The 51,560-nt window shown below is 50.6% G+C and carries 43 protein-coding genes, 1 pseudogene and 1 riboswitch (1 of these 45 cut by a window edge); of the genes and pseudogenes, 35 read left to right on the top strand and 9 right to left on the bottom strand.

Annotated features, from left to right (window positions below; translation table 11 throughout):
• Positions 1-542: the 3' portion of an ATP-binding cassette domain-containing protein gene (locus tag DFQ01_RS06995; protein ID WP_146216838.1), read on the top strand. 328 nt of this gene lie to the left of the window's left edge; 542 of the gene's 870 nt are visible here — the last part of the coding sequence; its start codon lies off the left edge, out of view; the stop codon is at positions 540-542.
• Positions 517-2,226 carry an ATP-binding cassette domain-containing protein gene (locus DFQ01_RS07000; protein WP_110043158.1) on the top strand — a complete coding sequence of 570 codons (1,710 nt, stop codon included), beginning with the start codon at positions 517-519 and terminating at the stop codon, positions 2,224-2,226. The genes DFQ01_RS06995 and DFQ01_RS07000 overlap by 26 nt, the downstream gene beginning before the upstream one ends.
• A 49-nt stretch (positions 2,227-2,275) precedes the next feature.
• Here DFQ01_RS07000 and DFQ01_RS07005 read toward each other — a convergent pair whose 3' ends face one another.
• Positions 2,276-3,472: an MFS transporter gene (locus DFQ01_RS07005; protein ID WP_110043159.1), complete on the bottom strand. Its 1,197-nt coding sequence runs from the start codon at positions 3,470-3,472 to the stop codon at positions 2,276-2,278.
• A 200-nt stretch (positions 3,473-3,672) separates the two neighbouring features.
• Here DFQ01_RS07005 and DFQ01_RS07010 point away from each other — a divergent pair, with 200 nt between their 5' ends.
• The 18 genes and pseudogenes from DFQ01_RS07010 (at position 3,673) to DFQ01_RS07095 (ending at position 23,465) form a co-directional block, all read left to right on the top strand.
• On the top strand, positions 3,673-5,142 hold the full coding sequence (locus tag DFQ01_RS07010) for a sensor histidine kinase (RefSeq protein WP_174812718.1): 1,470 nt from the start codon (positions 3,673-3,675) through the stop codon (positions 5,140-5,142).
• Between the two features lie 10 nt (positions 5,143-5,152).
• Positions 5,153-5,842, top strand: coding sequence for a response regulator transcription factor (locus DFQ01_RS07015; RefSeq protein ID WP_110043285.1), 690 nt, complete (start codon positions 5,153-5,155; stop codon positions 5,840-5,842).
• A gap of 63 nt (positions 5,843-5,905) precedes the next feature.
• A complete protein-coding gene (locus DFQ01_RS07020) occupies positions 5,906-9,031 on the top strand; it encodes an efflux RND transporter permease subunit (protein ID WP_110043161.1) in 3,126 nt (1,041 codons plus the stop codon).
• 405 nt (positions 9,032-9,436) lie between these two features.
• Entirely contained in the window at positions 9,437-9,775 is a 339-nt protein-coding gene (locus DFQ01_RS07025; protein ID WP_110043162.1) for a DUF3889 domain-containing protein, read from the top strand.
• A gap of 36 nt (positions 9,776-9,811) precedes the next feature.
• Positions 9,812-10,126 carry a YbjQ family protein gene (locus DFQ01_RS07030; protein WP_110043163.1) on the top strand — a complete coding sequence of 105 codons (315 nt, stop codon included), beginning with the start codon at positions 9,812-9,814 and terminating at the stop codon, positions 10,124-10,126.
• A gap of 73 nt (positions 10,127-10,199) precedes the next feature.
• Positions 10,200-10,514, top strand: a complete 315-nt coding sequence (locus DFQ01_RS07035; protein WP_110043164.1) for a rhodanese-like domain-containing protein — start codon at positions 10,200-10,202, stop codon at positions 10,512-10,514.
• Between the two features lie 170 nt (positions 10,515-10,684).
• Positions 10,685-11,600, top strand: a pseudogene (locus tag DFQ01_RS07040) (IS1595 family transposase); the annotation flags it as partial.
• 179 nt (positions 11,601-11,779) lie between these two features.
• Entirely contained in the window at positions 11,780-12,199 is a 420-nt protein-coding gene (locus DFQ01_RS07045) for a VOC family protein (protein ID WP_174812717.1), read from the top strand.
• A gap of 200 nt (positions 12,200-12,399) precedes the next feature.
• Positions 12,400-14,709 (top strand): heavy metal translocating P-type ATPase, encoded by a 2,310-nt coding sequence (locus DFQ01_RS07050; protein ID WP_174812716.1) that lies wholly within the window; start codon positions 12,400-12,402, stop codon positions 14,707-14,709.
• Positions 14,710-14,807: 98 nt separating this feature from the next.
• A riboswitch (cobalamin riboswitch) is annotated at positions 14,808-15,042 on the top strand.
• Positions 15,043-15,215: 173 nt separating this feature from the next.
• Positions 15,216-16,223 (top strand): ABC transporter substrate-binding protein, encoded by a 1,008-nt coding sequence (locus tag DFQ01_RS07055; RefSeq protein ID WP_110043167.1) that lies wholly within the window; start codon positions 15,216-15,218, stop codon positions 16,221-16,223.
• Between the two features lie 3 nt (positions 16,224-16,226).
• Complete coding sequence (locus DFQ01_RS07060; RefSeq protein ID WP_110043168.1) at positions 16,227-17,261, top strand: FecCD family ABC transporter permease; 1,035 nt, start codon at positions 16,227-16,229, stop codon at positions 17,259-17,261.
• Between the two features lie 3 nt (positions 17,262-17,264).
• Positions 17,265-18,101 carry an ABC transporter ATP-binding protein gene (locus DFQ01_RS07065; RefSeq protein ID WP_110043169.1) on the top strand — a complete coding sequence of 279 codons (837 nt, stop codon included), beginning with the start codon at positions 17,265-17,267 and terminating at the stop codon, positions 18,099-18,101.
• 26 nt (positions 18,102-18,127) lie between these two features.
• Positions 18,128-19,210 carry a nicotinate-nucleotide--dimethylbenzimidazole phosphoribosyltransferase gene (gene cobT, locus DFQ01_RS07070; RefSeq protein ID WP_110043170.1) on the top strand — a complete coding sequence of 361 codons (1,083 nt, stop codon included), beginning with the start codon at positions 18,128-18,130 and terminating at the stop codon, positions 19,208-19,210.
• Between the two features lie 17 nt (positions 19,211-19,227).
• Complete coding sequence (gene cobU, locus DFQ01_RS07075) at positions 19,228-19,812, top strand: bifunctional adenosylcobinamide kinase/adenosylcobinamide-phosphate guanylyltransferase (protein WP_110043171.1); 585 nt, start codon at positions 19,228-19,230, stop codon at positions 19,810-19,812.
• Positions 19,809-20,798 (top strand): adenosylcobinamide-phosphate synthase CbiB, encoded by a 990-nt coding sequence (gene cbiB, locus DFQ01_RS07080; RefSeq protein WP_110043172.1) that lies wholly within the window; start codon positions 19,809-19,811, stop codon positions 20,796-20,798. The genes cobU and cbiB overlap by 4 nt, the downstream gene beginning before the upstream one ends.
• Positions 20,780-21,595, top strand: coding sequence for an adenosylcobinamide-GDP ribazoletransferase (gene cobS / locus DFQ01_RS07085; protein ID WP_110043173.1), 816 nt, complete (start codon positions 20,780-20,782; stop codon positions 21,593-21,595). The genes cbiB and cobS overlap by 19 nt, the downstream gene beginning before the upstream one ends.
• A gap of 58 nt (positions 21,596-21,653) precedes the next feature.
• Entirely contained in the window at positions 21,654-22,751 is a 1,098-nt protein-coding gene (gene cobD / locus DFQ01_RS07090) for a threonine-phosphate decarboxylase CobD (RefSeq protein ID WP_110043174.1), read from the top strand.
• Positions 22,752-23,465 carry an adenosylcobinamide amidohydrolase gene (locus tag DFQ01_RS07095; protein ID WP_110043175.1) on the top strand — a complete coding sequence of 238 codons (714 nt, stop codon included), beginning with the start codon at positions 22,752-22,754 and terminating at the stop codon, positions 23,463-23,465.
• Between the two features lie 64 nt (positions 23,466-23,529).
• On the opposite strand, the gene DFQ01_RS07100 is transcribed toward DFQ01_RS07095, so the two are convergent.
• Entirely contained in the window at positions 23,530-24,111 is a 582-nt protein-coding gene (locus DFQ01_RS07100; protein ID WP_110043176.1) for a TetR/AcrR family transcriptional regulator, read from the bottom strand.
• Between the two features lie 186 nt (positions 24,112-24,297).
• On the opposite strand from DFQ01_RS07100, the gene DFQ01_RS07105 reads away from it, so the two are divergent.
• Positions 24,298-25,059: a glucose 1-dehydrogenase gene (locus tag DFQ01_RS07105; RefSeq protein WP_110043177.1), complete on the top strand. Its 762-nt coding sequence runs from the start codon at positions 24,298-24,300 to the stop codon at positions 25,057-25,059.
• 77 nt (positions 25,060-25,136) lie between these two features.
• Here the strand turns inward: DFQ01_RS07105 and DFQ01_RS07110 are convergent, their stop codons facing one another.
• The 3 genes from DFQ01_RS07110 to gluQRS form a co-directional block, all read right to left on the bottom strand.
• Entirely contained in the window at positions 25,137-25,622 is a 486-nt protein-coding gene (locus DFQ01_RS07110; RefSeq protein WP_110043178.1) for a hypothetical protein, read from the bottom strand.
• Positions 25,623-25,655: 33 nt separating this feature from the next.
• The gene (locus DFQ01_RS07115) at positions 25,656-26,141 is read right to left on the bottom strand and encodes a hypothetical protein (protein WP_110043179.1); all 486 of its coding nucleotides are present in this window, start codon (positions 26,139-26,141) and stop codon (positions 25,656-25,658) included.
• 200 nt (positions 26,142-26,341) lie between these two features.
• Positions 26,342-27,307: a tRNA glutamyl-Q(34) synthetase GluQRS gene (gene gluQRS, locus DFQ01_RS07120; RefSeq protein WP_110043180.1), complete on the bottom strand. Its 966-nt coding sequence runs from the start codon at positions 27,305-27,307 to the stop codon at positions 26,342-26,344.
• A 279-nt stretch (positions 27,308-27,586) separates the two neighbouring features.
• On the opposite strand from gluQRS, the gene corA reads away from it, so the two are divergent.
• The 4 genes from corA (at position 27,587) to hrpB (ending at position 32,746) form a co-directional block, all read left to right on the top strand.
• On the top strand, positions 27,587-28,543 hold the full coding sequence (gene corA, locus DFQ01_RS07125; RefSeq protein ID WP_110043181.1) for a magnesium/cobalt transporter CorA: 957 nt from the start codon (positions 27,587-27,589) through the stop codon (positions 28,541-28,543).
• Between the two features lie 60 nt (positions 28,544-28,603).
• Positions 28,604-29,062 carry an NUDIX domain-containing protein gene (locus tag DFQ01_RS07130; RefSeq protein ID WP_110043182.1) on the top strand — a complete coding sequence of 153 codons (459 nt, stop codon included), beginning with the start codon at positions 28,604-28,606 and terminating at the stop codon, positions 29,060-29,062.
• Positions 29,062-29,931 carry a phosphodiester glycosidase family protein gene (locus DFQ01_RS07135; protein WP_110043183.1) on the top strand — a complete coding sequence of 290 codons (870 nt, stop codon included), beginning with the start codon at positions 29,062-29,064 and terminating at the stop codon, positions 29,929-29,931. The genes DFQ01_RS07130 and DFQ01_RS07135 overlap by 1 nt, the downstream gene beginning before the upstream one ends.
• 88 nt (positions 29,932-30,019) lie before the next feature.
• A complete protein-coding gene (hrpB, locus tag DFQ01_RS07140) occupies positions 30,020-32,746 on the top strand; it encodes an ATP-dependent helicase HrpB (RefSeq protein WP_110043184.1) in 2,727 nt (908 codons plus the stop codon).
• Between the two features lie 16 nt (positions 32,747-32,762).
• Here the strand turns inward: hrpB and DFQ01_RS07145 are convergent, their stop codons facing one another.
• Complete coding sequence (locus tag DFQ01_RS07145; protein ID WP_110043185.1) at positions 32,763-33,473, bottom strand: LysE family translocator; 711 nt, start codon at positions 33,471-33,473, stop codon at positions 32,763-32,765.
• 91 nt (positions 33,474-33,564) lie between these two features.
• On the opposite strand from DFQ01_RS07145, the gene DFQ01_RS07150 reads away from it, so the two are divergent.
• Positions 33,565-33,837 (top strand): DUF1294 domain-containing protein, encoded by a 273-nt coding sequence (locus tag DFQ01_RS07150; RefSeq protein ID WP_110043186.1) that lies wholly within the window; start codon positions 33,565-33,567, stop codon positions 33,835-33,837.
• A 247-nt stretch (positions 33,838-34,084) separates the two neighbouring features.
• Here the strand turns inward: DFQ01_RS07150 and DFQ01_RS07155 are convergent, their stop codons facing one another.
• On the bottom strand, positions 34,085-35,149 hold the full coding sequence (locus DFQ01_RS07155) for a GntR family transcriptional regulator (protein WP_110043187.1): 1,065 nt from the start codon (positions 35,147-35,149) through the stop codon (positions 34,085-34,087).
• A 263-nt stretch (positions 35,150-35,412) separates the two neighbouring features.
• On the opposite strand from DFQ01_RS07155, the gene DFQ01_RS07160 reads away from it, so the two are divergent.
• The 6 genes from DFQ01_RS07160 (at position 35,413) to DFQ01_RS07185 (ending at position 42,655) form a co-directional block, all read left to right on the top strand.
• The gene (locus DFQ01_RS07160; protein WP_110043188.1) at positions 35,413-36,750 is read left to right on the top strand and encodes an ABC transporter substrate-binding protein; all 1,338 of its coding nucleotides are present in this window, start codon (positions 35,413-35,415) and stop codon (positions 36,748-36,750) included.
• A 100-nt stretch (positions 36,751-36,850) separates the two neighbouring features.
• Entirely contained in the window at positions 36,851-37,747 is an 897-nt protein-coding gene (locus DFQ01_RS07165) for a carbohydrate ABC transporter permease (protein WP_110043189.1), read from the top strand.
• A 47-nt stretch (positions 37,748-37,794) separates the two neighbouring features.
• Positions 37,795-38,598 carry a carbohydrate ABC transporter permease gene (locus DFQ01_RS07170; protein ID WP_425452373.1) on the top strand — a complete coding sequence of 268 codons (804 nt, stop codon included), beginning with the start codon at positions 37,795-37,797 and terminating at the stop codon, positions 38,596-38,598.
• A 29-nt stretch (positions 38,599-38,627) separates the two neighbouring features.
• The gene (locus DFQ01_RS07175) at positions 38,628-39,611 is read left to right on the top strand and encodes a glycoside hydrolase family 43 protein (protein WP_110043191.1); all 984 of its coding nucleotides are present in this window, start codon (positions 38,628-38,630) and stop codon (positions 39,609-39,611) included.
• A 473-nt stretch (positions 39,612-40,084) separates the two neighbouring features.
• A complete protein-coding gene (locus DFQ01_RS07180; RefSeq protein ID WP_110043192.1) occupies positions 40,085-42,172 on the top strand; it encodes a HelD family protein in 2,088 nt (695 codons plus the stop codon).
• A 189-nt stretch (positions 42,173-42,361) separates the two neighbouring features.
• The gene (locus DFQ01_RS07185) at positions 42,362-42,655 is read left to right on the top strand and encodes a hypothetical protein (RefSeq protein ID WP_110043193.1); all 294 of its coding nucleotides are present in this window, start codon (positions 42,362-42,364) and stop codon (positions 42,653-42,655) included.
• Between the two features lie 101 nt (positions 42,656-42,756).
• Here the strand turns inward: DFQ01_RS07185 and DFQ01_RS07190 are convergent, their stop codons facing one another.
• Entirely contained in the window at positions 42,757-43,185 is a 429-nt protein-coding gene (locus DFQ01_RS07190) for a hypothetical protein (RefSeq protein WP_174812715.1), read from the bottom strand.
• A gap of 298 nt (positions 43,186-43,483) precedes the next feature.
• On the opposite strand from DFQ01_RS07190, the gene DFQ01_RS07195 reads away from it, so the two are divergent.
• Together DFQ01_RS07195 and DFQ01_RS07200 are read left to right on the top strand one after the other, a co-directional pair.
• Entirely contained in the window at positions 43,484-43,831 is a 348-nt protein-coding gene (locus DFQ01_RS07195; RefSeq protein WP_110043194.1) for a YciI family protein, read from the top strand.
• A 7-nt stretch (positions 43,832-43,838) separates the two neighbouring features.
• Entirely contained in the window at positions 43,839-45,068 is a 1,230-nt protein-coding gene (locus tag DFQ01_RS07200) for an RNA polymerase sigma factor (protein ID WP_110043195.1), read from the top strand.
• Between the two features lie 585 nt (positions 45,069-45,653).
• Here DFQ01_RS07200 and spoIIP read toward each other — a convergent pair.
• Complete coding sequence (spoIIP, locus tag DFQ01_RS07210; protein WP_110043197.1) at positions 45,654-47,141, bottom strand: stage II sporulation protein P; 1,488 nt, start codon at positions 47,139-47,141, stop codon at positions 45,654-45,656.
• Positions 47,142-47,564: 423 nt separating this feature from the next.
• Between spoIIP and DFQ01_RS31000 the strand changes: the two genes are divergently transcribed.
• The coding region (locus tag DFQ01_RS31000; RefSeq protein WP_219993692.1) for a beta strand repeat-containing protein at positions 47,565-51,560 on the top strand (3,996 nt) is incomplete at its 3' end.

Genomic DNA, 51,560 nt, shown 5'->3' on the forward strand with positions numbered 1-51,560 from the left:
AACAGCTCGCAGTTGAAGCAGGGGAGATGCCTAAACGAATTGATGCAGCTATGCGTATCGTCGGGCTGACCGATCAGATGAAGCAGCCGATTGCGCAGCTATCAGGCGGGCAGAAGCAGCTTGCTGCTATTGCAGGATGCATCGCAAGCGGTGCAGATGCCCTTATAGTCGATGAACCGACCGCAATGCTCGACCCCCAAGCATCAGCTGCTGTCATGGCTGCACTGCGTGAACTACATCGTACCGGAACGACAGTTATATGGGTTACACAGCGTCTGGAGGAATTGCAGGAAGGTGACCGGGTCGTGTCCATGAAGGACGGACGGATCAAATTCGATGGTCGTGCGGAACAATTCTATTCGAGAGATAACGCTAATGTGGGAAGTCCTTGCGAAGAAGCGGGACTCGATGCGCCGTATGTGGTACATACCGTTTGGGAGTTGCAGCGATCCGGTATTATGCTGGATCCGCCTATGCCGCTTACGGCATCCTCACTAGCAAAGGCGGTGAACAGCTATGCCAAACAGCCTGCATGCTCGTGATCTGAGAGTTGTAGTTGATGGGAAGACCATTGTTCGTTCCTTAACCGCTGCGTTCAAGAGTGGGCATATTACGTTAATCGTCGGGCATAATGGCGCAGGCAAGTCTACGCTGCTGGAAACATTGGCAGGGCTTCGGGAGCCGGCGTCCGGTGTAATTGTACTAGAAGATCAGCCGTTATGGCTGAAGCGGAAGCTCAATCATAATTATTTGATGCAGATTGGCGTTTCCTTGCAGCAGTCTGCAGCGCAATGGTTTCTGCCAACGGTCGCAGATGAATTCCGATACTCGCTCCGCCCTTATCGGTTAAGCAGCGCTGAGAGCGATGCGCGTATGAAGATTGCCCTGTCAGCAGTTGGTCTAGAGGAGGAACAGTTCCTTCATCGAGATCCGAAGACGCTGAGCGGCGGACAGCAGCGTCGCTTATCCATTGCTATGCTAGCGGCATGTCAATCGAAATGGCTGCTGTTGGATGAGCCCACGGCGGGGCTGGATGCTGAAGGCACTCGCCAGCTAGGTATGTTCCTTCAAGCACATCGTGATGCAGGCGGGAGTGCAATCATCGTCGCGCATGACCTGGATGTACTGCTGCCAGTTGCGGATGCGGTGCTCGTACTAGACGGAGGAATCGCAGTGTCATCGGATATGCGGTCAGCTGCAGCATACGCTGCCTTATTAGCCGCTTCATCCGATAAGGGACCGCTGCCACAACCACTGGAGACGGCGGTACTGCTGCAGCAAGCGGGATTTGCACTGCCAGTGACGAACGAAGCGTGGCTGGAGCCACAAGCATTGGCTGCGGTACTGGTAAGTGAACTGCAAGGACAAGATCATAACGAGGATCGCGCTAGTAGTGTGACGGTGTCATCATATCCAGCAGCTCCACAGGCAGCATCGGAAACTAGAGCTCCGACGTCAGAACAACCCGTACAGCAAGCGATCAGCAAGACAGGAATCATTTCATCAGACCGATTTGATCCCCGAGCTGTAATCCTCAGCTACCTGCTGTTTGCAACGGGTATACTCATGCAGCAGAGCTGGATCGGCTTGCTTATTGCAACTGCAACGGCGTTGGCATTCGTCTGGTGGCCGCTTCGTTACACAATCACGCCATGGCGGAATGCCGTTATGCTGTATGCGAAGATGGTTCTTCTATTTGTACTATTCGCGGGTATCAAGATAAGCCCTATCGGGTACGATTGGCATCCAGCGATGGAGACGGGTTATCGTCTTTGTAAGCTGTTCGTCGTCATGGTGACTGGCTTGCCGATTGCTGCACTCATGACACCTATTCGGCTTCAGCGTGCAATTGAACAAACGTTAGGCTGGCTGCGTCAGGTGAAACTGCCGATCGAAGCTCTCGCATTGACCGTGGCACTTATCTTTCGTTTCTTACCGATGATCAAGCAGGAGTGGGATCGCTTCGTCCGCATCGCGCACGCGAGGGGCAAATCGACAACAAGACCAGGCAAGCTGCCTGCTCGGATGCTTTATGCCATTCTGGCACCGTTCATGCTGTCTATGCTGCGTGGGGCCGATGAGATGACGGACGCGCTGGAGGCGCGAGGTTATGGAAGAGAAGGCGGAAGCAAGCCGACGCGAGGCATCGTATTGCGATGGTCAATGACGGACAGCAAGCTCGTGGCGGTGTTCGGCATTTTATTTGTTCTTTTTTATTTGTTGTAAAATAAAATCCGCATGCTCATTTGCAGCATGCGGATTTTTTATCCCCTCATTACCTTGCAATCTGGTGCTTCTCGCTCGCAGCCTCGCGACCCCATTTCAATGCCAGCACCGTCGCGATGACGCCCGCTGCGCCGCCTAACCAGAAGCCGCTGTCGATGCTCCAGCGGTCATTCATCCAACCCGCAACGAATGGTCCAGCGAACATGCCGACGGAATAGACGGCTTGATAGAAGCCCATCGCCGTTGCACGCTCGTTCAATTGCGCCTCGCGAATGGCTAGGCTGAGCAGCATCGGCAGCAGCAGCCCCTGCATGAAGCCGTTAACCGCTTGTGTTAAGGCGAGCACGATCAGGTTCGGACTGAATGCAATAAGTGCGGTTGCGACTGCGCCAACACCGAAACCAATCTGCAGCAGCCGCCACTCCCCAAGCTTCGCCGATAACACTCCGCCTGCTAATAGAGAAGCTATTGCGTGCGGCACCATGAAGGCGAATACGATCGCAGTTAGCAGCCAGCCGTCTGCACCAAGCTCTTTAGCCTTGAGTGGTGTGAATCCGAACATCGAGATAAAGAGCATCGCATGTACGAGTACAGATAGAATTGCTGCATGAACGAGTGTCCGCTGCCGGACGACGCCGCGAAGTAAGCGAACGGACATCGGCGGCCGGCCCTCAGCCGCGGGCTCTTCACGAATAAACAAAGCAACAATGAGTCCAATCATGCCTGCCCCGATTCCGATGTAGAACGGGACATGCCAGCTGAATGTGTCTGCAAGCGGCGCGCTGAACGCCATCCCAAGCAGTTGACCCGCCACGGTCATCGCACTAACCTGACCCATTGCCTTCGATGCTTCATCCGGTCGAAACAGGGAAGCATACATGATCGTAAACGCAACCCATGTGGATGCGCATATCCCGGCGGTTATCCGCCCCGATAGTGCCCAGCCTAATCCGCCGGGGATGATGAACAATAAGCAGCTGAGCGACCCGGCGGCAAGACCAAGCATGATGAACGGCTTGCGGCGGCCCATCGTATCGGACCAGAGCCCGATCGGAAAACGTACGAGCAGTTGGACGAAGCCATAGCTGCCGAGGACGAGGCCAATCATGCCAAGTGATAGGCCACGCGAGGTTAAGTAAGGGGATAGAATCGGAACATACATATACATGGAGGTCCAATAGAGGACCGTCATGATGCCAAACCAGACACGTTGCTGTCGGCGAGGAATGCGAAGCGCAGCAGACATTAGGTCATTACCTCCATCACAAGTTGCATACAGCTTCTACAATACAGCGGATTTTACGATGGCTCAATGCAAGAATGAGGGAGATTTAATTATTTTGTAAGAAATGAGTTAAAAACCGTTAAGATATTAGCGCTATGCTAAAAATATAAGTTTACATATGTCTAATGTTCGTATGTAGATAACAGCAAAGGATGAGCGATGTGTCGATTCGCACGAGGCTGCAGGTCGCCCTGTGGGCGATGGTAATCGTTCCGAACATTATCATGATCAGCTTGATCATATCGCTGCTTTATTTTCTTAGTGATCAGACGCTTCATGAGCTAATGTACGATGAGAAGTACTACAAGGATCGGCAAGCGATTGCGCTCGGTGAGCTGTCCTATGTCATGCGGTACGAGCCGGAACGGATGGAAAATGACCACTATTTGAACGATTTTCAGAACCGATTGACTGAGTTACAAGCTGGCGTGGTACTGGAGCGGAATGGGAATGCACCAATCGTGACACCTATGCTGCGACAGGCTGCACCGCATGAGGATTGGAGCAAGCTGGTCGAAGAGGATCGTGATCAAATTGCGATAGACGGTTATTTGTACCAGATCGTTAGACAAGATATCGTCTTTGCCGATGGTGGAGAAGGTAAAGTGCTGCTGCTAAGACAGCAGGAACAGATTCCAATTTCTTGGAAAATTATAGTTGTCACCGTCGGGTTGTTTGTCTTAGTTGGTACAAGTATATTCCTGACCTATACCGTGTCACGAAGCATCCTTAAGCCATTGTATTCGTTAAAACGTTCTGCCGAGCAGATTAGTGAAGGGATGTTGGATGGCGAAGTGAGGCCGGTGAACAAAGACGAGATCGGTGAGCTCAGCACGGCATTCGAAGCGATGCGGCAGCGTCTGAAAAGCTCGATCGCAGAGCGGCTGCAGGAAGAAGAGAACCGCAAACGGCTGCTTTCGCACATTTCCCATGATTTGAAGACACCGATCACGGCAATCAAGGGCTACATAGAAGGCATATTGGATGGGGTAGCAAACACGCGAGAGAAACAGGAGAAATATTTGCAAACCGCCTATCGTAAGGCTGCGGATATGGATCGGCTGATCGATGAGCTGTTCCTGTTCTCGAAGCTGGACATGCAGCATGTCGTGTACGATTTCAAGCCAATCGATATTCGCCGATTTATGAAGCACTATGCAGAAGATCAGCAGTTTGATCTGGAGAAAGCGGGAATCGTGTTAGAGCTTCATGGAGTTGCAGGCGAACCACTGCTGGTTGCAGCAGATACGGAAAAGCTAAGTCGGGTGTTTCATAACATTATTGGGAACAGTGTTAAGTATATGATGAATGAAACCGGCGATGCCGATCGTCGTATTGAAATCTCGCTGAGAGGATTGCCTGGGGGTTATGTTCAATTTCAAATCCGCGACAACGGACCAGGTGTAGAGCCTGATGCTCTGCCGATGCTGTTCGATCAGTTCTATCGGACAGAGCAATCGCGCAGTACAGAGACAGGCGGCAGCGGGTTAGGGCTTGCGATTGTGAAGCAGATCGTGCAAGGGCATGGGGGCTATGTAGAAGCCAGTTTGCCAGCCGATGGTGGATTAGCCATAACGGTAACCCTGCGCCAATGGAGAAACGGTCACGAGCATGACGCAGAAGGCAGGTGAAATCATTACAATGAAGTCTATTCTAATTATTGAAGACGAGCGTTCCATCGCCGAGCTTCAACGTGATTACCTTGAGAGCAATGGCTACCGTGCCGATATTGAGGTGAAAGGCGACGTAGGGCTGAAGCGGGTGCTGGAAGAAGAGTTTGATCTCATTATTCTCGATGTCATGCTGCCCAATATGGACGGCTTCGAAATTTGCAGACGCATTAGACAGACGCTGAACGTACCGATTTTAATGGTATCTGCAAAAAAAGAAGATATCGATAAAATACGTGGTTTGGGACTTGGTGCAGACGACTACATAACCAAGCCTTTCAGCCCCAGTGAGCTGGTAGCTAGGGTCAAAGCGCATCTTACCCGTTATGAACGGCTTACCGGTGATAAGCAGCACAGCAGCGACTCATTGACGATTCGCGGACTAACGATAGACAAGCTAACCCATCAAGTTACGATTCGAGATCAGAACATCTTGCTGACGGGAAAAGAGTTCGATCTGTTGTTAGTGCTAGTCCAACATCCGAACCGAGTTTTCACCAAGGAAGAGTTGTTCGAACGGGTATGGGGGTTGGAATCGATTGGCGATATCGGCACCGTAACCGTCCATATTCGGCGGCTTCGCGAGAAGATCGAGCTTGATCCATCGAATCCGCAATATATCGATACCGTATGGGGAGTCGGATACAGGCTGAAAGTATAAGCAGTCAGTCTGGATTTGCATGATAGATGGTATTTATTTTATACAGGGAATGGAGTGACAGTATTGAAAAGCATTATTCGATTTTCATTGAACAACAAATTTGCACTGTGGATTATGACCATCATCGTACTGTTTGCCGGTATGTACTCGAGCATGCAGATGAAGATGGAGACGCTGCCTGATATTACAATTCCGATTGTCAGCGTAACAACGGTATATCCTGGTGCCGCTCCGGAATCGGTCATGAACGATGTGACGAAGCCGATTGAGCAGCAGGTTCGTAACCTAGAAGGGGTCGAGAACGTAACATCGACTTCGATGGAGAACGCATCTTCCATCGTTATTCAATACGGTTTTGACAAAAACATGGATAAGGCAAAGAGCGAAGTGGCTGAAGCACTCAGCGGACTGACTCTGCCGGAAGGTGTGAACGCTCCGGATATTTCGCGTATCTCGTTGAATGCGTTCCCTGTCATGTCGCTCAGTGTAGCGAACAAGGATCTGTCCTTGGAGCAGCTGACGAAGATCGTCGAGACAGAAGTTGTTCCTGCAATTCAAGGTACTGAAGGCGTAGCTTCGGTCCAAATCTCGGGTCAGCATGTGAAGTCGGCAGAGCTGACGTTCAAGGCGGACAAGCTTAGTCAATACGGGCTAACGGAAGATACAGTTAAGGGTATCATTAAAGGCTCGTCGCTGTCCGTTCCACTTGGTCTGTTCACGTTCGGCAGCGAAGAGAACACGGTTGTTGTCGACGGCAATGTATGGACAGAGGACGATCTGAACAATCTGCAAATTCCTGTAACACCAACGGGTGCAGGCGGTACAGCACAAGGAACAGCAGGTGCTGGTGCAGCAGGTCAGAGCGCCCCACAAACAGGCGCAGCCATTCAATTGCCTACGGTGAAGCTGTCTGAAGTGGCGGACCTGACGATTATCGGTAAGGCTTCATCGATCTCCCGTACGAACGGTCAAGATGCCATCGGCATCTCGGTTGTGAAAGCGGCGGACGCTAATACGGTTGATGTCGTCAACGGTGTGAAGGACGAAGTGAAGAGCCTGTCGGAAGACAATAAAGGCTTGGAAATTCTAACCGTGTATGACCAAGGTGAACCAATCGAGAAATCGGTCAATACGATGCTGAGCAAAGCATTCATTGGTGCTGCGTTCGCGATTGTGATCATTCTCGTCTTCCTGCGTGATATTCGTTCGACGATCATTGCGGTTGTATCGATACCACTGTCGATCTTCATCGCATTGCTCATCTTGAACCAGCTTGATATTACGCTAAACATTATGACCCTCGGCGCTATGACCGTCGCGATAGGACGGGTAATAGACGACTCGATTGTCGTTATCGAGAACATGTACCGCCGTATGTCGCTTGCTACGGAGAAGCTGACGGGTAAAGAGCTGATGCTCGAGTCGACGCGTGAAATGTTCATCCCGATTCTCGCATCGACGATCGTAACGATCGCCGTATTCTTGCCTATGGGCTTCGTATCGGGTGCTGTCGGCCAGATCTTCATGCCATTCGCACTGACGATCGTATTCTCGCTGCTCGCTTCGCTGCTTGTTGCGATTACAGTTGTTCCTATGCTCGCGCATCTCATGTTCCGTAACGGACTGAACAATGTGAAGCATCATGAAGATAAGCCAGGCCGTCTGGCCGGTGCCTATCGTCGTTCGCTTCGTTGGACGCTCGACCATAAGCTTGTGACGTCGCTTCTTGCGATCGTGCTCCTCGTCGGCAGCTTGTGCCTGACGCCGCTCATCGGCTTCAGCTTCCTGCCATCCGAAGGCGAAAAGACGATGATGATTACGTACAACCCAGCACCAGGTGAAACGCTGGAGCAAGTGACAGATTTGGGTTCGAAGGCAGAGAAAGAGCTGCTGAACCGTGAGAATGTTGAGATGATGCAGTACACGATTGGCAGCGGTAATCCGCTCAGCCCAGGTGCATCGAAGCAAGGGCTAATTTACTTGAATTACAATGAAGACACACCGAAATTCGATGATGAGAAAACAGCTGTCATCGACATGCTGACCGCTCTCGGCGGTAAAGGCGAATGGAAGCAGCAGGACTTCACTGGCGGCGGTATCGGCGGCAGCGGCATGTCGCTCACCGTATATGGCCCTGATATGGAGACGCTGCAAAACGTCGTCGGACAAATCGCAGACAACTGGAAGAAGAACGACAAGCTGACGAATGTTGACACCAGTCTTGCGAAGACTTACAAGCAGTACAAGCTCGTTGCTGACCAAGCGAAGCTAAGCCAATACGGCTTGACGGCTGGTCAAGTGGCGATGGCACTGTCTCCGGCTCGTACGCAAGAACAGCTGACGACCATCACGAAGGATGACGAGAAGCTGAATGTTACGGTACATGTTGATGAGAAAACGTACAACAGCATCTCGGATCTCGAGAACGAACAGCTGATGTCTCCGCTCGGATTTACAGTTGCACTTAAAGATGTCGTGAAGGTAGAGGAAGGCCAGTCGCCGAATACGATCACGCGCAAAGACGACAAAGTATATGCGGAAGTAACCGCAGATGCGAAAACAGCCGACATCTCCAAAGTTTCGTCCGATGTACAAAAAGAAATCGACGCCATGGATCTTCCAGCAGGCGTTACGACCGAAATGGGCGGCGCTACGCAGGACATGAATGAGGCGTTTTCGCAGCTGATCCTTGCAATGGTTGCCGCAATCGCTATCGTATACCTCGTGCTCGTCATTACGTTCGGCGGCGCACGCACGCCGTTCGCGATTTTGTTCTCGCTGCCGTTCACCGTTATCGGTGCATTGGTCGGTCTTCTTATCGCAGGTGAGACGATTAGCGTTACAGCGTTGATCGGTATGCTCATGCTGATCGGTATCGTGGTAACGAACGCAATCGTATTGGTCGACCGCGTAATCCACAAGGAAGCAGAAGGCTTGTCCGTGCGTGAGGCATTGCTCGAAGCAGCAGGCACGCGTCTGCGTCCAATTCTGATGACGGCAATCGCGACGATCGGCGCATTGCTCCCGCTTGCACTCGGCTTCGAGTCCGGCGGTCTGATCTCCAAAGGTCTCGGCATCACGGTAATCGGCGGTCTGACAAGCTCGACGCTGCTGACCCTGATCTTCGTGCCGATGGTATACGAGCTGCTGAACCGCAAACGCAAGTTCAAAGGAAGAGCGGCTGAGTAAGCTTCGTCTACCGTCGAAAGCAGCTAAGAGCCATAACTAAAGAAGAGGTTGTCCCAGCCAGTCTAACTGGCCGAGGACAACCTCTTTTTGCTGCAATTATTAGCTCGTATAAGTCTTTTACGGAAAGGTGAGCTTAAATGTGATCGGCATAAATAATCTTACACCGCTCTAATGGACGACAAAACCGTCTCACTCTGCTGTTGTTATAGTTCAAACACAATTTGCTCTTGCATGTAGCTCGAACAAAAGCTTTGCCCCACAGGGGCACGCGACTCCCAGCACGCAGCATCTCACTCCCGCCTCTGTCCTGCCACCGCCCCCTTCCGGGGTCCAGGGGACGGGAGTCCCATGGGGTCCTCCCTAGCAGGGAGGATTTAGGTGGGTAGAAATAAGGAGGAAATTTCCATGCCAATGACGAAATGGAAAACATGGTTCCTTGCAGCTGTCATGCTGTTTACACTGCCCCATCCCGCGATCAGCAGCGCTGCTGCAATGAGCGCTCGCCTTCAGCCAACGTACGCTGAATGGGGACGTCTTGCTGTCGATTACGCAATCAAGGAGTACAAGGCAGAAGTCATCGATTATGCATACGAGGGACGGTATCCAGCTTCGAACAACCATGTGGAATATCGCTTCCGTCTTTGGGTTCGGAAGAACGCCAAGGAATATGCGATCCGTATTGCTGTACAAGTGAATCCATCGTCTGGTGAACGGATGGGACTGAAGCTGACAGAACTGCAGTGAACCAATATTAAGGATGAGCAGAAGGGAAGATCGGTCATGTTGATGACGACAACGAACGCTATTGAAGGTCGTGCAATCGAGGATTATATCGGTATTGTAACGGGAGAAGCCATTATGGGTGCGAACATTGTGCGGGACTTCTTGGCATCCATAACCGATGTGATCGGAGGCCGATCTGGTGCGTACGAGAACAAGCTGAAGGAAGCAAGAGATGTCGCATTTGGAGAAATGCGTGAACAAGCGCAGCGTTTCGGAGCCAACGGTATCGTTGGCGTCGATATTGACTATGAGGTCGTTCGTGACGGCATGTTGATGGTTGCAGTTAGTGGTACGGCAGTGAAATTCCGCTAGAGTGGACATGCGTATCTCAATATAGGTACAATGGAATGGACAACCATTTCGCCAGCTGAAGGAGATTGGAATTATGTATACAGAAATAAGCACAGACGAACTGCTAAGCAGACTGGAGCAAGGCGAAAAGCTGTATTTAATCGATGTTCGTGAGCCGGATGAATGGGCAGACGGCCACGTGGCAGAAGCGATTAGTATCCCGCTCTCCCAACTGCAAGCAAGAGTCGGTGAACTGGCTTCCAATGGCGAAGAGCCATTTATACTCATGTGCAGAAGCGGCAATCGCAGCAGCAGAGCGTGCGACTATTTGGCTGCACTCGGTTATGAGGTCGTTAATGTTGCAGGCGGTATGCTGAACTGGAACGGTAAAGTAGTTACTGGTGAATAGTTTGAAGTAGAGCATGAACACAATGAAGCTCGTATTCTCCTTTCGATATGAAAGGAAGGATGCGGGCTTTTTTTGATAAAGGCTTTGTTAAACCTTAATGTTGATATTGGATAGTTACAAACAAATGTTCTGTAATAAAGGTGACAATTTGGTTCGGAGATGATTTGTCTATGGATTTAAAGGAGCTAAAAAAGCTTGCTGATACATTAGACGATAGTGGTAAAGCAGGAACTTATCTTCTTTTTGCAATCCAGAACTAAAGGTGTGTCAGCTCCCGTTCGAGCAATTGACGAAATCCAAGAGCAGAAGAATAAAGATGGGCTTGTTTGTCCGCATTGCAAAACTCATTCTGTCGTTCGTTTTGGGAAGTACGTCGTAAAAACACGTGCTGGAGAGGTTAAACGTCAGCGTTACCGCTGTAAATCCTGTCGCCAAACCTTTAATGACCTTACAAACACCCCTCTTCAACGAACGAGAAGACCTCATGTGTGGGTTCGTTTTATTGAATGCCTGATTGAGGGCTATTCGCTGAGAAAATGTGCCGAGCAATTAAACGACGAAGTCACACATGTCACCTTGTTTTACTGGCGACATAAGATTCTTGCTGCCCTAAAACAGATTCCAACCGAATCATTTCAAGGTATCGTTGAAATGGACGAGACCCACTTTCTGTACTCCGAAAAGGGCAAGCGGAACATCACCGAACGCAAGCCACGTAAACGAGGCGGAAAAGCCAAATATCGTGGCATAAGCAAGGACCAAGTGTGTGTCCTCGATGCCCGTGACCGTCAGAAAATGACTTACTCTGGCGCTCTTGGGCGTGGTCGAATTCGGACAACGAAATTGGATGAGGCGATTGGCGGTCATCTATCGGACTCAAACGTGCTTTGCACTGATTCTTGGCGGGCATTCAGCTCCTATGCGAATGCAAAGGGCTTGGCTCATTACCGATTCAAGTCCGACGGAAAACAACGTGTCAAAGGCGTTTATCATATCCAAAACGTAAACAGCTATCACAGCCGCTTGAAGAAATGGATGGACCGCTTCAATGGTGTAGCAACCAAATATCTACAACATTATTTGGCTTGACACGAACACAAAGCTTCGGCTATCTGTTTATTCTTGTTAAGCGGGCAGAACAGCTCAGCTTTATTGAAATAGCGGTGACGAGATGAATATTTAGGTAATTATTGTTACATCTAGAGGATTAGTCATAATTGTAGAGAATAGGTGTTTAATAACTTTTTCTGAAAGAGGACATGAAAATGAATGACACAACAGAAACAAAAACACTTGTTCATACAGTAGTTCAGGTGAGACTGCCTGCTAGAGATATTGATGAATCCGTAGCATGGTATGAGAAATATTTCGGGTTTGCACATTGCTGGAAAACTGAAGAAGAATCAGATTTGAAGCTTGAACCAGGACCCTACTTGTTTTTAAAACGAGTAGAACAACCGACACCGATTCATATTGTGTCACAAGGAAGACCCTATGCAGTTCTTTGTATAAAAACTTCTAATGTCTTTGAATGTTACCGAAGATTCATCGAGGCCGGTGAAGAAGTAACCGAAATAACCTATACTTGGAATATTGACCGCTTTCCAGAATTCAATGTCACAGACCCTACGGGGAATGTTATTAATGTTGCTAACTATCCCGATTTACAGATTACTGGTTTTTAAGCTATCGGGGAACGATAGCTCAATTATCCGCCTTTTCACAAAGGCGTTTTTCTTTTGTTCACAAATCAACATTAGAATTTAACATAGCCTTGATAAAAGAAATGCCTACAATCACACCTGCAAGAGAAGATGAGACATGCATGCACGGCAGCCTACATACAATGGGGAGAGACAAGCGACGAGAAAGGAGTGGCGCATCCATGACGTTATTGATGACGAAGCCGCCGGCGATGACGACAGCTGCTAATCCGCAGCCTCAATCATCCCCAGCTGACTCATCTGATCCGATATCGGTTGATCTTCGAATTGGCGGCATGCATTGCTCTGCGTGCGCAGTCCGAATTGAGAAGGCAGTTGGCCGTCTTCCTGGTGTGAAACAAGCGGCAGTCAGCTATGCCTCACGATCTGCATGGATCGTATATGAGCCATCCCGATTGAGCGTAAGTGACATTGGCAGCGTCATTACGAGACTTGGTTTCCAATCTTCCTCTGAGCAGCGGCCGGCCTTCGACCGGCAGGAGAGAACGATGCTTCTTATTCGGCTCATTCTTTCGGTCATCCTTACGATACCGCTCTTATTGCCGATGGCTCATCATATTGAGGCACTTTCGTTCCTGCCCGTACCGACAATTCTCATGAATCGCTGGGTGCAGCTTGGACTGGCAACAATTATTCAGCTGGTTCCTGCTGCTCCTTTCTATTACGGTGCTTACTATGCTCTGAAACAGCGGGCTGCCAACATGGATGTGCTCGTGGCGACAGGGACGACAGCAGCTTATCTATACAGTCATTACATGGTTTTTCGAGGTGGAGGGCTGCCAGCAGGAACGGACAGTGCACTTTACTTTGAGACATCGGCAGTAGTCATTACGGCTGTTCTATTGGGAAAATGGATCGAGGCCGCAGCCGCTGGCCGTACAGCTTCGGAGCTTGGCAGCTTAGGCGAGCATCAGCCTGCAATGGCGACTGTTATTCGAGAGGGTCAGCGAGAGCAGCTCGCTTCAGATCAGCTGAAGGCTGGTGATGAAGTGATCGTCGGACCGGGTCAGTCCTTTCCGGCTGATGGTGTACTATACTCGGATACCGCTGAGACGGATGAATCGCTCCTTACCGGGGAAAGCCGATTGGTCGCCAAGCAGCGGGGCGACCGTGTCTTTGCTGGTACGATGAATGTTCGAAGTGAGATACGTGTATATGTGAAGGCTTCAGGCACTTCCACGGCACTGTCGAGACTTCATGCGATGATGCGGGAAGCGATGGCTTCTAAGACATCCGTTCAGCGAAAGGCAGATGCGATCGCAGGGATTTTCGTACCTGTCATGATTGGACTTGCAGCAGCAACCTATATCGTCAGCATTCTCTGGTGGACGAGGGGGGACGGTGAAGCAGCATTCATCCGAGCATTGGCCGTGCTGCTTGCTGCATGTCCTTGTGCGCTCGGGCTTGCGACTCCACTGTCCCTTGCCGCGGCATCCACAGCATCAGCGAAGCGGGGGATTGTGCTCAAGCAGGCGGATGCGTTGGAAACGGCTGCACAGCTGCAGGCGGTCGTATTTGATAAAACAGGTACACTAACAGAAGGTCGCGCGCAGGTGACGGCCGTACATGCGGATTCGATGCATCCGTCGGCACTGCTGCGGTTAGCTGCGGCCGCTGAAGAGCATGCGACACATCCGTATGCTGCCGCTGTTCAAGCAGCTGCGGCAAGTGCAGGCTATGCCTCTGGACGAGAACAGCAAACGCGCGAGCAGATTAAGACAGCGAACCCACGCTCAGAAGGTGGGTCTTCGATAGAACTTGAAGGTCACAAGATCGCGGTCGGAGGATACGATTACGCGAGCAAATACGGTTGGATCATGATGGATTCCATTCGCCGATTCGCTGCTGAGCATGAACGTAAAGGCGAGACCATCTGGTATACGGCCGTCGACAATCGCTGCATCGGTGCAATCGCTCTTGCCGACCCGCTGCGCGCAGATGCTAGAGAAGCCATAGCGATGCTGCGGAAGTCGGGCATTCGGCACATTGTACTCGCATCCGGCGATCGGGAGCCTGCCGCTGCTGCCGCTGCTTCGCGTATCCGAATCAATGAAGTACATGCATCGCTGCGTCCAGAGCAGAAGGTCGCACTCATTCAATCGCTCCAGCGAAGGTATGGAGCGGTAGCGATGGTTGGCGATGGCTGGAATGATGCTCCTGCGCTTGCTGCAGCAGATGTCGGCTTCGCGATTGGCGGCGGTGCTGATGCAGCAATGGGAGCGGGACAGCTGGCGCTGCTGCATGGTCGGTTGACTGGCGTTGCCGACACGGTGCGAATAAGTCGATTGACGATGCGCAATGTGAAACAGAATCTAGTGCTTGCATTTCTTTATAATATGGCGGTCATCCCGAGTGCTGCATTAGGCCAATTGAAGCCATGGATGGCCGGAACTGCGATGGCGCTAAGCTCGCTATCGGTTGTGGGGAATGCGATCATCCTTCGCATACAGCTGCGCAGACGTAGACGCTGATGATACGTTGATTACGCGCTGGATGCTTGGCCGAATATATCCTTGGGAAGGATAGACAAAAGGGTTGTCCGATGATATAGTTACAACGTTCTTTCAAATGGATATGCAATCGAGCAGGTGCTAAACGGCGAAGCAGCAATCAGCCTCCAACCGTGCAGCACAATAGGGAAGCCGGTGTAATTCCGGCACGGACCCGCCACTGTAAGAAGCGCTTGGCATGCGCATGTAGGACCAGCCAAGCAACCGCACCGACATTGGTCACTAAGGATCGCCTTGGGAAGACGTCGGACGTGGGCTTCAAGTCAGGATACCTGCCTGTATCGGTTATGCATCTACCTACGTGGTGTTAGGGAAGGTGTTGGATATTCGCTTAATGACGCATTGCAGCAGCCGTCGGCCTGATTCATGGGCGGATTCAGCTGCGTGAAATCGTTAATTGAAGCATTTCCGACCCTTGCGTCGGAAATGCTTTTTATTTTGTTACCGCAAGAAAGGAAGAGATGAACATGAACAAACAGCACGCTCAGCATCAAATTTGGAGGAAATTAGGCCTTCTTTCGATCGTGATGGTTCTATTGCTGCTCGCGGCATGCGGCAGCAAGGACAATAGCACAACGAACGACGAATCCAATGCCCAGCAGCAGGAGCAAACGACAGAACAAACGACTGAGCAACCGGCTGCTGAACAACCAGGCGCAACGGTATATCCGCTTACGTTGAAGGACGATTCCGGCACAGAGATTACGCTGGACAAAGCACCAGCTCGTATCGTGACGCTCGCGCCTAGCGAGACGGAAATTGCGTTTGCAATTGGTGCTGGCGACAGTGTCGTTGGCGTTGACGAATACAGCAATTATCCCGAGCAAGCGAATGCGATTGATAAAGTTGGCGATACGACAACGAACATCGAGAAGGTTACTGCACTACAGCCAGACCTCATCCTTGCATCCGTTACGATGAACACGCAAGCGATCGAGCAGCTGCGTGCATTGAAGCTGAATGTATATGCGACAGAGCCTAAGACATACGATGCCGTCATTGAGAAAATCAAAAACATCGGTGTACTGTTGGATAAACAACAGGGTGCTGCCGATGTAGCCGACCGCATGAGCCAAGTGAAGGCTGACATCGAATCGAAGGTAGCAAGTGCAGATAAACCGAGCGTTCTTGTTGAATTCTCGCCAGGCTGGACAGTCGGTAAAGGCGAGTTTATGGATGAGCTGTTGACGCTTGCTGGTGGCACGAACGTGGCGCAGGGGAACGGGTGGTATGAATTCGACTCCGAGCAGATCGTCAAGAGCAACCCGCAGGTCATCGTCTATTCCTCATGGTACGAAGAGCCGAATGCGATTCTGGAAGGAATCAACGCCCGTCCGGCTTGGAAAGTCATCGATGCCGTGAAGAACAACCGTCTCGTTGAGGTGCCGCAGGATCCGCTGTCCCGCGTAGGACCTCGCCTTGCAGAAGGCTTGCAGTCGCTCGCGAAGGCCATTCACCCGGAGCTATTTCAATAACGAATGAGACTGCGATCAGTCTTATATGGAGGAGCAGCCATGCTCCTTCTTGTCGTTTCTATCGGTCTGGCAGTTTCGATCGGTTCAGCGGGCTTGTCGCTGTCGGACGTATGGGGCATTCTTATTTATAAAATAACCGGTATCCATCTGTTCGGCGATTGGTCCGATAGTGACGTCGCGATCGTGATGCAGATCCGGCTGTCGCGCGTTATTCTCGCGGTGCTCGTCGGCGCTTGTCTGGCGACAGCAGGCGCAGGCTTTCAAGGCGTGCTGCGCAATCCGCTTGCAGACCCCTATACGCTAGGCGTCGCATCCGGCTCTTCGGTTGGTGCGGCGTTTATTATTTTCTTCGGGCTGCAATCGCTCATGGGATTATGGACGATTCCGCTTGTTGCTTTTGTTACCGGGGCGCTGACGTTATTCGCAGTGTTTGCACTTGCCCGTTCCAAAGGGGCAATGGCAGTCGAAACGCTTATTCTAGCCGGTGTCATTATACAATCCTTCCTTGGTGCGTTTGTTTCGTTCATGGTGTCCATGTCTGAGGGCGTCGTGAACCAAATTCTTTATTGGCTGATGGGCAGCTTGGCGCTAAGAAGCTGGGATCATGTTTACATGCTGCTGCCGTTCCTTATCGTCGGCGTTCCGCTGATCGCTTTTTTTGCGCATCGGCTTAATTTGTTTGCATTTGGCGAGCGGCACGCCGCACATCTTGGTGTTAACGTTGAAAGGACGAAGCTCATCGTTCTCGTTGGTTCCACATTGCTCACAGCTGCGGCTGTGTCGGTATCCGGTGTTATTGGATTCGTTGGACTTGTCGTTCCGCATTTGCTGCGGCTGCTCGTTGGCCCGGACTATCGTCGCATTATTCCTCTGTCTGCTATCGGGGGCGGAATCTTTGTACTCTGGGCAGACACGGTTGCGAGAATCGCACTGTCGCCGCGCGAAATTCAGCTCGGTATTGTAACGGCTCTCGTTGGCGCGCCGTTCTTCGCATTACTGCTGTATCGGCACAAGCTTGGTGGAAAAGGAGGGATGTAACGGATGATCGAAGCGCGGCAGGTCAGCTTAACGATTGAACAAACGACGGTCGTTAAAGACATGACTTTCTCCTTTACCAAGCCAGGGATGTACGGCATTATTGGACCCAATGGCGCGGGCAAAACATCGCTGCTGCGGCTTATGTCCGGTGCGGCACAACCTACTTCGGGCAGCATGCTGTTGGGCGACAAGCCGATCAGCGCCTATCCACGCAAAGCATTGGCTCGGACAATGGCTGTCCTTCAGCAAGGTGGCCTCCCGCCTGTCGGCTTCTCCGTGCGGGATACGGTCGCAATGGGGCGCTTCGCTTTTCAAGGATGGTTTGGCGACGAACGGGAGGATCCTTCGCCACTGATCGATTCAGCGCTTAATCGAATGGGACTAATCGAACTGCAGCATCGCCCGCTCGACCGACTGAGCGGCGGTGAACGCCAGCGTGCGGCGCTTGCGCAAATTATGGTGCAGAACCCGCACATTATGCTGCTCGATGAACCGACGACCTATTTGGATATAGGCTATCAGGTTCAACTGCTGGAGACTGTGCACGAGTGGCAGCGAGAGCGCGGCATGATTGTTGTGGCGGTTCTTCATGATTTGAATTTGGCATCGTTGTACTGCGATCAATTGATCGTCATGAAGGATGGTTCCTTGTATGCTTCCGGCACGCCGGAGACGGTGATTACGAAGGAGCTGGTTCACGACGTCTATCATGCAGATGCAGAAGTCATTTATACCGAACCAGGTGGTCCTCCTCAAATTGTTTTGCATCGTGCAGGGGTTGGGATGAAGGAGAAGCCCATATTGGATCGAATGCAATGGATACAGCCAATTGGGCGATAAAATACAAGTACGGGAGTGTGTTGGAAATGGTTGAGAATCAAGCAAACGAACGGGATTTGCATAGCAAGCTAATGGAAATGATCGGACGAGTCGAACCTCTGAATGAAGAGGCAATGAAACGGGCGGATCAGCATCTGCTCAATCTGACGAAACCGCCAGGAAGTCTAGGAAAGCTCGAAGATATTGCAACTCAGCTTGCAGGCATTACAGGTGAGCTGCACCCCGATCTATCGCGCAAAGCGATTGTCGTCATGGCGGCTGACCATGGCGTCTGTGAAGAGGGGGTTAGTGCGTTCCCGGCTGAAGTGACACCTCAGATGGTGTTGAACTTTTTGGCTGGCGGAGCTGCTGTTAACGTGCTTGCGAGACAAGCTGGTGCAGACGTGCGCTGCGTCGATATCGGCGTCAATGCGGAGCTGAGCCATCCACAGCTTATAAGCCGCAAGCTTATGAACGGCACATGCAACATCGCGAAGGGACCTGCGATGTCCCGCGAGACAGCGATTGAAGCGGTGTTAGTAGGTATTAAAGTCGTCGAACAGCTGTGGCAGGACGGTTATCGGATGTTCGCGACAGGCGATATGGGGATCGGCAATACGACCGCAAGCTCGGCTGTATTGGCCGTATTGTCAGGCGGTTCGCCTGAAGATGCGACGGGTCGCGGGACGGGCATCAATGATGAGCGGTTCGCGCACAAAATGGCGATTATTCGTCGTGCTATCGAAACGAATGAGCCGAACTCAGCTGATCCAATCGATGTCCTAAGCAAGGTTGGCGGACTTGAAATCGCCGGACTAGCCGGTGTAATTATCGGAGCGGCTGCGCATCGATGCCCTGTTGTTATCGATGGATTCATCTCTTCTGCGGCTGCACTGTTAGCGGCAGCGTTGTGCGAGAATTCGGTGCACTACATGATCGGTTCCCACTTGTCGAATGAACGGGCACATGGGCAATTGCTTAAGGAGATCGGGTTATCGCCGGTCATCCATCTATCCATGCGATTAGGTGAGGGAACAGGAGCGGCGTTGTGCTTCCACTTCATTGAAGCAGCGCAGCGAATTATGAGCGAGATGGCGACATTCGACAGCGCCGGCGTATCGCGAGGCTAGAATCTGGAGGTTGCAACATGGCGGCATTAATAACAGGCGGTGCTCGCAGCGGCAAAAGCTCGTTCGCTGAGCGTTATGCTGCGAAGCTCGCTGAACGCGGAATTTATATCGCAACTGCTGCGATAGGTGACGACGAGATGCGTGAGCGAATAACGCGGCACCGCGAGCAGCGGGAGGAAGGCGGCTTCCGCTGGGAGACAGTTGAGGAGACACTCAAGCTTGCTGAGCAGTTGGATACGTTGAACCAAGAGGCAGACGAAGCCGTTCGAAGCGGGAGTAAACCGCCGGTGGTGCTTGTGGACTGCTTAACGTTGTGGTTGACGAATACGTTATTGGCGTATGAGCATGAACCAGCGGGACGGCTGGAGCAGGAGGTCGATCGACTTGTCGAGGCGGTTGCTGCCTACCGTCATCCGCTTCTGCTTGTCACGAATGAAGTCGGCAGCGGAATCGTGCCGGCTTATCCGCTTGGGCGGACGTTTCGCGATGCGGCGGGACGCATGAATCGAAAAATGGCAGAGGTATGTGACCGTACGTTTCTTGTCGTTAGCGGAATTCCGGTTGACCTAAGCCGGATTGCCGTGTCGCTGGACGACCTATGATAAGTTTGATATACAGCTGGCCGGAGCTATTACGGATAGGCGCGGCTGCCGTTATTGTTGATCTGATCGTAGGCGATCCGAAATGGCCGACGCATCCGGTCATACGAATGGGTCAGTGGATCAAATGGCTCGAGAAGCAGCTTCGCAGAGGCGTTCATGCAGATGCGAAGCCTTCCGTGCTGCGGATACGCGGCATTATACTGACGGGTGCGACGGTGCTGCTTGCGTGGCTGGCGATGACCTTGATCGTCCTCGCAGCAGACGCGATTCACCGCTGGCTAGGATACGCGGTCAGTGTATGGTTCGTTTCGACGACCATTGCCGTTAAAGGGTTGAAGGATGCGGCAATGCTTGTCTATCGTCCGCTGTCTGCTGGCAATTTGCCAGAGGCGCGCAAGTATGTTGGCTACATCGTAAGCCGTGACACGGAGCATATCGATGAACCAGACGCTGCAAGGGCCGCGGTTGAGACCGTTGCGGAGAATACGGTCGATGCGTTCTTGTCGCCGCTGCTGTTCGCCATTATCGGCGGTGCACCGCTTGCGATGGCTTACCGCGCTGCCAATACGCTCGATTCTATGGTCGGCTACAAGAACGAGAAGTATCGATATTTCGGATGGTGTTCGGCACGGCTGGACGATGTGTTGAACTATGTCCCCGCGAGACTGAGCGCACTGTTGATGCCGTTGTCCGCACTACTACTGCCTGGCATGTCAGGGAGGCGTTCAATCCAAGCGGTATGGAAGTTCGCTAAGAAGCATCCTAGCCCGAACAGCGGCATTCCAGAATCGGCTGCTGCCGGAGCGCTTGGGATCGAGCTTGGCGGGATCAACCGATATTTCGGTCAAGACAGTGAGCGGGCAAGGCTCGGCTGGCCGCTGCGTCCGCTTGCTGCAGGTGATATTCTGCAAACGGTTAAACTGTTATATATCACAACGCTGCTTGTGCTGATAGGAGATATTGTTCTATGGTGGGCCGTACGTTAAGAAACAGCATGAATGGTCTGGTTGCAGCCATTCAATTATTGACGCGTATACCGTTTCCGCTTCAAGTGCCGTTCGACCCGCCGACGTTGGCCCGCAGTATCATCTCGTTCCCGATAGCGGGTTTGTTAATCGGGGTGTTGATGAGCGGATCCGCATACTTGCTAGATCTGCTGAACATGCCATTGCTCGCTGCGGCATTGACGTTAGGCTGGTGGATCGCACTGACGGGCGGGCTTCACCTGGATGGTTGGATGGACACAGCGGACGGTGTGCTTAGTGGCAGGTCGAGGGATCGAATGCTCGATATTATGAAAGACAGCCGTGTCGGTGCAATGGGCGTAATTGCTGCTGCGGTGCTGCTGCTAGTTAAGTTTGCAGCGCTCACCACGTTATTCGAACGTGCGGATGGATCGGCTGTATGGATCATGTTGGCCGTTGGCCCGGTATGGAGCCGCTGGTGGATGACTGCGGCGATCGCACATTGGCCGAATGCCAGAGAAGGCGGTATGGGGGCGATGTTTCGCGATGCGAAGCTTCGTCATGTAGCAGCAGCTTTAATCGTGGCAATCATCATTACCGTTCTATTATTCAACTGTGCTGGCTTGGACATGTCGAAGGTATGGATTGCGTTGATCGTAATTGCAGCCTCGGCATCGATAGTGGGATTAGTATTGGCGGTATGGTTGAATCGCAAGCTCGGCGGGCTGACAGGCGATACATATGGCGCCATGAATGAGGCGGCGGAGGCAGCTTGTCTGATCGCATTGTGCGTTTTAGGCAAGCTATGGCTGTTCTAGTGATACTAGTTGAACGGATTGAAACCTTAACAGAAGAACGGAGCAGGGAGGTGGCAGCATGCTGGAGCGATATGGACATGGGGGAGACTTGGTAACGGCATCAGACTTGTTCGGCATTACGGCCGACCAGTTCGTTGATTTCAGCTCGAATATGAATCCATTCGGACCGCCGGCAGCTGTTTTTGCTGTCATGGAATCGAGATGGCGCGAGCTCGACCGATATCCAGATCCGGCTGTGCGCGGACTGCGGAGCAAGCTCGCGCAGCGACACGGGATAAACGTGGACAACGTGTTGTGCGGCAACGGTGCGGCTGAGTTGATCGATTTGGCAATCCGTGCCCTTAGACCAAATGGCGGCGTCGGACTGGCAGTGCCGTGCTTTGGCGAGTATGCAGACGCAGCGGAGAAGTATGGCGGGCATATCGTCCGAGTGCCGATGCTGGAGGACGATTCGTTCCGTCTGTCCGTGGAGCGAGTGATGGAGGCTGCATTAGGCGATAATCGGCCCGAGATCTGGATGATCGGTTCTCCGAATAACCCGACGGGAATGACCGTGGATCGGGAATTGATTCTAAAGCTGCTCGACACGGAAGCTTTCGTTGTGATCGACGAGGCGTTTCTAGATTTTGTGCCGAATGAAGAAGCAATCTCATTGGTGCAGGAAGCAGCGAAGAGACCGAACTTACTTGTCATTCGATCGATGACGAAGTTTTATGCGATTCCTGGCATTCGACTTGGTTATGCGGTTGGCTCAGCTGACACGATTGCCAAGATGCGCGGATTACAGACGCCATGGAGCGTCAACTCGCTAGCACAATGGATCGGTGAGGCAGTGCTCGATGATGTGGAATACGAGCAGCGCACGCGGCGCTGGTTAACAGAGGAGCGTCAGTGGCTGTCGGCAGATCTGGGTAAGCTTGGCTGCAAGGTTTTCGACAGTGTGACGAATTACTTGCTCGTGAAGCTGCCGGATGAATGCGCGATTGATGCTGCCCAGCTTCAACAGCTGATGGGACAGCGAGGGGTATTGATCCGCGACGCATCGCATTTTGCCGGATTAGATGGACGATTCATTCGCCTTGCGGTCAAGCTGAGGGAGCAGAATGAACGGCTTATTGAGGCACTGTCTGCATGTTTGCAGGTCAGGAGATTATAGATGCAGCCTTTTCGAACATCGGCAATCTTTCGTTCAGCGTGCTGGCACGGCGTTACAGCTGAACTGTCGGATGAAGGGGATCGGATTACGATCAATGCGCCTATGAGGCTGCTTACACTGAGCAATGCGGTATACAATGGCGGGATGTCGGCAGCCGATACCATCGTCAATTGGAAGGTTCCGCTTGATTATAACGGAGATGATCCGCAGGGAGAGATAGCGCTGCAGCTCCGTCACTGGGGGCTGGAACCGGCACGATCTGCCGTACTTATGACAGCGGCCAAGCTGACGCATGCGTCGGCTGCAGAACTGTCGGGTAACCGTTTCAAGCTCATCTGCATCACCACATCCGGGACGCGAAACGCGGCACGCGCAGGCAGCGACAGGACGGTGTACCCGGCATGGCGGGCAGGTACGATTAATACGGTGCTGCTGTTTGATGGGCAGCTGACCGATTCGGCTATGGTAAACGTGCTCATGACGGCCACTGAGGCGAAAGCGGCGGCTTTGCAAGATATCGGCTTGCGAGATATGGATAATGGGCTCGTCGCGACGGGGACGTCAACAGACGCCGTCGTCTTAGGTGTCAGTGGCAGCTCCGACTATGGCGTCATTCATGAATATGCGGGAACCGCGACAGAGGTCGGAGCGGCGGTCGGCAAGCTGGTCTACGATACGGTACATGAGTCGGTAATGACGCAGCATGAGGATTAGGGTAGGCAAGCTTTTAAAATTGGAAGTCCACAGTCGAGGTAAGTGCCTCGTCCTGTGGACTTTTTTATTCCGAATATGACCATTTTGCGATTTCGAGCATCTGCTCGGTCATATATTGAGCGGAGTACATGAAGTTCGATTGAATCCAATACGAAATGAGTCCGAGTATCGTGAAGACGGACTGATTAATGAAAATCTCCCGGTTAATGTGAGAAGGAATCTGGGGGAACAGCAAATCGAACTCATACTCGAAAATTTCTCGAATGGCTTCGCCCAACTTTTCCTGGAACCCAAAGTTTTTGCCTTTGAATAATAAGCTGAACGCTTCCGCATTAAGGTGGATGTACGGAAAGATCTGAACTGCGGAATGCGTCAAATTCCGAATATGATAGTGCTCGCGTTTGCCTTCGTAGGGTTCTTTGAAGGCGGTAATGAATCCATCGATCGTCTCTTTAATTAACTCATCCAACAATTCCTCTTTGTACTGATAATGGGCATAAAATGCCCCTCTTGTATATTCAGCGCGAGATACGATGTCTTTTATCGTAATCTCCCTAAGCTCCTTCTCGTTTAGCAAGGAAACCAACGCCGTTTTCATCGCTTTTTTGGTTCGGATCACACTGCTATTTGGGTTCTTGCTGCTCAATGAACATCCCTCGCCAAGTTGTATAAAGTTTTCATTTCTATGTACAAAAGTATAGACAAGTGTTCAACTTTATACAAACGTCCATGCGATGTAAATTGAAGGATACGCTTTCAAGATCAATAATAAGGGTGTGATTTGATTTCAAATTGTTGCTCAACATACAACCTAACTGAAGGAGTGCTAGATATGAAACTACAAGGTAAAGTAGCCATTGTTACAGGTGCAGGCTCCGGCATGGGCAAAGCGATCGCAACGTTGTATGCGCAAGAAGGCGCTAAAGTGATTGTGGCGGATATTAACCAAGCGAGTATCGATGCGGTAGTCGCTGAGATTAAGGAAGCTGGCGGAGAAGCAGCTGGCGAAGTTGTAAACGTTGGGAACAAAGAAGACGTCGAGCGCATGATCAATGCTGCGACATCCACTTATGGCTCACTTGATATTCTCGTTAACAATGCCGGTGTCATGGATAACTTCACGCCTGTCGGCGACGTATCGGACGAGCTCTGGGATCGCCTGATCGACATTAATCTGAAAGGACCGTTCATGGCCTGCCGAGCTGCCGTTAACATTATGAAAGAACAACCAAATGGCGGTGTCATCGTAAATAATGCATCGGTTGGCGGCTTGTTTGGTACACGCGGCGGTGCAGCTTACATTGCATCGAAGCATGGTCTCATCGGTCTGACCAAAAATATCGCTTCCACCTACGGTCGCGAAGGCGGCAATATCCGCGCGAATGCGATTGCGCCTGGTGGCGTGAAGACGAATATTCAATCGACCATTACCGCTCCTCACCCGCTTGGCCTTGCCGCACTGACGGATGCTGGTTCAGGTAAACTTGCCGATCCATTGGAAATCGCCCGTGTAGCATTATTCCTGGCTTCAGACGATTCCAGCTTCGTAAATGGCGATGTCATTAAAGCCGATGGCGGCTGGACGGCTCGTTAATTTAAAGGTAGTAGTCGAATCGATCATAGAGACAGCCGACAAGACCGTCGGCTGTCTTTATTTGTCTATCTGCTCGGTTAATTGGAACCTGCGCAGGCTATTCCGTTAAAGGCGACGGGACCGATCAAGAATAGATCCCCGGTTCCGGGAGGGGAAGCGGATGTAATAAACAGTGTGTATCGAATCTGACCGGCCGCAACGAGACTTGCGCTCGGGAAGTCGCAAGCGGTGATCGAGATGGGGGAAACAGTCAGAATTTCGGTACCGGAATTAAAGGTCATGTTATAGATCAGCGTACCAGAAGATAAGGTTCCATCCCCGTTGCGGGTAATGAACAGTTTGACGTCAGGCGGCGGCGTTTGGACCCCTCCTGGGCGGAGAACCGTAACGGTTCCGGACAACCAGATACGCACATCGCCTTGATTAGGAGTCCCGACAGCCGCTAACGTCTGAATGCCGAGGTCTCCGATGAACAAGGCACTGCCATTGTTGAGCTCCACACCGTCTTCGGTTGCGACAGCTATATGCTCGGACATACGCATGTCTAGAAATTGAACAGCCAAAATGCGATACACCTCTTTCTATGATTTAGTAAATTAGTTCGAGCCTGCAACGGCCATGCCGTTGAACGCAACAGGACCTTGAATATACAATCCGCTTACCTCTTCGAGCGTAATCGCGATAATGAATAGAGAGTAACGGATTTGACCCTGGTTGACGACAGACGAAGAAGGGAAGTCGCTAGCGGTGATGGAGATCGGATAAGAGGTAGTTTGAAGGGTTCCGATTCGGAAAAACATTTCGTAAACCAATGTTCCGGACTCGGGCGTCCCGTCTCCTTCACGTGTAATGAAGAGTCGAAGGGAAGGGGTTCCTCCCTTTACATCGTCCGGACGCAGGATGTTCACGACGCCGGACAGCCATACCCGAACTTTCGCTTGGTTAGCCGTTCCGACGACGGGCAGTGTCTGCACGCCGAGATCCCCAATGAAGAGAGCATCGTCCTTATCGATCGGAATGGGCGACAACGCAACGTCGGATCGATGCTCCGATAAGCGCACATCTAGAAATTGAATGGTCATGCGCTGCACTCCTTTTTGGTATACAAGGTACTCATGTTGAAACAATCTGCGACGGGGTTTGTCCCATCTGACCCAAATAAGGCGATTTGATATAAATGGAAAAAACAGCGGCAATCTCGGACTCCATATTCAGTCCAAGGCTGCCGCTGTGTCTTATGAATAGCTATAATCGTTAACGGATTTTTTTGCTGGGTATAATCTTATTCTTCTAGTCCCAGGAGGATGAGAGAAGCATCATCAACGATGATTGGTTCCTTAGGGACGTTGTTGAGGTCAAAGCTCTTGATCAACTCTCGCGCGGCAATAGGCTCTGTTCGATCATGCAGTCCGCTCCATGACGCAAGTGCGCCGACGATGAGTTCCGGTAGAAGACCACGCTCTCGAATGGAAGCGAGAGAGATGGCGCCATGCCGCTTGGCAAGGCGATTGCCGTCAGATCCGAGCATGAGCGGAACATGCGCGAAGCGGGGCGGAGCAAGTCCTAACGCTTCGTAAAGCAGCAGTTGGCGCGGAGTTGAATCCAGCAGATCATAGCCGCGAAGCACGTCCGTAATGCCCATCGCTGCATCGTCGACGACGACGGCCAGCTGATAACTGATAATGCCATCTGCGCGTTTGACGACGAAATCGCCGCCGGCACCTGAAGCAAACTTTTGTAAACCGGCTGCTTCATCCATATATGCAACGGGTTGCTCGGGCATGGCGAATCGAAGGGATGGCTGCTTGACGGCTGTACGTTCCTCGCGTTCAGCTGATGTGAGATGGCGGCAAAGTCCTGGATATGCAGGTCCCTCAGCAGACAATCCATGTGGTGCGCTGGCGATAGCTTGCAGCTCGGCGCGGCTGCAGAAGCACGGGTACAGCTTGTCTTGATCGAGCAGCTGTTGAAGCGCCGCCTCGTACTGTTCCTCGCGTTCGCTTTGCACATAAGGCGCGTAAGGACCGCCAACGTCGGGACCTTCATCCCAATCGAGCCCAAGCCAGCGCAGGTCGTCGATTGCTTGTTTTGCATAATGCGGTCGGGAGCGCGGTTTATCAATATCTTCAATGCGCAGGATGAATTGGCCGTCTGCGCTTCGTATTTGCAGCCAAGAGAGTAGGGCGGTTCGCGCATTGCCAATATGCATAAGACCGGAAGGTGTCGGTGCGAATCTTCCACGTTTCATTGAGCTGTCACCTCCATAATGAAGAGAAAACCTCGGGGCCATTCAATGATGAGCGGCCGTGATTAGAGGCAGGTTAGTCGCCTGCTTGTCGTGCGTGTGATCAAAGGCGGACTTTTTGAACAACCCCTTATAACAAGCCATATTCTAGCATGGCGGTTATTTTGGAAGCAACCGAAGCGGCTGATTCATTGGGGCAAATGGGCAATGATTGACCAATGCTACAATGGACATGGTACAATAGATCATATTTTGGTGAACATTGGGCTTGGAGGTTATGAAATGCTGTCGATTATCGCCGTAACGAAGCAGCAGGAGAAGCTGGTCGGTTTGACGATGGACGATATCCGCGCGAACAGCGGCGATTACGAATGGTATTGGGTCGATTTTGATCAGCCGTCGGAGAAAGAAATTGATTTGCTGTCGTCATGGTTCCATTTTCACCCACTGGCTATTGAAGATTGCTTGCATCGACTGCAGCGTCCAAAGATGGACCATTATGGAGATACACATTTCTTCGTCCTGCATGCGCTTCATCCAGAATCGCTATTCGTTCACGAAGTGAACTTGTTTCTGAATGCGAATTTCGTCGTAACGTTCCATTCGCATCAGTCGCCCGAAGTTCGCGCTGCTATGGATAAAGTGATGGCCACTTCGGATGAGAAACGTCTGAAGCCGCTGCATGCGGCCTATCATTTGATGGACGAGCTTGTGGATCGTTATTTCCCTGCTGTGTATGCAATTGATGATCATCTCGCGGAGCGGGAAATCGAGAATTCCGAACGTTCGGGCACTGCGATGCTTGACGCTTTGTTTGATATTCGTTCAAGGCTGCTTCATCTTCGCAAGACGATCAATCCGATGCGGGATCTGCTCTATCGAATTCTAGGTTCGGACCGAATTGAAGAGCTGCCTGAACAGCGAGCATTCTTCACAGACGTTCATGACCATCTGCTGAAGCTGTCGGAGATGATTGATTCCAGCCGCGAGATGACTGCCGATCTTCGGGACAGCTACATGTCCTACAGTTCCAATCGTATGAATTCGATCATGAAAACGCTCACGGTCATCACGACGATTTTTATGCCGTTGACGTTTATTGCTGGGGTATACGGAATGAACTTCGAGCATATGCCTGAGCTGCATTGGCGTTCAGGTTACGCAGACGTTCTTGTACTAATGGCCGTGCTTGGCTTTGTTATGTTTCTATGGTTCAAACGGAAAGGCTGGTTTGATTAATCGTTCGATTATCCAGAAATCAGCCGATTACCTATTACCGAGTGCCGGAGGAGAAATTGGATGAAGAAAATCCGTATTGCGACCAAAGCGATTATCCGTAAGGATGGACAGATATTGCTTATTAAGTTCAAGAGCAGCGAGCGCGGCATTCATTACGGCTTTCCAGGCGGAGGACAAGAGCATGGGGAAACGCTCGAAGCTTCGATCATACGAGAATGTTTGGAAGAAATCGGGCAGGATGTGCAGCCATTGGCGCTCGTCCATGTGCGTGAATTTATAGGGCGCAATCAGGCGCCTTCAACGATGTACAACGAGTTCCATCAAGTGGAATGCTACTTCGAATGCAAGCTGTTGTCGGATCGGCCTTATGATGCGGCGACTGTTCCAGATGCCGATCAGATCGGCGTGGAATGGATCGATATCGACAAGCTTCCAACGCTTAATCTCGTTCCGCAAACGGTTGGACAAGTGATTGCGTCGGGTCAGCTGACACCTGTATATCTAGGCGATGTCAATTGATGGACAGCGGCATGCAAACGAATGAACCTTTGCAAACAGACAACGAACCTGTACAAGCAGGGAAGAAAGGACGCGCTGCTTGGGTTGCAGCCGTCGTGTTGATTGCAACGGCATTATCGTTCGGGGCGGGCGGCATTGCGATTTGGCTAACATCCGCACAGACCGAACATCATGGGACGAGTGGGAAGCCGGCATATGACGGCTACACATACGCTCGCGAAGAAGCAGATGGCGTCGTGATGCATGCGCTTATTACGGAACCGAGCAAGGTAACGCTCGAAGCGGTGCGCGGCAATGTCGCGGGATCTCCTTATTATGGGGTGAACGGCGGGTTCTTCTACAACGGCATGCTGCTCAGCATGGCGGTCATTAATGATCAGCCAGTTGGCGGCAAGCCCGAGACATACGGCTCTGGTTATAGCAATGTGAAGCTTGCACGCGGGACACTTGTATGGGATGGAGCCGCGAATAAGCTGAGTGTTCAGGTTGTTTCGAATGGGGACGACGTGAAGGTGACGGATCGTACGCACTTTTGGGCGCAGGGCGGCATAAGTATGCGGCCATCGGACGATACAAGCTGGAGACAGCAGGCAGATGCGGAGCAGGCGCCTTTCCCGGACGATGATCGGCTGCGGACAGCAGCCGTATATGATAAGGATGGGAAGCTCTATTTGATCGTATCGCAGACGAAGACGACGCTTGCGAAGTTCAGACAAGCGATTTTGTCGGCGTATGGCGAGATGGAGGACGGCATATTCCTCGATGGAGACGGCTCTTCCCAGCTGCGAGCCTTCGAAGCGACGCTGCCGGGTGACGGCAGACGGGTGGAGCAGATGATTCGGTTGAAAAATCCTGGTGAGAACCGGTAGAGATAAATGGTTTGTTGATTGAAATGCGATGTCTTGAAAGAATAGTATGAGGCAGCTGTAAGGTGTACGGGAGAAAGGGAAGGTTAGTGTGAGACGATTACCGGCATTGCCGATTGATGAGGCGGTTCCAGATCTGCTTAAGGCACTGGCAGGTGGACCGAACGCAGTATTGGTTGCGCCGCCTGGTGCGGGTAAGACGACTCGGGTTCCGCTAGCGTTACTGGATGAAGCATGGCTTAATGGCGGCAAAATCATTATGCTTGAGCCGCGAAGGCTGGCTGCTCGTTCGGCAGCTGCGCATATGGCTTCGCTGCTAGGTGAGAAGACAGGGGAAACGGTCGGATATCGCGTACGGCTCGATACGAAAGTGAGCGCAGCGACGCGGATCGAAGTCGTGACCGAAGGCGTGCTGACGCGAATGCTGCAGAGCGATCCCTCGCTTGAAGGTGTTGGAGCGATTCTGTTTGATGAGTTTCACGAGCGGCATTTGCACGGCGATCTAGGATTGGCATTGTGCTTGCAGGCACAGTCGCTGCTGCGCGAGGATTTGCGCTTGCTCGTTATGTCGGCAACGCTTGAGGCTGCGCCAGTTGCTCGCTTGCTTGGTGATGCGCCTATTATTGAGAGTGAGGGAAGGGCTTTTCCGGTTCAAACGATTTATTCGGATCGGCAGGCAGGTTTTGGCTTAGGCGCGCTATGGCAGGGTGAATCGATTGAAGATCGGACAGCACGAGCTGTGCTGAGGGTACTGCCAGAGCATGAAGGGGACGTTCTTGTCTTCCTTCCAGGGATGCGTGAGATGCGACGCGTGGAGTCGCAGCTTCGGCAGCAAGGAATTGGACGCGGCATGTACGGATCTATCGATGTCGTACTGCTACATGGCAGTATGCCGCTGGAGGAGCAAGGTCAGGCGGTAGCGCCAAGTCCGGAGGGACGCCGTAAAATCGTACTCGCGACGTCAATTGCCGAATCTTCGATTACGGTTGAAGGCGTCCGCGTCGTTATTGACAGCGGCATGATGCGGGTGCCGCGGTTTTCGCCGCGTACAGGAATGACGCGGCTGGAGACGGTAACGGTATCGGTACCGTCGGCCGATCAGCGCCGCGGACGCGCAGGGCGCGTTGCGCCAGGCGTCTGCTACCGGCTGTGGACGGAGCAGGAGCAGCTGATGCTTGCGCCGCGCAGCACGCCGGAGCTGCTCGAAGCGGATCTTGCGCCGCTGGCGCTCGAGCTTGCCGCTTGGGGCGTCAGCGCGCCAAGCGAGCTGGCATGGCTCGATGAGCCGCCGGCAGGCGCTTATGCGAGCGCATGCGAGCTGCTGCAGCAGCTCGGCGCGTTTGACCGCGAGCGGCGGCTAACGCCGCTCGGGCGGCGCATGGCCGCGCTCGGCGCGCAGCCAAGGCTCGCGCGCATGCTGCTGTCCGCGGCGGCGATCAGCCCCGCCGCCGCGGACACCGCGTGCGAGCTGGCCGCGCTGCTCAGCGGCCGCGATCCGCTGCGCGGCGAGCGCAGCGCCGACATCGCGCTGCGGCTTGGCGCGCTTCGCGCGCTCCGGCGCGGCGGTGCCGCGCCGGATGGGGCGAGCGGCGGCGTAGACGAGGCCGCCGCTCGCCAGGCGCTCGCGGAAGCGCGCCAATGGCAGCGCGCGCTCGCGCAAGATGGTGCCGGGGCTTCGCCCAGCGCCAGTAGAGCGGCTTCGCCGCATGGCGGCGGTACATCAGCGGCGCCAACGCCACGCGGCGAAGCCGCATCATCGCCAGCGGCGCCAACGCCACGCGGCGAAGCCGCATCATCGCCGCGCGGCCACGACGGCTCGCACTCGGCTCGCGGCAATAACGCCTCGCCTACGCGCGAGCCGTCGATTGGCGCGCTGCTCGCCTTCGCCTACCCCGATCGCGTCGGCCAAGGCCGTGGCGACGGGCGCTTCCTGCTTGCAGGCGGCCGAGGTGCCGTGCTGACGCCGGCGCAGCCGCTGTCTTATGCTTCGTATATCGCTGGTGCAGAGATGGAAGACGGCGATGGCGAGAGCCGAATCGTGCTTGCAGCAGACATTGAAGAGAATGAACTGCATGCGTACCACAGCGATCACGTCGTGGAAGAGCTGTCGGTCTTATGGGATCGCAGCGCGCAGGCCGTCCGTGCCAGACGCAAGCTGATGTTTGGTGCACTCGTGTTGAAAGAGGAGCAGGTTACGAAGCCTGATCCGATTAAAGTTACAGCGGCCTTGCTAGATGGTATACGCACAGAAGGAACTGCGATTTTGTCATGGAATAAGCAATCTTCGCAGCTTCGTGATCGGATTCGCGTTATGCGTAAGTACGATCCAGAACTGCCGGATTTGTCAGAGGAAGCATTGTTGGCATCGTTGGAAGATTGGCTGGCGCCGCATCTAACGGGCATTCGCAGCCGTGACGGCTTGCAGAAGCTGAACATGATGCATGTGCTGGAAGCGATGTTGTCCTGGAATGATAAGCATCGATTGGATGAACTGATGCCAACGCATATGACGGTACCGAGCGGTTCGCGTATTCCGATTGATTATACTAATCCGGAGCAGCCCGTGCTGGCGGTCAAGCTTCAGGAGTTGTTCGGCCTGCAGGAAACGCCGAGGATTGCGAAAGGGAGGCTTCCGCTGACGCTTCATCTGCTGTCACCTGCACAGCGGCCTGTACAAGTGACGCAGGATTTGGCGAACTTCTGGCGGAACACCTATTTTGAAGTAAAAAAAGAACTGAAGGTACGTTATCCGAAGCATTATTGGCCGGATGATCCGTTCGCGGCGGTGCCAACGAGTCGGGTAAGACCGAGACCTTAATAGTTACCGCTCGATTTTAGAATTGCAGCAACACCAAATTCGCGGCTAGCGCCGCATAGATAAGCGCCTCGATGATCGAGAGGCGCTTATTCCATTTGTTCGAACGGCGCCCAATCGATCCGCCGAGCCATCCAGCGACGATCGAAGCAGCGCAAAATACGACAAGCGCCTGACAGATAAACAGCAGGCCGAACTGAATCATTTGGAACGGCACATTGCCTTTTGACGTGGAGACGAATTGAGGCAGAAGCGCCAGGAAGAACAGGGATACCTTTGGGTTGAGCACGTTCATCCAGATCCCACGTCTGTACAATGTGCTGAGCGATAGAACTTCTTGTTTATGATCCACCTCATTGCGGGTATTGATAGCCGTTGCAGCAATTGCAGTATGTCTATACACTTCTTTATCTGCCGCCGGTCCTGCAGGTGCGTCATCCAGCTTCGTTCTTGGCCAGGTTCTATAAGCAAGATATAGCAGGTAAGCGGCTCCGAGCCATTTTACAGCGGTGAAAGCGGCTTTAGAAGACAGGACGACGGCGGATATGCCAAGTGCAGCTAATGAAGTGTGAACGAGCAGGCCTGTACATAAGCCAAGCGCGACCATAACGCCGCTTCTGGCGGAACGACTCATGCTTTGTGCGATGACGAACAGAATGTCAGGTCCGGGCATAATCGTCAGCGCAATGGCGACGGCAATGAAAGAGATAGCAGTTTCTAAAGTGATCATCAGGTAGTTCCTCCAACGTAGATAGCAATGATGTCAATGTTTTCATTTGTACATAGATTCCATAATCCGAAGAATTGAGGTTGATTCATCCATGATTCCTTTGCTAGTCGCCTATTATGTAGCAGTGAATTTCATTCTGTGGGGCATGATGAAGCATGACAAACAGCAAGCGCGCCGACACGGCTGGCGGACGCCCGAGAAGCGGCTGCTGACACTTGGTATGATTGGCGGCGCATTCGGCGGTATCGCTGCGATGCAGATGTACCGTCACAAAACGAAACATGCCGCATTCAAATATGGCTATCCGGCGATGGCGATCGTTCATCTGTATGGACTGTCAGCACTATTCGGCGTGTGGAAATAAGTCCTCTGTTGGAACGGACTTTAGATATTGATTCGACAAGTATATCATGAATGGTCTAAACGAAGACAAATAACAGCCCGAGGGCTGTTATTTGTCTTCGCGCGCTTAGTTATTGAAATCCGACATCCGCGCTCAGCATATCTTAGGCCGAACTGCCTCTGACTCCTTCCGAAATTTCAGGTAACTCTCGCCATTATCTTATATTGCTATATTCGATGCGGCTGGGATATAAAGAAGATACCTTTCACTAGCTGCTAGGGATGATGAGCTGCACAGGAATGACAGCGTTCTTCGGCGAGTATATATGGTCCATCTGTTCGCGTAACAGCTTGACGGCTGTTCGTGCCATCTCCTGTTCATCCTGCTGCACATATGCCACGCTTGCTAGATGAGGATTATCGAAAGAAAGCAATTCGATGGTAGTATGATTGTTCAAAGAACTGATGGCGGCTGATGTAAGACGTGCGGTTTCCTCAGTCAAGGTGAAGGCGGCAGTGATTCCACTGTGCTCCTGCAGGAAGCCGCTTACATAATCCAATGCTTGTTCGCCGCGTAGAATGTTGAGAGGAATGTGACACCACAAGCTCTTGTCGATCGAGATCCCTTGATCGGTGTACGCTTTCTCGAAGCCGAGCGTGCGATCCTCAATGGCAGAATTCGAATTTTCAGGCGAAATGAGCGCAATCCGCTGATGACCCTTGGACAACAAGTGGGTGACCGCCTTGTACGCACCGCCGTAATTGTCAGATGTAATGGTGTACGTCTCAATGTTGCGCAGATACCGGTCGATGAACACGCATGGGAATTTATCGAGCGACAGACGCAGCAGCGATTCGTTGTACTTCTCATCTTCAGTCGGAAAAACGATTAAACCCTGCACACCGAGTTCTGTCAGTGTGCGAATGGCGTTCGATTCGATAGAGGAGGACTCGCGCGTAATGCTTAGCACCATGCTGAGACCTGCTTCTTGCAGGAATTGTTCCGTGTAGTCGACGAGCTTCTGAATAACCCGGGTTCTCATCGTCGGAATGATGTAGCCGACGAGCGGCAAAGATGATACGCTGCGCACGGGCGGTGCATCGTTGTTATAAACAAGGTTGGCGGAGACGAATGTGCCCTTGCCTTGTACGCGAATAATTAGCCCTTCGTCAGCAAGCAAGGTCAAGGCGTTCTTGACCGTTATTTTACTTACTTTGAATTCGTCCATTAGTTCTTGCTCAGAAGGGATGCGGTCCGTCGGCCGAAGCTGTCCTGATTTAATTTTCCGCATAATGTCTTCTTGAATTTGTTTGTAGAGCGCCAGCTTTTTCAACTTGCCGCATCTCCCCATAAATTTTATGATTTTATACTCAATTGGTTATATAAACCATATTCCATATATACTATAATACAAAATGTAAAGCGCTTACAACACTGAATCTGAGAGGGAGTACGAAGGGGTCTTTTCATTAAACGGTTAGAATCATGTTAAGGAAAGTGGTGACAACGACACAATTGTAATCGCTTTAATTAACATGGCTAACTAGTCAATCCATTTTTAAACGTTTAACAACAAAAAGAGAGGATGACGAACAAATGAAAAAACGTAGTACGCTAATCTCCATTGTTACAATCCTTATTTTGTCACTCGTTCTGTCGGCATGTGGCAAGTCCGATGATTCATCCAATTCAACTCAGCAGTTAGGTGCTAATGCAGGCGAGAATGCAACAGAATTATCTTTCTGGACATTCGTAGATTTGCACGGTAAGCATTTGGATAAAATGCTGGGGTTATGGAACAAAGAGAACCCAGACAAACAAATCAAGCTGAATGTAACGGTTATGCCTTACGACGATATGCATAACAAGCTCTTATTGGCGGTTACGAGTGGCAAAGGTGCTCCTGATATCGCGGATATCGAGCTTGGTCAATTCCCTAAATTCTTGGAAGGCGACAACGTTCCGCTGGAACCTTTGAATGATGTATTTGCACCATACAAAGACGCTGTCGTTCCTGCACGTGTCGCGATTTATAGCAAAGGCGATCAAGTTTACGGATTTGATTATCACGTAGGTGCAACGCTTGCTTTCTACAACACGGAAATCCTCGAAGCAGCAGGTGTTGACTACAAGACGATCAAAACTTGGGAAGATTACAAACAAGCAGGTATCAAAGTTTATGAGAAAACTGGCAAGTACTTAGGAACTGCCGATACTTCAGCTATTTGGCAAGAATCCTACCTCCTTGCTCAGCAAAACGCTGACTTCACGGATGAGAATGGCAATCCAAAAGTAAACTCGCCTGAAATGGTAAAAGCGCTTGAAATGTTGGTTGACCTGCAAAAGAACAATGTTATCCATACGATCCCAGGCGGACAACCGGATACAGAAGAAGCGAAAGGCGAATACAACAAAGGCAACTACGCAAGCGCATTGATGCCTGAATGGTATATGTCCCGTTTCGTAAACGAAATGAAGGATCTTAAAGGTAAGTATGCAATTGCTCCATTGCCTGTATTTGAAGAAGGTCAACCACGTTCCGTTGGTTTGGGCGGTACAGGTACAGTCGTTACGAAGAGTGGTAAAAACGTTCAGTTGGCAAAAGAATTTGTAGCTTTTGCTAAGCTTTCGAAAGAAGCTACTACTGAAATCTGGAATACGCTTGGATTCGACCCAATCAACATGGATGTATGGAAAGATGAGGCTGTCACGAAAAACCCTGATAACGAATACGTGCAATACTTTAAAACAAATGCATTTGATACGTTGAATGAAATTAAAGACGAAATTCAAGCGATCAAATCCGTTAAAGCTTCACCAACGATCGGCAACGTCTTCAATACGGTTACGTTGAATGCGATCTTTGAGGATGGCAAAGACGTGAAGGAAGCGCTGGATGAGGCGCAAGCAGCAATCGAACAAGAATTGAAATAAACATTAGAGGTAGTCGTATTATAAGTAAATGATTTTGATTAAACCTGTCGGCAGGTAAAGTGGTCGGCAGGTTTAATCGTAGTCAAGGGAGATTGAGAATATGATAAAGAAATTTGTATACTCTCAAAAAGTTGCACCATATGTTTTTGTGTTGCCATTCATACTCATATTCTTAATATTTTGGTCTTATCCGCTTGCGAATTCATTCGTAATGAGTTTTCAAGATCGGATGTTGGGACAGGATCCCAAATGGATTGGTGAAGCGAATTATTCGAAACTATTCACAGATAAAGTGTTTTTGACGGCTATCAAGAATAGCGTTGTGTACATGCTAGGAACCTTAGTGCTGCTAATTCCTTTTCCGATGTTATTCGCCGTTATGATAAACAGTAAGTTAATGGTGGGAAGAGAATTTTTTAAATCTTCGTTCTTTCTTCCGGCTTTGACATCTGTCGCGGTTGCGGGTACCATTTTCCGCCTTACTTTCGGCGAAATGGAAGGTTCATTAATGAACAGTTTTCTGGGTCTATTTGGTGTAGAGCCTATAAAGTTCTTGAAAGACGGAGAATGGAGTATGGCAGCACTGTTGATCCTTGCATGCTGGAGATGGACAGGCGTTAATATGCTGTACTATCTATCCGGATTGAAAAGCATTGACAATGAATATTATGAGGCTGCTTCGATTGACGGGGCATCAGCATGGCAGAAGTTTAGAGCGATTACAATGCCATTATTGAAGCCGACCACGATATATGTAACGACAATTAGCGTTTATGCAGGTTTAGCCATGTTTACCGAGAGCTTAATGATGTTTAACGGTAACAATTCTCCGAAGAATATCGGTTTAACTATTGTCGGATATTTGTATAGACAAGGGATTGAGAAGAATAAGCTGGGTTATGCAGCTGCAGTTGGCATCGTTCTGTTAGTCATTGCGATGGTTATCAATTTGACGCAGCTGAAACTGAGTGGAATGTTCAAGAAGGAGGAGGATTAAAAATGGGCGCAAGTCAAACGAAAAACAACTTAATTGCTAGAATAGTCATGATTTGTTTCTTTATTGTACTATTCGTTATCATTATGATTCCATTCTATGCAGTGGCCCTGTCTTCCTTTAAACCAGGCGAATCATTAATAAGATATGGACTTAACTTAAGCTTGGATTTTAAAATAATGAGCTTTGACAATTTCACTTATCTGTTTACTGGTCAACATGATTATTTTACATGGTTCTGGAACAGTATGACTTTAACAATCATTCAAGTGGTGTTAACACTGTTTGTAAGCGCTTTTGTTGCATACGGTTTTGCAGCCTATGATTTTAAAGGTAAGAACTTCCTCTTTATATGTGTTTTGCTCATTATGATGGTGCCATTCGAAATCTTGCTGGTGCCTTTGTACAGCCTAATTAATGATTTGCATATGGTGAATAGCTATTCCGCAATCATTCTGCCGGGTATTGCGAATGCCGGGACGATTTTCTTCTTTAGGCAATACCTAAGAAGCATACCGAAAGAGATTATTCAGTCTGGGCGGGTTGATGGCGCAAACGAATATGCGATTTATTTCAGACTGATCATGCCGATCATGAAGCCTTCCTTTGCGGCAATGGCCATTCTGAACGGTATGAATAGCTGGAATAACCTGTTATGGCCATTCATGGTGCTCGGAGATCAGAGTAAATTTACACTTCCGATCGGTTTGAAAACATTGTTGACTCCTTATGGGAATAACTATGACCTTCTGATCGTTGGCTCTTTCTTCTCCATCATTCCAATTTTCATCTTGTTTATCGCTTTCCAGAAATATTTCATAGACGGTATGACTGCAGGTGCTGTTAAAGGTTAGTCTCTACAACTTACGAAACAGGTGATAGGATGGAAGTCCAACAGAAGGAGCTACACGCCATTAGACCATTGATCGAGCAGAGAGCAGATCCTTTTATTTACCGACATTCGGACGGTTATTATTATTTCGTAGCTTCCGTTCCTGAATATGATCGAATTGAAATCCGTAGGGCACAGAACCTTGAGGAGCTTGCTGCTTCGACTCCTGTAGTAATCTGGAGAAAGCGCGATACGGGTATCCTTAGCGCTAATATTTGGGCACCTGAGCTGCATTTTATCGACGGCAAATGGTACGTTTATTTCGCTGCCGCACATACGACGGAAACGATTGAAGGCTTGTTCGACCATCGGATGTACGTGCTGGAGAATGACAATGCCAATCCGCTGGAAGGCAGCTGGACGGAGAGGGGGCAGGTTCGGACCGCTTGGGAAAGCTTCGCCCTCGATGCCACTGTCTTTGAGCATAACGGCAGCCTCTATTATGTATGGGCACAAAAGGATCCGAAAATCGAAGGCAACTCTAATCTGTACATTTCTAAAATGAGCAATCCGTGGACGCTGACTGGGCCGCAAACGATGATTACGAAGCCGGAATATGACTGGGAGATCATCGGGTACAAAGTGAACGAAGGCGCGGCATTCCTTCGAAAGGGCAATCGGGTATTCCTCTCTTACTCGGCTAGCGCCACTGATTTCAATTATTGCATGGGCCTGCTTGAAGCGGATGCGGACGCGGATTTGCTCGATGCCGCCTCATGGCGGAAGTCGCAAGCGCCGGTTCTCACAACGGATGAGAGCATCTCTCTATATGGTCCCGGACATAATAGCTTCACGGTGTCAGCGGACGACGAGAAGACGCTGTTTGTGTTCCACGCAAGAACATACAAAGACATTGTAGGAGATCCGTTGTACGATCCGAATCGCCATACATTTGTAGCGGAGCTATTGTGGACGGCTGACGGCAGACCCGATTTCCGTGGGTCTGTTGCGTCACTCGCACATTCTGCTCAGTAAACGTTGGTTCCATTGGCATTTAAATGGCAAGCCCTGCGGCCTCGATTAATTCGAGGCCGTTTATTTTTGTCCATGGAACGTAATTTATGGTATTGTCTGTTGCATAGTCCGTCTGAAAATGGTAATCTAATTATCCTTTTTAGCGGTAGTTCAAAAAGTCGTCTTTTGATCACGAAGTGAGTCAGGAAGCCATTCGGCGTCGAAGCTTGCGTTCACCTTCGAAGTCCGGAGGTTATGCTTCCGATGTAGGTTTCCGCTGGAAACCTTGTATCATGTAGGGTTTGTCTGCACTCCGTTCCTCTGAAGTTATTTGCGTTACTCCAAGTGTTACAACCTTCGAGCAAATAACAGCTTCGTAAGCATACGCTTTTCAGGTTCTCGCAATCTTCTCGGTGCTGAAAACCCGACTTTTTGAACACGTACTTTTATATCGTAACGGCTAGTAGATGACACACAATTAGTGGAGGTAAGTTATGTCCGTTCAAAGCATTCATCCGGAGGAAGAGCAGCGGCTAACCCACACTCTTCAAGAAATCGATCGGCAGCTAGGCGGGATCGGTCCCCGGTATCTTGGCGATGACTACACGGAGCAGGTGCTCGACGCGCAGCGCGAGGAGCGGCGCCAGCGGCTGGAAGTTTCGGCGAAGGAGCCGTATTTCGGCCGTATCGATTATAAGCATGAGAAAGACAGCGATGCGAAGCCTCTTTATATTGGCAAAGCAGGCGTAGGCGATAACGAGGGAGTTGATCCGCTCGTTATCGATTGGCGCGCGCCGATCGCGAGCTTGTTCTATTCGTTCAGCGGCGGGGAAAGCCCGGTGACGTACGAATCGCCAGATGGCGAAGAGACAGGCGAGATCATGCTCAAACGCAACATTCTTGTTCGTCAGCGTGAGCTGGTGCGCGTAGTTGACAGCTACGTGCGGGGTGCGGATAACGTTAGCGCAGCAGACGAATTCCTGTTGTATCGACTCGGGGAGTCGAAGGACAACAAGCTTCGCGACATCGTGTCAACGATACAAGAGGAGCAGGACAACATTATACGCGCTGAGCGCAACAAAGCGCTGTTCATTCAAGGGGTGGCAGGCTCGGGTAAAACGACGGTTGCGCTCCATCGTCTCGCATACCTGCTGTATCGTTATGCGGGCCGGATCGCGGCGAACCGCATGATTATTTTTGCACCCAATACGATGTTCCTCGATTATATTTCCGGCGTTCTGCCGGAGCTCGGCGTTGGCGATATCGCGCAGACGACGTTTGCGGATTGGTCGATTGAGTTGCTGGAGCGAGAAGTGAAGCTGGTGAGTGCAGCTGATACGCTGGAGCACTGGTTCGAGGAGAAACGGACGCAAGCGGAGCGGGACGAGGCGCCAGGCCGATGGAAGGGACGCGCCGCGTTCCGTGAGATGCTGGATGCGAAGCTGAAGGATGTAGAACACCGAATGGTACCGGATACGCCTTTCGAGCCGCATCCAGGATTCAAGCTTTCTCCTACGAAGATTCGCGAATGGTTCGAGACCGATTACGGTGACGATGAACCGTTGATGAAGCGACGGGAGCGGTTGGCCAGCCGCATGAAGCGTTGGCTGGAATCGGAATGGAAGGACCGCAGGCTGACGGATAAAGCGGCGAAGTCCAAAGCCAACACGAAGCTGAATGCTTATGTGAAGAAAATGCCGTCGTATACCGCGCCGCAGCTGTATCGCACGCTGTTCGATGGCAAGGATGTACAATTCGATGTTCCGAAGGCGATCGCCAAACGGACGATGCAGCAGCTAAAGGCTGGCTTCGTCGATCCAGAGGATCTGGCGCCGCTTGTCTATCTTCATATACGGCTGTATGGTCTCGGCACTCCGATGTTCGACCACATCGTTATCGACGAAGCACAGGATTATTCGCCGATGCAGCTTGAGGCGCTTGCGCTGTGTCAACGGGTTCCGTCGTTGACCGTACTGGGCGACTTGCAGCAGGGGATTCACGATTATGCAGGCGTTCGACGCTGGAGCGAGCAGATGGATTTGTTCGACTCCTCGATCGTTGGCTACTACGAGCTTGATCGCAGTTATCGTTCGACGATGGAAATTATCGAGTTTGCGAACCATGTCCTTGCGGGCATGGATGGCGGCGTGAAGCCGGCAACCCCGGTGTTCCGGAGCGGTGAAGCGGTTGATGTCATTCCTTGCGAGGATGCTTCATGGGAATCGCAGCTATTGGCATCCGTTAAAGCGATGCTTGAGATGGGCGTCTACCAGTCGGTGGCGGTGATCGGCCGGACGGCACGGGAATGCGAAGCGATTTATAACGTGCTAACGGATGCCGGCCTGACACCGTCACTGGTACAGAGCAAGCAGCCAGCCTATAAAGGTGGTCTGACGGTTGTGCCTGTCTATCTGTCCAAAGGGTTGGAGTTCGACGCTGTACTAATCGCAGACGCTGGGGAAGAGGCTTATCTCGAAGGTGACGCGAAGCTGCTCTATGTCGGCTGCACACGTGCTCTCCACAAGCTGCAGCTGCTGCATCGTGGGGCTTTGACGCCGCTGGTGAAGCTGGAAGTAAACTAAACGGAGTTTAACAAATAAAGTAGACAAAAGCGTACTAAGGCTGCTTAGTGCGCTTTTATTTCGGAAATATTTGCTGCTTGAGATTTGATTTTCATCTCCGTGAAGGTTCATAATTAGTTGTAGAGATAGTGGAGTTAACGCACGCTCACAATTAGAGCAACTAGGCAGGCTTAAGGAGGCATGATTTGGATGAAAAAGGAACATATCGTACACTTCAAGATTATTCACGGTAAAGAGGTCAAGGAACTTCGGGGACTGCTATATCTGGAGGGGGATGAGGAACCGAATGCAGAGGATTATGCGCGCCTTTTGAAGGATTACGGACATGATATTACAAGATTAATTGATCCTTATCATTTTATTTATGAAGCTCAAAAGGATGGAGAAATTTATAAAATCGATGTGCTTGAGAATTATGAGAAGAGCAGTCGTGATCCTGAGGCAGAACATCTGGCAAAAAACTTCATGAAGCATGACTATTAATGGAATGAAATTATTGGATACATAAATATTGATTATTGTGAAAGAGGGAGCACTTGCGCTCCCTCATTTTCGATTGTCAAGAACCTTTGCGGCCTTCCTGCTTACTTGCGTACCGCTTCATAAACAAATTTCTGTTTCCCATTCGCAGGTGCTTTGCCATATTCGAAATCAGCCGAAACGACCACATCGGAGAAGCCGATGCTTTCTAAAACGAGTTTAAACTCTTCGACGCCGTACCAACGTAAAGCAAAACGCTGCAATTCTGTCTGGAGAAGTGCGCCATTACGCCATTTTTCATATTTTATCAATGACACTTTGTATTGCTTGTACAAGTCTGCTTCAAGAAGCTTGCCTTCCATTGTGATGATATCTCCATTCGGCAATGCAAACGTCGACGTTCCACCGAACTGACCGCACTCAAAGTTAGTGTCAGGCAAAAAAAGATCTAGCATAAGTCGCCCACCGGGGTGAAGATGGTCGTAAAGGCGCTGTAATGCGCGAAGTGATTCTTCTCGTTGTTCAATTAACAAGAATGAACCACCTGGAATAATGATTGCAGTGAATTTATCCCTTCCGTACCTTATTAATGGACGTGACGGATTTAAGCATTTGCATGTGAATCACTCACCTTCTTGTAAAATTGTCTCAATTATAAATTCAAGGTAGAATATGGTCAACAGAATAATAGACAGTACATACCGAACACAGGACTTGTCGCAAGTATAGGCTAGTTTTTCGAATAATTTTTCTGGCTATGTAGAAATCGCAACAATTGAAACGACATCATAACGTAACCACAATCAAGGATATTTTAGAGGAGGAGTATGTATGAGTTACACGTTGATGTTGTTCGAGAGTCAGGAGGATTTTGCGGCAAGAACGGATCCAGCGCGGCAGCAACAATATTTAGCAGGCTGGACGCACTATGTGCGTGCTATGCACGAGGCTGGAATTGTCGTATATGGATCAGGTCTCTATGCGCCAGAGACAGCTGCAACGATGAAGCGGCATGGTGGCGAAACTTTGGTTCAGGACGGGCCGTTTGCTGAGACAAAAGAACAGCTTGGCGGGATTATGGTGATCGATGTTCCAGACGTGGACACTGCATTAGAGTGGGCTGCTCGAGCACCCGTCGCTGCGGTTGAGGTCAGACAGAACATCCCACCGTTGAAGTAAGTTCGCTATGGAAATAAATCAAGTCATTGAGAAAACGGCACGTGATGCATATGGCCGATTGCTCTCCTATTTGGCAGTAAATTGGCGGGACCTTCAAGCAGTCGAGGATGCTATTGGAGATGCTTTTCTCGCCGCGCTGGAAACTTGGCCTAAGGCAGGCGTTCCGAATAAGCCTGAAGCATGGCTGGTTACTGCCGCCCGTAGGAGGCTTATCGATCGAGCACGACGTACCCGTATTTCCGAAAGCGCGCTGCCGACACTTGCTGCCATATCAGAAGATGCACAACGTCTGAGTTCTTCAAGTGCTGTCTTTCCGGACGAACGATTGAAGATGATGTTTCTGTGCACGCATCCGACAATTGATGCTGTGATGCGAACGCCGCTTATGCTGCAGACGGTGCTGGGAATCGACGCAGCTCGAATCGCATCAGCATTTATCATCAAGCCCTCGACGATGAGTCAGCGACTTACCCGGGCAAAAGCAAAAATTCGTGCCGAACGCCTCACTTTTGAAATGCCTGATGCAGAAGAGATTCCGGATCGTCTCGATCCTGTTCTGGAGGCCATTTATGCTGCTTACGGGAGCGGGTGGGATGAGGCGGACACAGCAGACTCGCCTCGCAAAGGATTGGCGGAGGAAGCCATTTATTTAGGAAAGCTGCTTCTTCCATTCGCCCCTCGCGAACCGGAGGTTTACGGTCTTCTAGCGCTGATGCTGCACTGTGAAGCGCGCCGTGAGGCGCGGCATGACGGAGAGGGGAACTATATTCCCCTCTCCGAGCAAGATTGCACGCGATGGGACCAACGCCTGATCATGGAGGCGGAGCAATATCTACATACCGCCTCGCAAGCAGGTCGTATTGGTCGATTTCAACTCATGGCAGCGATTCAATCGGTACATGCACAACGCTTATGGACGGGGCGTACCGAGTGGGTGCCAATTGCTCAGTTGTACGAAGGCCTTGTTCGTAATTACCCAACTCTTGGAGCGTTGGTCGGTCGAGCTGCCGCGGTCGCGGAGGCTTATGGACCGGAACACGGCATCGCATTACTCGAAGCTATACCATCTGAAGAAGTAGTTAACTATCAGCCCTATTGGGCGCTTGCCGGTCATCTATATAAGCAGGTGGAACGCATAGAAGATGCTCTTTCTGCGTATAGTCGGGCGATTGGACTAAGTACAGATAGGTCCGTTCGACAGTTTTTAAGCCGTTTGGCTTCTGTTTTAGGCATATAATAGTCTTCTGAGGGCACCTTCCAGAGGTGCCTTATTTGGCGTAACAAACCGTTTCAATACCCTTTGTCAATATTTTTTGTTAACCATTAATAAAAACCCGGTCCTCAGACCGGGTTTGGTTATGCGCTTTAAGCTGAGCGAAATGAGCTCAACTCCGGACTACTTTTGAATATTTGGTTTCCCCTGGTCGTTCGGATCGTTAGATCGAGACGGGTTGCTTTTCGGCTTGTGTTTAGGGGGATTTGTTTTTGTGCTCATTTGTTGGATCACCTCCTGTATTTATCCTTTAGAGTATTTCACCAAAAACCAAAAATATGAGGAGGAAATACCAGGAGAGATTTCGTGAATGAACTGCCTAGTCATGCTGAAAGGTATGTTGGCGACAATGATTTGTTTTTGGATATATATGAAGGAGACAATCTCTCGCAAGCAGCTGAGGGGAGACCGCCGTTGCTCTTCGTTCCCTGGCGCTTATATAGGAAGTTGGATGTGGAGCAAATACATGCCTCACTTCATTCGTGATGGGTGCGTAATAAAAAAGCCGCTCGAATCGAGCGGCCAATCGTCCCATTATTCCTTGCTTCCTCACTGCCCGCTCAATCGGATTTGATTGATGGCCTGCGCCAATATATCCATCGTTCGATTGGACTCTGCAAGCGTATTTGCTGCTCCGCCAACTTCGATTAATGCGCTGGTAGGAGAGTAGTTTTGATTATACCAACCGTTGCCGACGCTTCTATCCTTATAGTATATTCCTCTGGACAGACCCGGGTATTTGGCCGTGACTAGCGCTTGTATCTTCTTGGCGAAGGCATCGTTCTGCTTCCAATTCGGATTTTCGAGACCGATTACGAAATACAATTTGGCATAGCTTGTGCCACGAATGTTGACCGTGGTCGTGCTTCTAGGACTTGTATCCCGATGAATATCGAATAAATATTTGATTTGCGGATGCAGGGTAAGCTGATTGATGATCGATTTCTCGGAATAAACGTATGATTTCGCATAGTTAAATTGGTTTCCGTAAATCGATTCGTAATCGTAGGAAGTTTGATAAACTTCAGCGCCCATCGCCTGCAAAATGCCGGCCAACCGTGCCCCTAACATGGTGACATTGGTCGTCTTATTGAATGCGAGATCGGAGTTCCACACGCCCGGCAGTTCAGGAATCCACGATTCCTGATTATGCGAATGGTAAATATAAACCGCCGACTTCGAGACCGGATTTGCGGATGCTGCAGAATCCAAACGAATGACCAGCTTATTAGGGTCGCCGGTGTTTTGGATTTGATAGCTCACTTTCTGTTTGAGATCCGCCAGGACTCGGATAGTCGAGCTGTCTGGATCATTCATTATGTAACTGATATCCGAAATATACGGGTTGTCGGGTGAAATATTCGATACTACACCAGTTGAATTGTCGGTCTGATCGCTAGTAGACCCATTAAGCGTTACGCCCGGCAGATCTACAATAAGACGATCCGGATTGGTTAAAATAGAAATGCTAGGCGTGAAGCTCCCGTCGGTGGCAATCGTTAATCGATTATTGTCCAATTGAATCGATTGCAGTGCAGGATATTGATCTGGCGGTAGTATAGGCACGTTCGGGTCGGTGGCAGGGTCACTGCCAGAAACGTCACTGCTTGTTCTCCATAAACTGACCGCGTAAGTTGACGCATCCCACTTCACCACAAGACCAAAGTTTTCAGCGACGAAACGAATGGGGAGTAACGTTACCCCGTTAATGACGATTGGAGGCTGATCCAAAGGCGTCGTTGTTCCATTAAGAATCGCATAACTGCCGTTAATCGGTAGAACGATTGTTGTCGTATCGTTGGAAAGGGTTGCGATTTGGCTTTTCTTATCCCACGCAACGTCAGCGCCCAGGCCCTCCGCGATAACACGAATCGGTACCATCGTGGTTTGATTGATCAAACGAGGGGCAACGGACGAGCTTAACTTTTGACCATTAAGATACAGTTTGATCGTAGAAGATGCAGCATAGGTATCCGGTAAGTTAAATGATAGCAGGAACAATAGTGATAAGAGTGCAGTAATCGATCTTTTCATCATCCACCTCTAGTCTAAGTTGTCCAACCTAGCAATTTCTTGTCACAACAAAAAACGATAGCCTCTTAAAAGTAAGAAACTTTCGCCGTCTTATCAATACTATATTTTTGGTAATATTTTTTACAGCATAATCTTAGATTTATCATTACTCACAGTTTGGTCATTCGTATCATGTTACGACATCCTTATATATGTATCCCAGAGGCCAGACTTAATAGGATGGCCTTTAAATATGCGTTTTTACTAAAATACTAGACGTAATTGCCTAATTTTACTAGAATATTATTTTGAATACTATCTATTTTTATTAATACTCTTATGGAGGTAAGTAGTGGAACGACAGTAATTATTCAATGGCATGAAACGCACTCCATTATTTATTAAGCTTGATTAAGGATGGACTTATTGTATAGGAGGATTTTTTTGATGACGAGGTTAATCGATTTCCATCGTTGGATCGCAATTATTCTAGTTATTACTCTCGGTGTTGGAATACCAACCGGTGGATCAATAGTTGCAGCAGGATCGGAGGTACTTGATCAATCGCAGACGAATTACTACGGAAATACGTGGGTAAACCATGATTATCCAAGGTATCAAACGTTTACTCCAGCAATCTCAGGGCAGTTGAGCCGAATTGAATTGAATAACGCTGGTACATACGGCTCTGTTACATTGATCGTTAGCTTGTATAAGAATGATGATTTATCGACGTCGATCGCTTCAGTACAACAGACGCCGATTGATGGCTGGGTGTCTTTTGATTTCTCAAGCTCACTTCCCTATCTCAAGAAAGGAACAAAGTATCGTATCGTAGTTTCTACTGATCTTGGTGGCTCTTATGGCTTTGGATGGTATACGAGCAGCGGGGACCCTTATAAGGGAGGAGAAAGCTCTGCTTCTGGTTTCGACTATACGTTCAAAACGTATATGATTCCGGACTATTCGTTATCGGCGAGCGAGAGTCTAGTAACAGCAGCTAATTCCAGTCTAACTGCGGATGGGACCAGCCAGACGAGTGTGACGGTAACGGCAAAGGATGCACAGGGTGGGGATTATACGACTGGAGGTGCTATGGTCGCTATCACGGCGACACTAGGTACAATCAGTGCTGTTACAGATAATGGGAACGGTACATACACAGCAACTTTAACCGCTCCAACGACAGCAGGGACTTCAGTTGTAAGTGCAACGATTGGTGGAGTCTCTGTCGGTAACACGGCCAATATTCAGTTTGTTGCAGGGCCGCCATCGCCTGGGACAAGTACAGTTACGGTGGGCAGTGGTACATTGACAGCCAATGGGACAAGCCAAACACCGATAACGGTTACGTTGAACGATACTTACGGTAATAGACTGACAACAGGTGGTTCATCCGTTGCAATCACTTCAACGAAGGGCACTGTTGGTCCTGTAACGGACAATGGTAATGGTGTTTATACAGCGATATTGACCGCTCCAACGACAGTTGGTTCCGGGGTTGTAAGTGCAACAGTAGGAGGCAGCCTTATCACGTCAACGGTGACAGTACAATTCGTGTCTGGTACGCCTTCCACATCTACAAGTACGGTCGCAGTGGGTAGTGGGACACTGATAGCGGACGGAACAAGCCAGACCACCGTGACGGTGACCTTAAAGGATGGACAGGGCAACGCAATAACAACAGGTGGTACGTCTGTTGCAATTACCGCAACGAAAGGGACGGTAAGTGCAGTAGCAGACAATGGCAACGGTACCTACACGGCGACGTTGACGGCTCCTACGACGGTGGGTACTTCAACAGTTAGTGCCACAGTTGGTGGTAATGCAATCACATCGACGGCGACTGTACAGTTTGTTTCCGGTACGCCATCCACAACGACAAGTACGGTCGCAGTGGGAAGTGGGACACTGACAGCGGACGGAACAAGCCAGACGACAGTGACGGTGACGTTGAAGGATGGACAGGGCAACGCAATAACAACAGGTGGTACGTCTGTTGCTATTAGCGCAACGAAAGGGACAATAAGTGCAGTAACAGACAATGGCAACGGTACCTACACGGCGACGTTGACGGCTCCTACGACGGTGGGTACATCCACTATCAGTGCAACAATTGGTGGTAGCGTAATTGCATCGACGGCGACTGTACAGTTTGTTTCCGGTACGCCATCCACAACGACAAGTACGGTCGCAGTGGGCAGTGGGACACTGACAGCGGACGGAACAAGCCTGACGACAGTGACGGTGACGTTGAAGGATGGACAGGGCAATGCAATAACAACCGGCGGCGAGACGGTAGTCATTAACGCAACGAAGGGCACGGTAAGTGCCGTATTAGATGAAGGCGATGGTACGTACACAGCAAAGCTGACTGCGCCGACGACAGTGGGTACTTCAACAGTTAGTGCCACAGTAGGTGGCAATGCAATCGCATCGACAGCAACTGTACAATTCGTCCCTGGTACGCCATCAGCAACGACAAGTGCAGTAGCAGTAGACAACAATACACTCACGGCAGACGGAACGAGTCAAGCGACGGTGACGGTAACATTGAAGGATGCGCAAGGCAACGCAATAACGACCGGTGGCGAGACGGTAGTCATTACGGCTTCGAAGGGCACGGTAAGTGCCGTATTAGATGAAGGCAATGGCACTTACACAGCGACGCTGACAGCACCGACGATAGTCGGTAATTCAACGGTCAGTGCCACAATAGGCGGCAACGCAATCGCATCGACGGCTAGCATAACATTTGTAGCTGGTACGCCATCAGTAACGACAAGTACCGTTGCAGTAGACAACAATACGCTGACAGCAGATGGGGCAAGTCAAGCAACAGTGACGGTAACATTGAAGGATGCGCAAGGAAACGAAATAACGACCGGTGGTGAGACGGTTGTAATTACAGCAACATCAGGAACTGTGAGTGCTGCAACAGATAAAGGTGATGGCACCTACACGGCCACACTTATTGCTCCATCTACAGTCGGCACAGCAATACTCAGTGCCACAATAGGCGGCAACGCAATCGCATCGACAGCTAGCATAACATTTGTAGCTGGTACGCCATCAGCAACGACAAGCCTCGTTGCAGTAGACAACAATACGCTGACAGCAGATGGGACAAGTCAGGCAACAGTGACGGTAACGTTGAAGGACGCGCAAGGAAACGCAATAACAACCGGCGGAGAAACGGTAGTCATTACGGCTACGAAGGGCACGGTAAGTGCCGTATTAGATGAAGGCGATGGTACGTACACAGCAACGCTGACAGCGCCGACGACAGTGGGTACTTCAACAGTTAGTGCCACAGTTGGTGGCAATGCAATCGCATCGACAGCAACTGTACAATTCGTCCCTGGTACGCCATCAGCAACGACAAGTGCAGTAGCAGTAGACAACAATACACTCACGGCAGACGGAACGAGTCAAGCGACGGTGACGGTAACGTTGAAGGATGCGCAAGGAAACGCAATAACAACCGGCGGAGATACGGTAGTCATTACGGCTACGAAGGGCACGGTAAGTGGCGTAATAGATGAAGGCGATGGCACTTACACAGCAAAGCTGACTGCGCCGACGACAGTGGGTACTTCAACAGTTAGTGCCACAGTAGGTGGCAATGCAATCGCATCGACAGCAACTGTACAATTCGTCCCTGGTACGCCATCAGCAACGACAAGTGCAGTAGCAGTAGACAACAATACACTCACGGCAGACGGAACGAGTCAAGCGACGGTGACAGTAACGCTGAAGGATGCGCAGGGCAATTCAATAACAACCGGTGGCGAGACGGTAGTCATTACCGCAACGAAGGGCACGATTAGTGCCGTAAAAGATGAAGGCGATGGTACGTACACAGCAACGCTGACAGCGCCGACGACAGTGGGTACTTCAACAGTTAGTGCCACAGTAGGTGGCAATGCAATCGCATCGACGGCTAGCATAACATTTGTAGCTGGTACGCCATCAGTAACGACAAGTACCGTTGCAGTAGACAAAAATAAGCTGACAGCAGATGGCACAAGTCAGGCAACAGTGACAGTAACGTTGAAGGATGCGCAAGGAAACGCAATAACAACCGGCGGCGAGACGGTAGTTATTACCGCAACGAAGGGTACGATTAGTGCCGTAATAGATGAAGGCGATGGTACGTACACAGCAACGCTGACAGCGCCGACGACAGTGGGTACTTCAACGGTCAGTGCAAAGGTAGGCGGCAGCGCAATCGCATCGACAGCCAGCGTACAGATCGTCCCTGGTACGCCATCAGCAACGACAAGTACAGTTGCAGTAGATAACAATACGCTGACAGCAGACGGAACGAGTCAAGCGACGGTGACAGTAACGCTGAAGGATGCGCAGGGCAATTCAATAACAACCGGTGGCGAGACGGTAGTCATTACCGCAACGAAGGGCACGATTAGTGCCGTAATAGAT

The sequence above is a fragment of the Paenibacillus cellulosilyticus genome (genome assembly GCF_003182255.1).
Taxonomy (GTDB): Bacteria; Bacillota; Bacilli; order Paenibacillales; family Paenibacillaceae; genus Paenibacillus_T; species Paenibacillus_T cellulosilyticus.

Excerpts from the sequence above, each read along its gene's own strand:
- DFQ01_RS07000 (WP_110043158.1), top strand. The coding sequence starts at position 517 with ATGCCAAACAGCCTGCATGCTCGTGATCTGAGAGTTGTAGTTGATGGG.
- DFQ01_RS07005 (WP_110043159.1), bottom strand. The coding sequence starts at position 3,472 with ATGTCTGCTGCGCTTCGCATTCCTCGCCGACAGCAACGTGTCTGGTTT.
- DFQ01_RS07015 (WP_110043285.1), top strand. The coding sequence starts at position 5,153 with ATGAAGTCTATTCTAATTATTGAAGACGAGCGTTCCATCGCCGAGCTT.
- DFQ01_RS07025 (WP_110043162.1), top strand. The coding sequence starts at position 9,437 with ATGCCAATGACGAAATGGAAAACATGGTTCCTTGCAGCTGTCATGCTG.
- DFQ01_RS07030 (WP_110043163.1), top strand. The coding sequence starts at position 9,812 with ATGTTGATGACGACAACGAACGCTATTGAAGGTCGTGCAATCGAGGAT.
- DFQ01_RS07035 (WP_110043164.1), top strand. The coding sequence starts at position 10,200 with ATGTATACAGAAATAAGCACAGACGAACTGCTAAGCAGACTGGAGCAA.
- DFQ01_RS07045 (WP_174812717.1), top strand. The coding sequence starts at position 11,780 with ATGAATGACACAACAGAAACAAAAACACTTGTTCATACAGTAGTTCAG.
- DFQ01_RS07050 (WP_174812716.1), top strand. The coding sequence starts at position 12,400 with ATGACGTTATTGATGACGAAGCCGCCGGCGATGACGACAGCTGCTAAT.
- DFQ01_RS07055 (WP_110043167.1), top strand. The coding sequence starts at position 15,216 with ATGAACAAACAGCACGCTCAGCATCAAATTTGGAGGAAATTAGGCCTT.
- DFQ01_RS07060 (WP_110043168.1), top strand. The coding sequence starts at position 16,227 with ATGAGACTGCGATCAGTCTTATATGGAGGAGCAGCCATGCTCCTTCTT.
- DFQ01_RS07065 (WP_110043169.1), top strand. The coding sequence starts at position 17,265 with ATGATCGAAGCGCGGCAGGTCAGCTTAACGATTGAACAAACGACGGTC.
- cobT (WP_110043170.1), top strand. The coding sequence starts at position 18,128 with ATGGTTGAGAATCAAGCAAACGAACGGGATTTGCATAGCAAGCTAATG.
- cobU (WP_110043171.1), top strand. The coding sequence starts at position 19,228 with ATGGCGGCATTAATAACAGGCGGTGCTCGCAGCGGCAAAAGCTCGTTC.
- cbiB (WP_110043172.1), top strand. The coding sequence starts at position 19,809 with ATGATAAGTTTGATATACAGCTGGCCGGAGCTATTACGGATAGGCGCG.
- cobS (WP_110043173.1), top strand. The coding sequence starts at position 20,780 with ATGGTGGGCCGTACGTTAAGAAACAGCATGAATGGTCTGGTTGCAGCC.
- cobD (WP_110043174.1), top strand. The coding sequence starts at position 21,654 with ATGCTGGAGCGATATGGACATGGGGGAGACTTGGTAACGGCATCAGAC.
- DFQ01_RS07095 (WP_110043175.1), top strand. The coding sequence starts at position 22,752 with ATGCAGCCTTTTCGAACATCGGCAATCTTTCGTTCAGCGTGCTGGCAC.
- DFQ01_RS07105 (WP_110043177.1), top strand. The coding sequence starts at position 24,298 with ATGAAACTACAAGGTAAAGTAGCCATTGTTACAGGTGCAGGCTCCGGC.
- DFQ01_RS07115 (WP_110043179.1), bottom strand. The coding sequence starts at position 26,141 with ATGACCATTCAATTTCTAGATGTGCGCTTATCGGAGCATCGATCCGAC.
- gluQRS (WP_110043180.1), bottom strand. The coding sequence starts at position 27,307 with ATGAAACGTGGAAGATTCGCACCGACACCTTCCGGTCTTATGCATATT.
- corA (WP_110043181.1), top strand. The coding sequence starts at position 27,587 with ATGCTGTCGATTATCGCCGTAACGAAGCAGCAGGAGAAGCTGGTCGGT.
- DFQ01_RS07130 (WP_110043182.1), top strand. The coding sequence starts at position 28,604 with ATGAAGAAAATCCGTATTGCGACCAAAGCGATTATCCGTAAGGATGGA.
- DFQ01_RS07135 (WP_110043183.1), top strand. The coding sequence starts at position 29,062 with ATGGACAGCGGCATGCAAACGAATGAACCTTTGCAAACAGACAACGAA.
- DFQ01_RS07145 (WP_110043185.1), bottom strand. The coding sequence starts at position 33,473 with ATGATCACTTTAGAAACTGCTATCTCTTTCATTGCCGTCGCCATTGCG.
- DFQ01_RS07150 (WP_110043186.1), top strand. The coding sequence starts at position 33,565 with ATGATTCCTTTGCTAGTCGCCTATTATGTAGCAGTGAATTTCATTCTG.
- DFQ01_RS07160 (WP_110043188.1), top strand. The coding sequence starts at position 35,413 with ATGAAAAAACGTAGTACGCTAATCTCCATTGTTACAATCCTTATTTTG.
- DFQ01_RS07165 (WP_110043189.1), top strand. The coding sequence starts at position 36,851 with ATGATAAAGAAATTTGTATACTCTCAAAAAGTTGCACCATATGTTTTT.
- DFQ01_RS07170 (WP_425452373.1), top strand. The coding sequence starts at position 37,795 with ATGATTTGTTTCTTTATTGTACTATTCGTTATCATTATGATTCCATTC.
- DFQ01_RS07175 (WP_110043191.1), top strand. The coding sequence starts at position 38,628 with ATGGAAGTCCAACAGAAGGAGCTACACGCCATTAGACCATTGATCGAG.
- DFQ01_RS07180 (WP_110043192.1), top strand. The coding sequence starts at position 40,085 with ATGTCCGTTCAAAGCATTCATCCGGAGGAAGAGCAGCGGCTAACCCAC.
- DFQ01_RS07185 (WP_110043193.1), top strand. The coding sequence starts at position 42,362 with ATGAAAAAGGAACATATCGTACACTTCAAGATTATTCACGGTAAAGAG.
- DFQ01_RS07195 (WP_110043194.1), top strand. The coding sequence starts at position 43,484 with ATGAGTTACACGTTGATGTTGTTCGAGAGTCAGGAGGATTTTGCGGCA.
- DFQ01_RS07200 (WP_110043195.1), top strand. The coding sequence starts at position 43,839 with ATGGAAATAAATCAAGTCATTGAGAAAACGGCACGTGATGCATATGGC.
- spoIIP (WP_110043197.1), bottom strand. The coding sequence starts at position 47,141 with ATGATGAAAAGATCGATTACTGCACTCTTATCACTATTGTTCCTGCTA.